The sequence below is a fragment of the Micromonospora sp. NPDC049374 genome (genome assembly GCF_040677165.1).
Lineage (GTDB): Bacteria > Actinomycetota > Actinomycetes > Mycobacteriales > Micromonosporaceae > Micromonospora.
The window spans coordinates 1-57192 of record NZ_JBFAQH010000006.1; the positions used below are offsets into that span (position 1 = coordinate 1).

50 protein-coding genes are annotated in these 57192 nt (G+C 70.6%); 26 read left to right on the top strand and 24 right to left on the bottom strand.

What is annotated here, in order from left to right:
• Positions 1–120: 120 nt before the first annotated feature.
• Positions 121–552, bottom strand: a complete 432-nt coding sequence (locus AB0J93_RS12015) for an OsmC family protein (RefSeq protein ID WP_363920934.1) — start codon at positions 550–552, stop codon at positions 121–123.
• A 156-nt stretch (positions 553–708) separates the two neighbouring features.
• Between AB0J93_RS12015 and AB0J93_RS12020 the strand changes: the two genes are divergently transcribed.
• The 3 genes from AB0J93_RS12020 (at position 709) to AB0J93_RS12030 (ending at position 3231) form a co-directional block, all read left to right on the top strand.
• The gene (locus AB0J93_RS12020) at positions 709–1422 is read left to right on the top strand and encodes a hypothetical protein (RefSeq protein ID WP_363920936.1); all 714 of its coding nucleotides are present in this window, start codon (positions 709–711) and stop codon (positions 1420–1422) included.
• Positions 1423–1597: 175 nt separating this feature from the next.
• On the top strand, positions 1598–2419 hold the full coding sequence (locus tag AB0J93_RS12025; RefSeq protein ID WP_363920938.1) for an HAD family hydrolase: 822 nt from the start codon (positions 1598–1600) through the stop codon (positions 2417–2419).
• Positions 2419–3231, top strand: a complete 813-nt coding sequence (locus AB0J93_RS12030) for an HAD family hydrolase (RefSeq protein WP_363920940.1) — start codon at positions 2419–2421, stop codon at positions 3229–3231. Before AB0J93_RS12025 ends, AB0J93_RS12030 begins: the two co-directional genes overlap by 1 nt.
• A 51-nt stretch (positions 3232–3282) precedes the next feature.
• Here the strand turns inward: AB0J93_RS12030 and AB0J93_RS12035 are convergent, their stop codons facing one another.
• A complete protein-coding gene (locus AB0J93_RS12035; RefSeq protein WP_363920942.1) occupies positions 3283–3885 on the bottom strand; it encodes a bacterial proteasome activator family protein in 603 nt (200 codons plus the stop codon).
• A gap of 100 nt (positions 3886–3985) precedes the next feature.
• Between AB0J93_RS12035 and AB0J93_RS12040 the strand changes: the two genes are divergently transcribed.
• Entirely contained in the window at positions 3986–4783 is a 798-nt protein-coding gene (locus AB0J93_RS12040; protein WP_363920944.1) for a prolyl oligopeptidase family serine peptidase, read from the top strand.
• Between the two features lie 77 nt (positions 4784–4860).
• Positions 4861–6060, top strand: coding sequence for an ABC transporter substrate-binding protein (locus AB0J93_RS12045; protein WP_363920946.1), 1200 nt, complete (start codon positions 4861–4863; stop codon positions 6058–6060).
• 63 nt (positions 6061–6123) lie between these two features.
• Here AB0J93_RS12045 and ddaH read toward each other — a convergent pair whose 3' ends face one another.
• On the bottom strand, positions 6124–6957 hold the full coding sequence (ddaH, locus tag AB0J93_RS12050) for a dimethylargininase (RefSeq protein WP_363920948.1): 834 nt from the start codon (positions 6955–6957) through the stop codon (positions 6124–6126).
• Positions 6958–7016: 59 nt separating this feature from the next.
• On the opposite strand from ddaH, the gene AB0J93_RS12055 reads away from it, so the two are divergent.
• The 3 genes from AB0J93_RS12055 to AB0J93_RS12065 all read left to right on the top strand — a co-directional run bounded on the left by AB0J93_RS12055 (position 7017) and on the right by AB0J93_RS12065 (position 10522).
• Positions 7017–7475, top strand: a complete 459-nt coding sequence (locus AB0J93_RS12055; protein ID WP_164448819.1) for an Lrp/AsnC family transcriptional regulator — start codon at positions 7017–7019, stop codon at positions 7473–7475.
• 58 nt (positions 7476–7533) lie between these two features.
• Positions 7534–9450, top strand: coding sequence for a beta-propeller domain-containing protein (locus AB0J93_RS12060; RefSeq protein ID WP_363920951.1), 1917 nt, complete (start codon positions 7534–7536; stop codon positions 9448–9450).
• 115 nt (positions 9451–9565) lie between these two features.
• Positions 9566–10522, top strand: a complete 957-nt coding sequence (locus AB0J93_RS12065; RefSeq protein WP_363920953.1) for a zinc-binding dehydrogenase — start codon at positions 9566–9568, stop codon at positions 10520–10522.
• Positions 10523–10528: 6 nt separating this feature from the next.
• Here the strand turns inward: AB0J93_RS12065 and AB0J93_RS12070 are convergent, their stop codons facing one another.
• From AB0J93_RS12070 to AB0J93_RS12080, 3 genes are all read right to left on the bottom strand, one after another.
• A complete protein-coding gene (locus AB0J93_RS12070) occupies positions 10529–11608 on the bottom strand; it encodes a hypothetical protein (RefSeq protein ID WP_363920955.1) in 1080 nt (359 codons plus the stop codon).
• Positions 11609–11694: 86 nt separating this feature from the next.
• On the bottom strand, positions 11695–11979 hold the full coding sequence (locus tag AB0J93_RS12075) for a DUF6457 domain-containing protein (RefSeq protein ID WP_363920957.1): 285 nt from the start codon (positions 11977–11979) through the stop codon (positions 11695–11697).
• Entirely contained in the window at positions 11976–12725 is a 750-nt protein-coding gene (locus AB0J93_RS12080) for an NTP transferase domain-containing protein (protein ID WP_363920959.1), read from the bottom strand. Before AB0J93_RS12080 ends, AB0J93_RS12075 begins: the two co-directional genes overlap by 4 nt.
• Positions 12726–12909: 184 nt before the next feature.
• Between AB0J93_RS12080 and fdhD the strand changes: the two genes are divergently transcribed.
• Complete coding sequence (gene fdhD / locus AB0J93_RS12085; protein WP_363920961.1) at positions 12910–13764, top strand: formate dehydrogenase accessory sulfurtransferase FdhD; 855 nt, start codon at positions 12910–12912, stop codon at positions 13762–13764.
• Positions 13765–13781: 17 nt separating this feature from the next.
• Here fdhD and AB0J93_RS12090 read toward each other — a convergent pair whose 3' ends face one another.
• Together AB0J93_RS12090 and AB0J93_RS12095 are read right to left on the bottom strand one after the other, a co-directional pair.
• The gene (locus AB0J93_RS12090; RefSeq protein WP_363920963.1) at positions 13782–14492 is read right to left on the bottom strand and encodes a GAP family protein; all 711 of its coding nucleotides are present in this window, start codon (positions 14490–14492) and stop codon (positions 13782–13784) included.
• 77 nt (positions 14493–14569) lie between these two features.
• Complete coding sequence (locus tag AB0J93_RS12095; RefSeq protein ID WP_363920965.1) at positions 14570–15607, bottom strand: DUF4192 domain-containing protein; 1038 nt, start codon at positions 15605–15607, stop codon at positions 14570–14572.
• A 196-nt stretch (positions 15608–15803) separates the two neighbouring features.
• Here AB0J93_RS12095 and AB0J93_RS12100 point away from each other — a divergent pair, with 196 nt between their 5' ends.
• From AB0J93_RS12100 to AB0J93_RS12130, 7 genes are all read left to right on the top strand, one after another.
• Positions 15804–16718, top strand: coding sequence for a fructosamine kinase family protein (locus tag AB0J93_RS12100; protein WP_363920967.1), 915 nt, complete (start codon positions 15804–15806; stop codon positions 16716–16718).
• Positions 16715–17722, top strand: a complete 1008-nt coding sequence (gene moaA / locus AB0J93_RS12105) for a GTP 3',8-cyclase MoaA (RefSeq protein ID WP_363920969.1) — start codon at positions 16715–16717, stop codon at positions 17720–17722. The genes AB0J93_RS12100 and moaA overlap by 4 nt, the downstream gene beginning before the upstream one ends.
• Positions 17719–17973, top strand: a complete 255-nt coding sequence (locus tag AB0J93_RS12110; RefSeq protein ID WP_363921519.1) for a MoaD/ThiS family protein — start codon at positions 17719–17721, stop codon at positions 17971–17973. Before moaA ends, AB0J93_RS12110 begins: the two co-directional genes overlap by 4 nt.
• Positions 17974–17986: 13 nt before the next feature.
• Positions 17987–19294: a metallophosphoesterase gene (locus AB0J93_RS12115; protein WP_363920971.1), complete on the top strand. Its 1308-nt coding sequence runs from the start codon at positions 17987–17989 to the stop codon at positions 19292–19294.
• Between the two features lie 62 nt (positions 19295–19356).
• Entirely contained in the window at positions 19357–22557 is a 3201-nt protein-coding gene (locus AB0J93_RS12120; RefSeq protein ID WP_363920973.1) for a UvrD-helicase domain-containing protein, read from the top strand.
• 600 nt (positions 22558–23157) lie between these two features.
• Complete coding sequence (locus tag AB0J93_RS12125; protein ID WP_363921521.1) at positions 23158–23637, top strand: hypothetical protein; 480 nt, start codon at positions 23158–23160, stop codon at positions 23635–23637.
• Positions 23638–23771: 134 nt separating this feature from the next.
• Positions 23772–25013, top strand: a complete 1242-nt coding sequence (locus AB0J93_RS12130; RefSeq protein WP_363920975.1) for an ATP-binding protein — start codon at positions 23772–23774, stop codon at positions 25011–25013.
• 320 nt (positions 25014–25333) lie between these two features.
• Here the strand turns inward: AB0J93_RS12130 and AB0J93_RS12135 are convergent, their stop codons facing one another.
• Together AB0J93_RS12135 and AB0J93_RS12140 are read right to left on the bottom strand one after the other, a co-directional pair.
• Positions 25334–25528 (bottom strand): DUF397 domain-containing protein, encoded by a 195-nt coding sequence (locus AB0J93_RS12135; RefSeq protein ID WP_363921523.1) that lies wholly within the window; start codon positions 25526–25528, stop codon positions 25334–25336.
• On the bottom strand, positions 25525–26292 hold the full coding sequence (locus AB0J93_RS12140) for a helix-turn-helix transcriptional regulator (RefSeq protein ID WP_363920977.1): 768 nt from the start codon (positions 26290–26292) through the stop codon (positions 25525–25527). Before AB0J93_RS12140 ends, AB0J93_RS12135 begins: the two co-directional genes overlap by 4 nt.
• A 245-nt stretch (positions 26293–26537) precedes the next feature.
• Between AB0J93_RS12140 and AB0J93_RS12145 the strand changes: the two genes are divergently transcribed.
• Entirely contained in the window at positions 26538–26828 is a 291-nt protein-coding gene (locus AB0J93_RS12145) for a hypothetical protein (protein ID WP_363920979.1), read from the top strand.
• 57 nt (positions 26829–26885) lie between these two features.
• Here the strand turns inward: AB0J93_RS12145 and AB0J93_RS12150 are convergent, their stop codons facing one another.
• The 3 genes from AB0J93_RS12150 to AB0J93_RS12160 all read right to left on the bottom strand — a co-directional run bounded on the left by AB0J93_RS12150 (position 26886) and on the right by AB0J93_RS12160 (position 30609).
• Positions 26886–28340, bottom strand: coding sequence for a polysaccharide pyruvyl transferase family protein (locus tag AB0J93_RS12150; protein ID WP_363920981.1), 1455 nt, complete (start codon positions 28338–28340; stop codon positions 26886–26888).
• A 150-nt stretch (positions 28341–28490) separates the two neighbouring features.
• Positions 28491–29945, bottom strand: coding sequence for a polysaccharide pyruvyl transferase family protein (locus AB0J93_RS12155; protein WP_363920983.1), 1455 nt, complete (start codon positions 29943–29945; stop codon positions 28491–28493).
• 118 nt (positions 29946–30063) lie between these two features.
• On the bottom strand, positions 30064–30609 hold the full coding sequence (locus tag AB0J93_RS12160) for an N-acetyltransferase (protein ID WP_363920985.1): 546 nt from the start codon (positions 30607–30609) through the stop codon (positions 30064–30066).
• Positions 30610–30746: 137 nt separating this feature from the next.
• Here AB0J93_RS12160 and AB0J93_RS12165 point away from each other — a divergent pair, with 137 nt between their 5' ends.
• Both AB0J93_RS12165 and AB0J93_RS12170 read left to right on the top strand, forming a co-directional pair.
• The gene (locus AB0J93_RS12165) at positions 30747–31292 is read left to right on the top strand and encodes a DoxX family protein (RefSeq protein ID WP_363920986.1); all 546 of its coding nucleotides are present in this window, start codon (positions 30747–30749) and stop codon (positions 31290–31292) included.
• A gap of 233 nt (positions 31293–31525) precedes the next feature.
• Entirely contained in the window at positions 31526–32968 is a 1443-nt protein-coding gene (locus tag AB0J93_RS12170) for a glycosyltransferase 87 family protein (RefSeq protein WP_363920988.1), read from the top strand.
• An 8-nt stretch (positions 32969–32976) separates the two neighbouring features.
• On the opposite strand, the gene AB0J93_RS12175 is transcribed toward AB0J93_RS12170, so the two are convergent.
• The 5 genes from AB0J93_RS12175 to AB0J93_RS12195 all read right to left on the bottom strand — a co-directional run bounded on the left by AB0J93_RS12175 (position 32977) and on the right by AB0J93_RS12195 (position 38933).
• Positions 32977–33396 (bottom strand): molybdenum cofactor biosynthesis protein MoaE, encoded by a 420-nt coding sequence (locus AB0J93_RS12175; RefSeq protein ID WP_363920990.1) that lies wholly within the window; start codon positions 33394–33396, stop codon positions 32977–32979.
• Positions 33390–34646: a molybdopterin molybdotransferase MoeA gene (locus AB0J93_RS12180; RefSeq protein ID WP_363920992.1), complete on the bottom strand. Its 1257-nt coding sequence runs from the start codon at positions 34644–34646 to the stop codon at positions 33390–33392. The genes AB0J93_RS12175 and AB0J93_RS12180 overlap by 7 nt, the downstream gene beginning before the upstream one ends.
• A 9-nt stretch (positions 34647–34655) precedes the next feature.
• Complete coding sequence (locus AB0J93_RS12185) at positions 34656–35138, bottom strand: MogA/MoaB family molybdenum cofactor biosynthesis protein (RefSeq protein WP_363920994.1); 483 nt, start codon at positions 35136–35138, stop codon at positions 34656–34658.
• The gene (gene moaC / locus AB0J93_RS12190) at positions 35135–35626 is read right to left on the bottom strand and encodes a cyclic pyranopterin monophosphate synthase MoaC (protein WP_363920996.1); all 492 of its coding nucleotides are present in this window, start codon (positions 35624–35626) and stop codon (positions 35135–35137) included. Before moaC ends, AB0J93_RS12185 begins: the two co-directional genes overlap by 4 nt.
• 235 nt (positions 35627–35861) lie before the next feature.
• Complete coding sequence (locus AB0J93_RS12195) at positions 35862–38933, bottom strand: BTAD domain-containing putative transcriptional regulator (RefSeq protein ID WP_363920998.1); 3072 nt, start codon at positions 38931–38933, stop codon at positions 35862–35864.
• A gap of 478 nt (positions 38934–39411) precedes the next feature.
• Between AB0J93_RS12195 and AB0J93_RS12200 the strand changes: the two genes are divergently transcribed.
• The 4 genes from AB0J93_RS12200 to AB0J93_RS12215 are packed head-to-tail and all read left to right on the top strand — an operon-like array spanning position 39412 to position 44308.
• Entirely contained in the window at positions 39412–41919 is a 2508-nt protein-coding gene (locus tag AB0J93_RS12200; RefSeq protein WP_363921525.1) for a bifunctional diguanylate cyclase/phosphodiesterase, read from the top strand.
• Positions 41920–41932: 13 nt separating this feature from the next.
• Positions 41933–43237, top strand: a complete 1305-nt coding sequence (locus tag AB0J93_RS12205) for a glycosyltransferase 87 family protein (RefSeq protein WP_363921000.1) — start codon at positions 41933–41935, stop codon at positions 43235–43237.
• Between the two features lie 17 nt (positions 43238–43254).
• Positions 43255–43887: a phosphoribosyltransferase family protein gene (locus tag AB0J93_RS12210; RefSeq protein ID WP_363921002.1), complete on the top strand. Its 633-nt coding sequence runs from the start codon at positions 43255–43257 to the stop codon at positions 43885–43887.
• A 19-nt stretch (positions 43888–43906) separates the two neighbouring features.
• Positions 43907–44308 (top strand): zf-TFIIB domain-containing protein, encoded by a 402-nt coding sequence (locus tag AB0J93_RS12215; protein WP_363921004.1) that lies wholly within the window; start codon positions 43907–43909, stop codon positions 44306–44308.
• A 460-nt stretch (positions 44309–44768) separates the two neighbouring features.
• On the opposite strand, the gene dnaB is transcribed toward AB0J93_RS12215, so the two are convergent.
• Entirely contained in the window at positions 44769–47537 is a 2769-nt protein-coding gene (gene dnaB / locus AB0J93_RS12220; protein WP_363921006.1) for a replicative DNA helicase, read from the bottom strand.
• 392 nt (positions 47538–47929) lie between these two features.
• Between dnaB and AB0J93_RS12225 the strand changes: the two genes are divergently transcribed.
• Positions 47930–49588: a hypothetical protein gene (locus AB0J93_RS12225; RefSeq protein WP_363921008.1), complete on the top strand. Its 1659-nt coding sequence runs from the start codon at positions 47930–47932 to the stop codon at positions 49586–49588.
• Positions 49589–49665: 77 nt separating this feature from the next.
• On the opposite strand, the gene rplI is transcribed toward AB0J93_RS12225, so the two are convergent.
• The 4 genes from rplI to rpsF all read right to left on the bottom strand — a co-directional run bounded on the left by rplI (position 49666) and on the right by rpsF (position 51307).
• The gene (gene rplI / locus AB0J93_RS12230) at positions 49666–50112 is read right to left on the bottom strand and encodes a 50S ribosomal protein L9 (protein ID WP_363921010.1); all 447 of its coding nucleotides are present in this window, start codon (positions 50110–50112) and stop codon (positions 49666–49668) included.
• A 13-nt stretch (positions 50113–50125) separates the two neighbouring features.
• Entirely contained in the window at positions 50126–50365 is a 240-nt protein-coding gene (rpsR, locus tag AB0J93_RS12235) for a 30S ribosomal protein S18 (protein ID WP_007073789.1), read from the bottom strand.
• Between the two features lie 41 nt (positions 50366–50406).
• Positions 50407–50916, bottom strand: a complete 510-nt coding sequence (locus tag AB0J93_RS12240) for a single-stranded DNA-binding protein (RefSeq protein ID WP_093409371.1) — start codon at positions 50914–50916, stop codon at positions 50407–50409.
• A gap of 100 nt (positions 50917–51016) precedes the next feature.
• Complete coding sequence (gene rpsF / locus AB0J93_RS12245) at positions 51017–51307, bottom strand: 30S ribosomal protein S6 (protein ID WP_093409369.1); 291 nt, start codon at positions 51305–51307, stop codon at positions 51017–51019.
• 510 nt (positions 51308–51817) lie between these two features.
• Between rpsF and AB0J93_RS12250 the strand changes: the two genes are divergently transcribed.
• Positions 51818–52609: a deoxyribonuclease IV gene (locus AB0J93_RS12250; protein WP_363921013.1), complete on the top strand. Its 792-nt coding sequence runs from the start codon at positions 51818–51820 to the stop codon at positions 52607–52609.
• On the top strand, positions 52606–55062 hold the full coding sequence (locus AB0J93_RS12255) for a hypothetical protein (RefSeq protein ID WP_363921015.1): 2457 nt from the start codon (positions 52606–52608) through the stop codon (positions 55060–55062). The genes AB0J93_RS12250 and AB0J93_RS12255 overlap by 4 nt, the downstream gene beginning before the upstream one ends.
• Before the next feature lie 18 nt (positions 55063–55080).
• Here the strand turns inward: AB0J93_RS12255 and AB0J93_RS12260 are convergent, their stop codons facing one another.
• Entirely contained in the window at positions 55081–56613 is a 1533-nt protein-coding gene (locus tag AB0J93_RS12260; protein WP_363921017.1) for a glycosyltransferase 87 family protein, read from the bottom strand.
• Positions 56614–57192 lie beyond the last annotated feature (579 nt).

The window sequence follows — 57192 nt, forward strand, 5'->3', positions numbered from 1 at the left end:
GCTGATGGCGGCCAGATCTTGCATGAGTCACTCGTAGATCACCGACGTCGAACCCTACCGATACCGCATCCTCCCGGAACCGGCCCACCTATAGAAGCGTCGGCGGGAAATGGGGGTGGGTCAGGAGGTTAGGCGGGCGGTGAGGGTGATCTCGGCGCCGGGCGAGAGCAGGCGGGAGATCGGGCAGTTCTGCTTGGCGGTCTCGGCCAGCTTGGCGAACTGCGCCTCGTCGATGCCGGGCACCGAACCGACAGTGTCCAGCTCGATCCGGGTCACGGTCATTCCGGCGTCGGTCTTGTCGAGGTGCACCTTCGCGGTGGTTTCCACCGAGGTGGGCGTGGTGCCGGCGTCGGCGAGCGCCTTGGAGAAGGCCATCGAGAAGCAGCCGGCGTGCGCGGCACCGATCAGTTCCTCGGGGTTGGTGCCCTCACCCTCTTCGAAACGGGACTTGAAGGAGTAGTTCCCCTCCAGCCCGCCCTTGCCGGTGCGGATCGTGCCGGACCCCTCGGTGAGGTTGCCCTGCCAGCGTGCGGAAGCGGTACGGATAGGCATGCACCTGACGCTAGTCCACCGAGGGTCGGCAGGCGACCGACCGCCCCCGGCCGCGCGGTTGTTCCTCGGCGTCGCGACCCGGCTGTGTCATGATGCGACCCGGACCTCGCGGCGCGGCGGACGCGCGGCGTCCCGGCCACCAGGAGAGGGTGAGTGATGACCCACGACCTCCCCATTCCCCGTCAGGACGACCGCTCCGACGGTGCCAGCGTCATCGAGTGGGGTGCGGAGGACGAGTCGCCTGCGGCCGGTCGGTTCCGGCGGGCCTTCGGCGGCCTCGGCCGGGACCAGCGGGTGCCGGTGCTGCTGGCCGGGCTCGGCGCGGTGGCGGCCCTGGCGTCGCTGCTGGGTGAGTGGTCGACGATCACCATTCCCAACGGCGGACCGGACCCGGACACTCCGCTCCAGGTGATCAGCGGCGTCGCCGACATCGGGCTGGGATCGGCGTACCTGGTCGGGCTGCTCGCACTCGGTGCCGCGGTGGCGCTCGCGGTGCGCGGCACGGACTCCGTCCGGGCGAATGCCCGGGTGGCCGGGTTGGCCCTCGCCGCGGGTGTGCTCGCGCTGCTGGCGACGACCGTGGTGTCCCTCGACGACACCCTGCGACGGAGCATGTTCTACAACACGGAGCTGACCTTCGACGTCGAGTACGGCCGCGGGTTGATCGTCGCCTTCGTCGCCGTCGGGTTGTTCGCCGCCGCGCTCGTCCGGACCTCGCCCGGACCGGCCGGATCCCGGCCAGGGTCGGACGGGTCGCGCCGGCGCGGCCGACGACCGTCGGAGGACGCGGAGCCGGAGGGGGAACGCCCACCCGCGGACATAACCGTCACACCGACGGTGCCCTTCGCCCGGGAGGCACCGCCCGACTGATCAACGACCCAGGTCAAGAGGTCACCTCCGGTGTGTCGCCCGTTGGCACCCGATTCGCCTGGAAGCCATGGTTGCGACCGGTTCTGCGAGGTACGGTTGCTGCCCGCCGTCACGCCGGGTCGCCGCTCGACGAGGTGAACGGCTGGTCGCGACGGCGGCGGGCGAAGGAGGAACGATGACCCGCCCGGGCCTGCCCAAGCTGATCGCCACCGACCTCGACGGGACGCTCGTCCGCAGCGACGACACCGTGTCGGCCTTCACCCACGAGGTGCTCGACCGGGTACGCGCCGCCGGCATCCCGGTGGTCGGCGCCACCGGTCGCGGCCCTCGCCTGACCGAACTGACCCGCAACGACATCCGCGCCGCCGACTTCCTCGTCCTGGCCGGTGGCGGTCGGGTGGTCGACCAGAGCGACCCGGAGGGGCCGGTGGTGCTGCGTGACGAGCGCCTCTCCAGCGAGGTGCTGGCCGTCCTGCTTACCGAACTGGAGGCCGCGGTCGGCCCGCTGACGGTCATGGTGGAAGCGTCGGACGAGCACGACGCGCCGCTCTGGGGCGACTACCACCCCGCGTGGCCCTATCAGGACGCGTTCGAGGTGCGCAGCCGCGCCGAGTGCCTCGCCGGTGACGTGATCAAGGCGTTCGCGCGTACCGCCGATCACCACGTGGACGAGCTGCTGGCCGCCGCCCGGGAGATCATCCCGCCACACCTCGCCACCCTCACCCAGGCGGGCCTGGGCTTCATCGAGATCTGCCCACCCGGGGTGGACAAGGCCTCCGGGCTCAGCGTCATCGCGCAGACCCTCGGCGTGGACCCGGCCGACGTGCTGGTCTTCGGTGACATGCCGAACGACCTGCCGATGTTCGCGTGGGCCGGCTGGGGCCGGGTGGCCGTGGCCAACGCCCACCCGAGTCTGCGCGCGGTCGCCGACGAGGTCACCTTGCGCAACGACGACGACGGGGTGGCGGTCTATCTCGACCGGCTACTGTCCCGGTGATGGATTCCACGCCGCACCTGGTCGCCAGCGACATCGACGGGACACTGCTGCGCGACGACCGCACCCTCAGCGCCCGCACCGCCGCCGTACTGGCCCGGATCTCCGCCCAGGGCACGCCGGTCGTCCTCGTCACCGGCCGACCGATCCGCTGGCTCCGGCTGGTGTACGACCAGCTGGCCGAGCCGCTGCCGGCGGTCTGCGCCAACGGTGCGGTGGTCTACGACCCGACCACCGACGAGGTGCTGCGGGCCGACCCGCTGGCACCGGATCTGCTCGCCGAGGTGGTCCAACGCCTGCGTGCCGAGGTGCCCGGGGTGAGCCTGGCCGTGGAGATCGTCGACGGTCGGCAGATGCGTCACGAGGCGCACTACCCGTTGCGGTGGGACGCCGACGACGAGGCGATCCGAGCCGTGCAGACCGCCGAGGAGCTGCTGTCAGCACCGGCGGTGAAGCTGCTGGCGCGGGCCGGTGAGCAGGACCCCGACCGGTTCACCCGGCTGGTCGCCGCCGCCCTCACCGGGCTCGCCGAGGCCACCCACTCATCACACTCCGGGTTGGTGGAGATCTCGGCGGCCGGGGTGACGAAGGCCGCCGGTCTGGCCTGGTACTGCCACCGCATCGGCGTCGCCGCGCCGGACGTGCTGGCCTTCGGTGACATGCCCAACGACCTGCCGATGCTCACCTGGGCGGGGCGGGCGGTGGCGGTCGCCAACGCCCATCCGGAGGTGCTGGCGATCGCCGACGAGGTGGCCCCGGCGAACTCGTCCGACGGCGTGGCCGCGTACCTGGAGAAGGTCTTCGGGGCGGACTGAGCCGCCCCGGATGCGGCGCGACGAGCGCGCCGCACCCGGATGGGCGGGAGGTCAGAGGTACTGGCCGGTGCTGTGCCCTTCACCGCCCGGCTGACCCATGCCGGGCATCCCCGGCAGCATCGGCCCAGCCGGTCCGCTGGGCAGCGCCTGCCGGCCGGAACGCATCTGCTCCAGCTGTACCCGGGCGGCCATCTGTTGCGCGACCAGCGCCGCCTGGATGCCGTGGAACAGCCCTTCCAGCCAGCCGACCAGCTGGGCGTGGGCGATGCGCAGCTCGCCCTCGCTCGGTGCCTGGTCCTCGGAGAACGGCAGCGAGATCCGTTCCAGTTCCTCCCGCAGCTCGGGGGCGAGCCCTTCCTTCAGCTCGACGATCGACCGTTGGTGGATCTCTCGCATCCGGTGCCGGCTGGCGTCGTCCAGAGGAGCGGCCTTGACCTCCTCCAGCAGCTGTTTGATCATGCTGCCGATCCGCATCACCTTGGCCGGCTGTTCGACCAGGCGCGACGGATCCTCGCCGGATGCGTCGTCGGTCTGCACGGTGCCGACGGGCCGGCCGTCCGGTCCGACCACCACCACGGTTCCGGAGTGCCCGGCACCGTCCCGGTCGGGCTCGTCGTTCTGTCCAGCGGAGAGCGCTTCGGTCATGCCCTCCATCTTTACCCAGCGGTACCCGTCAGCGCCCGCCGGCCCGCTGCTCCGGTACCCGCGCGGCACCCACCTCCCGGGTGCCGGTGAACCGCGCTACCGTCGCCCGATGCCCTCCGATCCCCGCGCGGTGCTCACCCGCCCCGCACCCGAACCGGACGCGACCGTCGCCTACGGCGAACACCCGGACCAGATCGCCGACCTGCGTCGCCCGGCCGGCTCCGGGCCGCCCCGGCCGCTGGTGGTGGTGGTACACGGTGGTTTCTGGCGGGCGGAGTACGACCGGCGGCACACCGGGCCGCTGGCGAGCGCCCTGGCCGCGCTCGGGTACCCGGTCGCCCAGTTGGAGTACCGGCGGACCGGTCAGCCCGGCGGCGGCTGGCCCGGCACCCTGACCGATGTGCTGGCGGGAGTCTCCGCGCTGCCCGGGTTGGCCGAGGCCGCGCTGCCGGGGCGGGTCACCTCGACGCCGCCGGTGCTGGTCGGTCACTCGGCCGGCGGGCACCTCGCGTTGTACGCGGCGGCCCACGCACCCGGTGCCGTCGCCGGGGTGCTGGCCCTCGCGCCGGTCGCCGACCTGACCGAGGCGTACCGGCTGGATCTAGACGCCGGTGCCGTGGCCGCGCTGCTCGGCGGCGGACCGGCCGACGTGCCGGAGCGGTACGCGACCACGGATCCACGGTCGCTGGTCCCCCTGCGACCACGCACGGTAGTGATACACGGCACGCTGGATCAGCAGGTGCCCATCGACCTGTCTCGAAATTATGTGGCTGCCGCCCGCGCCGCGGGCGCCGATATTCGCCTGATTGAGCTGCCAGATTGCGAGCATTTCGGTCTTATCGCCCCTGACTCGTCGGCATGGCCGGAGGTTACCGGCGCGTTGCGGTCTCTGCACGAAGATCATTAGCCATTGACGCAGCGTCGCCGAGCAGGTAGAACGCCGAAGGGGCGGATGCGCCCGGCAACACATTCGAAGGGAACCCGGTGTCGCAGATGAACCGCAGGCGGGCACTCCAGCTGCTGGCCGCGCTCGGTACGGGCGGACTCGTCGCCGCGTGCGGCTCCGACGCCGAGCCGGAGGTCACCAGCACAGAGAGCCCGATCAAGATCGGGCTCATCGCGCCACAGTCGGGTGCGAGCAAGGCCGTCGGCGACGAACTCAGCAACGGCTTCCAGCTGTACCTGGACCTCAACGACGGGCGACTCGGCGGCCACCCGGTCGACGTGATCACGGCCGACGAGGGTGACAACGTCAAGTCCGGGCAGGCCGCCGTCGAGGGACTGCTCAAGCAGGGTGTGCTCGCCCTGACCGGAGTCGCCAGTTCGTCGGTCATGTTCGGCATCAAGGACATCGTGGAACAGGCCCGGGTTCCGTTGATCGGCTCCAACGCCTCGCCTGCGAACCTGCAGAGCGTCGTCTACATCTGGCGTACGTCGTACGTGCTCGACGAGGCGGGCCGGGCGCTCGGCCGCTACCTGAAGGACGAGCTCGCGGCCTCCGACCGGATCGCGACGATCCTGCCGGAAGGGGTCGTCGGGGTCGAGGATGTGCTCCGTGGCTTCCGTGAGGAGTTCGGCGCGTCCGACCCGCGGCTCGCCTCCGAGGTGGTCTGGACCTCCGGCAGCAGCAGCCCCAGCCGGACCGCCTACGTCTCGGACATCAACCGCGCGCTGGCGGGCAACCCGTCGGTCGTCTTCTGCTTCTACTCCGGCACGGCGGCCGTGGAGTTCATCATGCAACTGCGCGACGCCGGTTTCCGGGGTCGGATCTACGCCCCCGGTTTCCTCACCGAGGGTTCGGTACTGGAGGACATCCGGCCGGCGCGCGACGCGCTCGGCATCCGCACCGCCCTGAACTACTCCGCCGACCTGAACAACGCGGCCAACCGCCGGTTCGCCTCGGCGTACCGCAAGAAGCACAACTCCTCCCCGACCACGTACGCGATGGCCTCGTACGACGCGGCCAAGGTGCTCGACCAGGCGATCCGTCTCGCCGGCGCGGCACCCACCCCGCAGCAGGTAAACCTCGCGCTCGGCCGGATCGGGCAGATCGACAGCCCGCGCGGTGCCTGGCAGTTCAACCAGCCGCGTACGCCGCAGCAGAAGTGGTACCTGCGCGAGGTGCAGCGCGACGGCCAGGTGGTGTCGAACGTGCTGGTCAACGAGTTGGCCACGCTCGGCTGACCAGGTCGAAGACAGCGCCGGGCCGTCCCCGGCCAGGGGGCGGCCCTGCTGCTTGACCTGCGCTCAGTACCGCAGTTCGGCAATGCAGCACTTCACGCTGCCGCCGCCTTTCTTCAGCTCGGCCAGCTCCACCGGCACCGGGGTGTAGCCGGCCACCTTCAGCCGACCGGCGAGCCGGGTGGCCTCGCTGTTGAGCACCACGTTGGCGCCGTCGCCGACCAGGTTCAGCCCGAAGGCGAGGGCATCCTCGTCGTCCGCCAGCACCGCGTCCGGGAAAAGCTGGCTGAGCACCCGTTGACTGGCCGCGGAGAAGGCACCGGGGTAGTAGGCGATGTTGCTGTCGTCGATCGAGGCGAGCGCCACGTCCAGGTGGTAGAAGCGCGGGTCGACCAGCCGCAGTGAGATGACCGGCCGGCCGAGCGCCTCCTGCGCCTCGGCGTGCGCCGGCAACTCGGTACGGAAGCCGTGCCCGGCCAGGATCAGCCCGCCGTGCGCCTCCGGCAGGTACGCGAAGTCGCCCTCGCCCTCGTTGGTCTCGTTAGGCGCGATGAACCGCCAGCCCTGCGACTCGTAGAAGGCCCGGTGCGTGGCCGCCTCGGCGGCCCGCTGCTGGTGCTTGAACTGCGCCCCGTAGACCGTGCCGTCGACCATGAACGCGCCGTTGGCCGCGTAGACCATGTCGGGCAGACCGGGCTCGGGTTCCAGCAGGTGCACCTCGTGGCCGAGGCCGACCAGGGTCTCCCGCAGGCGGTCCCACTGCTTGACCGCCAGCTCCGCGTCGACCGGGGCGGTCACGTCCATCCACGGATTGATCGCGTACTCGACCGCGAAGTGCTCGGGGGAGCACATGAGATATGTCCGCTTTCGCGGCACTCGCTGCTGGTTCACGGTGACCAAGGGTAGGTACGGTAGAACTTTGGTAACAGCCGCAAACATTGCTTCCCAGAGGCGGAACATTGCAGATCGACGCCGTTGACCAGCGAATCATTGCGCTGCTCGTTGCCGACGCCCGTGCCTCGTACGCCGACATCGGCACCCGCGTGTCGCTCTCCGCTCCGGCGGTCAAGCGGCGGGTCGATCGACTGCGGTCCGCCGGGGTGATCCGGGGATTCACGGCCATCGTGGACCCGGCCTCGGTCGGCTGGACCACCGAGGCCTTCGTGGAGCTGTTCTGCGCCGGCCGGACCACCCCGGCCCAGATCGGCGCCGCCGTGCGTCGCCATCCCGAGGTGGTGGGTGCGTACACGGTCTCCGGTGAGGCCGACGCTCTGGTGCACCTGCGCGCCGCCGACATCGCACACCTGGAGGAGGCGCTGGAGCGGCTGCGGGCCGAGACGTTCGTGACCTCCAGCCGCAGCACCATCGTGCTCTCCCGGCTGGTCGAGTCCCCGGGCGTCGGCCCCTCCACCGGCTGAAGCCGTAACAGTCGGCTCCGGCTGGAACCGAACGCGGAGTCACCACGTCGAACCGGCCATGAAACGGGGCACCAAGGTCGCCACGACCGGCGGTTCGCTTGTCGTACTCGCTCTGCTCGCCGGCAGCATGGCCGTGTCACAACCCCCGCCGACCGCGCCCGGTCCCACCGGAGCACCGATGGTGCCGGTCGGGCTGGTCTCCTTCGATTCCTGCGCCGACGCCCTCACGGAGCTGCGGGCGGCGGCCACCGCATCGGTCGGCCCGTACGGTCTCGCCGGCGACGAGGAGCTGACGGCGGCCCTCGGCGGCGCGGAGTCGATGGCCCGTACCTTCGCCGGGGCGCCGGGCGACGCCGCCGGCCCGGACGCCGGGGCAAATTACTCGACGACCAACAACCACGAGGCCGGCGCGGACGAACCCGACCTGGTGAAGACCGACGGCCGACGGATCGTCACGGTCACCGGCGGCGTGCTGCGGGTGGTCGATCCGGTCAGCCGCCGCGTCACCGGGCGGCTCGACCTGGCCGGCGGCCGGGAGGAGTTGCGCTGGCAGGAGAACCGGCTGCTGCTGCTCGGCGACCGCGCGCTGGTACTCGCCGAGGACCCGCCGCGTCCGGCCGACGCCCTCCGCTCGATCAGCCGTCCCGGTGGGACCCGCCTACTGCTGATCGACCTGACCGGCCGTCCCCTGGTGCTCGGCACGTACCGCATCCAGGGCAGCACGGTCGACGCCCGGTTGACCGGTGACTGGGCCCGGGTGGCGGTCCGGGCGCCGGCCCGACTGGAGTTTCCGCTGGCGTCCGAGGGCACCGACCAGGTCCGCACCAAACGCAACCGCAAGGTGATCGCAGAGGCCGGTGTCGAGGCATGGCTGCCGGAGTACGAGTGGACCGCCGGACCGGAGCGGCACACCGGTCGGATCGGCTGCGACCGGCTCAGCCGGCCCGACCGGATGACCGGCGCGGCCACCCTCACCGTGCTCAGCTTCGATCTCACCAGCGACCGGCTGGGCGACGGGGACCCGGTCTCGGTGGCCGCCGACGCCGACACCGTCTACGGCACGGCGACCAGCCTGTACCTGGCGGGTCAGCGTCCGGCACCGGTCACCGGCCTGCCCCGCTGGCGGCCGTCGCCGGCCGAGCCGATCACCGACATCTACCAGTTCGACACCGCCGCGCCGGGGCGGCCCCGCTTCCTGGCCGCCGGCTCGGTGCCCGGCCGGTTGATCAACCAGTACGCGCTCTCCGACTGGGCCGGGCACCTGCGGGTGGCCACCACCACCGGCGAATTCCGGGATGACGGCACCGCCTCCGAGTCGGCGGTTCGGGTGCTGCGTCGCGACGACGGGGCGCTGGTACCGGTCGGCGTGGTCGGCGGCCTCGGGCGAGGTGAACGCATCTACTCGGTGCGCTACCTCGGGCCGGTCGCGTACGTCGTGACCTTCCGGCAGACCGACCCGCTCTACGCGCTGGACCTCGCCGATCCGACCGCGCCCAGGGTCACCGGCGAACTGAAGATCACCGGCTACTCCGCGTACCTGCATCCGCTGCCCGAGGAACGCCTGCTCGGTGTCGGTCAGGAGGCCGACCGCCAGGGACGGACCAAGGGCGTACAGGTGTCGCTCTTCGACGTCCGTGACCCCGGCCGGCCGGACCGGCTCGACCAGTGGCACCTGCCCGGCGGGTGGTCCCACGCCGAGCACGACCCGCACGCCTTCCTGTACCGCCCGGACACCGGCCTGGTCGCGTTGCCCGTCGACGCCGGTGTCCGGCTGTTACGCATCAGCGACGACACCATCAGCGAGATCGGCGAGGTGACCCACCCGGTCGGGAGCGACCACGGACGACGGCAGTGGGGACCACCGGTCCGGCGGTCGCTGATGGTCGGCGACGTGCTCTGGACGGTCTCCGAGGCGGGCCTGCGCGCCACCGACCCGGCCTCGGCCCGGAGCCTGGCCTGGATCGCCGCAACCTGAACCTTCCTCCCCGCGGGTGGGGCCCGGTTTCTCGGGGTTTCCGGGCCCCACCCGCCTTGACCTCAACCACGCTTCAAGTGATCGACTCGGCGGGAAGCGGCGGTGAGGGGGAGACATGCGCGCGGTGTGGATCCACGAGTTCGGCGGGCCGGAGAAGCTGGTGCCCGGTACCGCACCCGATCCCGTACCCGGGCCGGGACAGGTGCTGATCGACGTGGTGCACGCGAACATCACCTTTGTGGAAACCCAGTTCCGGGCGACCGGCTTCGGTCCGTCCGGCGCAACCCTGCCGGTGATCCCGGGCAACGGCGTCGGCGGTCTGATCAGCGGCGTCGGGCCGGGCGTCGACCCGGTACTGGTCGACAAACGGGTGGTCAGCGGCACCGGCGGCTCCGGTGCGTACGCCGAGCGGGTCGTCGTCGACGCGACGCTGCCGGTGGCGGTACCGGACGGGATGCCGCTCGACCGGGCGGTGGCCCTGCTCGCCGATGGACGTACCGCGTTGATGCTGGCGGAGGCGGCCGGTCTCCGGCCCGGCGACCGGGTGTTGGTCGAGGCCGCCGCCGGTGGGGTCGGCAGCCTGCTCGTCCAGCTCGCGGCCGGTGCCGGAGCACGGGTGGTCGGGCTCGCCGGCGGTACGGGCAAGGTCGCCCTGCTACCTCGGATGGGCACCGAGATCGCCGTGGACTACCGGGAGCCGGACTGGGTCGGGCGGGTACGGTCGGCGATCGGTGCCGTCGACGTGGTCTTCGACGGGGTCGGTGGCACGATCGGGCGGGACGCGTTCGAGCTGCTCGACCGCGGTGGTCGGATGCTCAGCTTCGGGCTGGCCAGCGGCGAGTGGGCGGGCATCGGCGCAGAGTCCGCCGCCGAGCGGGGCGTGACCCTGATCCAGCCGACGCCGACACCCGCCCAGCTGCGGGCGTACACCGAGCGGGCGTTGGCGGAGGGTGCGGCCGGGCGGTTGCGCGCCGTGATCGGCCAGCGCTTCCCGTTGGCACGGGCGGGCGAGGCGCATGCGGCGATCGAGGCCCGCTCGACGGTCGGTAAGACCCTGCTCGACGTGCGCTGACCACCTTCAGAGGTACATGCCGGTGCGATGCTCGCCGCGTCCCGACTTGTCACCCTCGCCGAAGAACCGCTTGCCGCCGAACTCCCCGTGCAGGCGGTCGTCCAGCTCGTCCGCGAGCCCGGTCATCACCTGCACCGCCAGCATCAGGTGGGTCGGCTGGAAGTTGCGACCGAAGACCGGGATCGACGCCCACACGGTGTCGTCGGCACAGTAGAGCCGGCCGATCGGCATCCGGTTGGTCAGCTCGGAGAGCTTGACGTACAGCCGCTCGGTCGGCTCGACCTCGGTCAGCACCGGAGAGAAGACGTCGACAAGCGGCGGATTGTCCCGCACCCGGACGAAGACCATCGCCGAGCCGGCCCGGATGTTGATGTCACCGTCGGAGTCGACCTGAAGCCGGTCGGAGTCCGACTTGAGCATGGTCGACACGACCGTGCGGACCCGCTCGGCCAGATCCAGCACCTCGGTGTCGGCATCGGTCTCGTCGGTTGCGGCCAGCGCCTTCTCCAGCTCGGTGCCGATCTCCCGGGCCAGGTTCGCCTCGCTGCGGGCGGTCCCCAGTGCCGCTCCGGGGATCGGTTCACCCTTGCCGTCCTCGATCGCGTAGACCAGGAAAGCCGGATGTGGGGCGCCGTAGATGTCGCGCAGGGTGCGGGAGAGCAGCGCGGCCAGCCGGGTGGCCTCGTCCGCCGCGGAATCCAACCCGAACTGGTCCCCCGAACCGTCCACCACGCCCGGCGGTGACCAGCCCAACGCCACCATGTCGGCGACCGCCGCACGGTCCAGCCGGTAGCCCGGTGGCAGAGTGGCGTTGCCCACCGCCCGGGCGGCGAACCGCCCGTCGCTTCGCACCTCGACATAGACGGAGTAGACGGCGTCATCGGTGCCGGAGGCGGTCGGATCGAGGGTCAACGCCACCTCCGCGCCCGGCGGCAGCGTGGACAGCCGCTCCGCCAGCGCCCGGGCGAACTCCCGCCACGCCTGGGTCACCTTCGCCCGCAGGTCGGCCGTGCTCGGCTCGTCGAGCAGGATCGACTCGTGGTGCACCGGCGTGCCGGGCGGTGCCGAGGGGTGGTCAGCCGTCATGATCGCCTCCGTCCGTTCCGGTCACCCTACCCAGCAGGCTGCCGGCACGGATCAGCGCGGACCGTGATCGGACAGCGCTCCGGGCGTCAGCCGTGGTCGGGTCCGGCCGGGTCGGCCCGGGGGTGCGGATCGCCGCCCAGTTCCACCGGCCAGGTGGCGGCCAACCCGGCGAGCCGGGCCCCGGCCACGGCCGGATCCGCGCCACGTCCGACAGCCAGACCGAGCAGGTACGCGGTGACCGGCGCACCGGGCCGCAGCACCTGGTGAGCCACGTCCCGGGCCAGATCCAGCACGGTCGGCACCGGCACCTGTGTCGGGTCGAGACCCAGCTCCGCACAGGCGGCCGTGACCCAGTCGTCCAACACCGTCATCGCGTCCACTCCTCCGCCCGGCGTAGGTCATGCTCAGTGTCGCAGTCGAACCAGGGCTCCGGGCCGTCACCGTGCCACGTCACCTCGCACACCATCAGGTCGGCGAGCAACTCCCGCAGCGGCGCTCCGGCCACGTCACCGCCGCGCCGAACGGTGAGTCGATCCAGAGCGGCCCGCAGGGCGCCCGGCCGCCACACCCCACACAGCGTCTGCCGCTGCCCCGACCGGTCGACGTAACAGGCCCCGTCGAAAACCGCCGCCCCGGTACCCGGCGTCCCGGTGCGCGGCGTCCCCAGGTCCGATGTCCCGGTGCGCGGCGTTCCGATGCTCAGCGGCCCGGGGCTCAGCGTTCCGGTACTCGGCGTGCCGGTACTCGGCGTGCCGGCGTCGTCTGGGCGGTCGACGTCGATGCGGTGCAGACGGCTCAGCAGGTCGCCGACGGCGGGCCGGGTCAGCAGGGGCAGGTCGGCGGCGAGCAGGGCGACGGCGGGTACCTCGGTGTCGAGCAGGGCCAGCCCGGCCGCGACGGCGGCCACCGGCCCGCCGCCCGCCGGCACCTCCCGGGTCAGCCGCACTCCGGCGATCGCCGGCCCGGGGCCGACCAGGATTCGGGGCGACGCATCGGCCACCGCGGTCAGCACCCGCTCACGCATCGGCACCCCGCCGACCGCCAACACCGGCTTGTCCCGCCCACCCATCCGGCGTCCGGCACCACCCGCGAGCACCACCGCCGCGTACGCCGTCATGGCGCCACGGTAGCCGCCCGCACCACCTTGAGAACCACAGCGCCGGGCAGTCATTGGTGGCCGGCCCCCGGGCGGCGCAGGGCGGATCCCTGGCGGCAGCAGGAGGGGTGGGCGGAGGCACCCGTCCGGGGTCGCGCTCGGGGCGGCGGCAGGACGTCCGGCGCTGCGGGGCAGGATGGACGACGTGGGACGGGCTTCGGATCGGCGTGGTGTGGTGCGAGTGGATCTGGACGCGGCTGAGACCGGCCGGCGTCGGGTCCGGCGGCCGGACACGCTCGCCGCCGAGGAGCCGTTGGAGATGCGGGTCGGCCGGGCGGGGCCGGGGCGGCGTCCTCCGCTGGCCGTCACCATGCGTACCCCGGGGGCCGACCTCGACCTGGCCATCGGCTTCCTGTTCAACGAGGGGCTGATCCGCTCCGCGGACGACGTGTCCACCGCGCAGTTGTGTGCCGGCACCGACACCCCGAACACCTACAACGTGGTCGATGTGACCCTGGCTCCCGGCGTACCGGACCCGGTCACCGACCCGACCCGGCACTTCCACACCACAAGCGCCTGCGGGGTGTGCGGCAAGGCGAGCATCGATGCGGTTCGTACCCGGTCACTCTTCGACGTCAGCGACGACCCGCTCAGCGTGCCGGCGGAGTTGTTGGCGGAGTTGCCGCAGCGGCTGCGGGCCGGGCAGCGGGGCTTCGACCGCACCGGCGGACTGCACGCGGCGGGCCTGTTCGCCGCGGACGGTGAACTGGTGGTGCTGCGTGAGGACGTGGGTCGGCACAACGCGGTCGACAAGGTGGTGGGCTGGGCGGTACGCGAACGCCGGCTGCCGCTGAGCGGTCACGTGCTGCTCGTGTCGGGTCGGGCCAGTTTCGAGTTGACCCAGAAGGCATGGATGGCGGGTGTGCCGCTGCTCGCCGCGGTTTCGGCGCCGAGCACGCTCGCGGTCGACGTGGCCACCGAGGCGGGAATGACCCTGGTCGGGTTCCTACGGGAACGGACGATGAACGTCTACACCGGCGGGCATCGGGTCGTCGCCTGACCGGCCTCGGCTGACCGTCAGCGGCGGGACAGCATCTCGAACAGCTCCAGCCGGGCCGCGGCGTCGCGGGCGATCAGGAAGCCGGCGATGCCCAGCACCCAGCCGAGCATGCTGCCGGAGGTGCGGACGATCCAGGCGTTGAGCCGGGCGAGCACCGGCTCCACCCAACTCGGCCAGGCCACCCGCGCACCCAGCAACAGCATCGCCGGCAACACCATGACCAGGCAGTAGCCGACGAGCAGCGCCACGCTGGTGGACACGGCCAGGCCGGAGGTGGTGAGCAGACCCAGAGCGCCGAGGTACGGCAGCATCGTCGCCACCTCGGCCAGCGCGGCGAACAGCGCCAGCCCCACCAGCCAACGCGACGACGAGTCACCGGCGGTCACCCGGTCCCGCCAGCGCAGCACCCGACCCATACCGGCACCACGCTTGCCGTCGTAACGGAAGCTCAGCACGAACAGACCGACCCCGAGCACCAACTGACCCCAGAGCACCGGCCGGTTGTCCAGCGCACCGCCCAGCAGCTCGGCCAGCCCGCTGCCACCGAAGTACAGCAGCAGGCCGACCACGAAGTAGAAGCCGGCGATGGTGCCGAGGTAGATCATCACCCGCCGGACGCTCACCGGCCCCGAAGCGAGCAGCAGCCACACCGGGATGAACAGGGTGCCGATGCTGGTGCTGTCCATCAGCGCCAGGCCGATGAGGGACAGCAGCAGGGCAACGCTCATGCCGTACCAGCGGCAAGCTCGGGCATGCGGCGATTATCCAGCACCGCCGCCCGGGCGGTGACCCCGGTGCAGAGCGGTCATCGTGGGCGCCGTCGTGGGCGCCGCCTCGCCCGGCGGCGCGCTCTCGGCAGCCCGGTCGCCGGCCAGCCGTCCAGCCGGGACGGAGGCACGCCCCGGCGGAGCAGATCGTCGAGCAGCACGGCGAGCGAGTAGTCGGGGTGCTCGGCCAGCACGCGTTCCAGTGCCACCGCCGCCAACGCGCCCTGCCCGTCGCGCCAGGCGGCGAACGCGAGCAGGGAACCCGGGGCGGCGATCAGCTCCCGCTCGGCCCGGCGCAGCACCTCCGCCCAGAAGGCGACGTCCTCGTCCCGGCCGTCGGTGCGCTCCCAGGCATGGTCGCGTACCGGCAGGTGGGTGAGGAGCAGGCAGAGCCAGGCCACCTCGTCGTCGGTCAGTCGCTCGCCAGCACGGTGCCGGCGCAGCGTGGCCCGCAGCGCCGCCGTGCCGGCCGCCCGCAGTGCCCGAGCGCCGAGCAGGTCGGTGGCGGGTGCGGCGGCCAGCAGGTCGGTGAGCCGTTGCTCCGCCCGCGCGACCGCCGACCGCATCGTCTCCCCGCCGGCCGGGGCCACCTGCGCGGCGAGTGCCGCCCGGTCCGGCAGGGCCACCTGTCCGGCGAAGACCGCCGCTGCGGGCACCGCGCTGGCCTGCGGGTCGTACGGGGTGCCCTCCGGCGGGCAGCACTCCGGCTCCTCGCAGAGGTAGGACCACCACCGCCCGTCAGTGACCCGCAGCGCGTCGAGCACGGTCAGCCCCGCCTCGGCCAGCGCGGCCCGGACCGCGTCCACCGCCGGGGTCACCCGGGCGGCCGGACCGTACCCGACAACTGTGGCCGAGTCGGCGCCCTGCCGGGCGGTCACGGCCGCGATGTGCTGACCGGGCTCGTAGGGGTCGGTGTCGCCGGGCAGGTCGCCGCGCGCGGCGAAGACGATCCGCTTACCGGACAGCGCCACCACCACGATGCTGTCGGCGGGATGGAAGCCGAGCAGGTACGGCACGGCGGCGATGAGGTCGGCGGGAGAGCGTACGGACAGTCGGGGCAGCTCGGTCGAGTTCATGCAGGCAGCCTGCGAGCCAGGGATCGGGCGGCGCTGCCCCTGTGGACGACACGCCGTTCATCCACAGCTACGGAGCGTAGTTTCCCAGCTCACCCCCGATCGACTACCCGCCCACCCCCGAGCACCGCCGAGCCCGGGACGGTACGAGGGATGCGCGATCGACGTGATTGCCCTCGCTTAGCGATACCTTGCGGGGATGGATCTGGCGTACCTGCGGGCGCATCCCGAGCAGTTGCCCACCTTCCTGACCCATCAGCGGATCCGGGAGACGCCGGTGTCCGGCGGCGACATCTGCGCGGCTTCCCGGATGACCCTGGACGACGGTCAGTCGGTGTTCGCCAAGACCTGGCCGGAGAATGCGGGGCGGCCGGTGCCGGAAGGTTTCTTCGCCGCCGAGGCGGCCGGGCTGCGCTGGCTCCGCGAGGCCGGTGCCGTCGCCGTACCGGAGGTGCTTGTCGCCTTGCCGGAGCTGTTGGCCCTGGAGTGGATCGGGCCGGGCGAGCCGGGTCGGGAGGCCGCCGACCAATTCGGCCGGGAGCTGGCCGAGCTGCACCGGGCGGGTGCGCCGGCGTTCGGCGCGCGTTGGCCGGGGTTCATCGGCGCGCTGCCGGCGGACAACACGCCCGACGACGGTCCGTGGCCGGAGTGGTTCGCCCGGGCCAGGCTGCTGCCCTACCTGCGCCGATCGGTCGACGGTGGAGCCCTCACCAGCGCCGACGCCACCCTGGTCGAGCAGGTCATCGCCCGGATCGACGAGTTCGGGGGTGACGAGCCACCTGCCCGCGTCCACGGTGACCTCTGGCCGGGCAACCTGCTCTGGAGCGATGACGACCGGGTCTGGCTGGTCGACCCGGCGGCGCACGGTGGGCACCGGGAGACCGACCTGGCCCAGTTGGCGCTCTTCGGCGGCCCCCCGCACCACGACCGGATCATGGCGGCGTACCAGGAGAGCTGGCCGCTGGCCGACGGGTGGCGGGACCGGGTGCCGCTGCACCAGCTGCATCTGCTGCTCGTGCACACCGCGCTCTTCGGTGCGGCATACCGCGATTCGGTAACCAGGAGCGCTCGGGACGCCCTGAACGGGACAGGTCGCGCTACCGTCGAGCGGTGAGCCTGCCCCCGCCCACCGCCCTCGTCGACAGGTACGGCCGCGTCGCACGGGACCTGCGGGTGTCCCTGACCGACAAGTGCAACCTGCGCTGCACCTACTGCATGCCGGCCGAGGGCCTGCCCTGGCTGGCCGGGCCGCAGCTGCTCACCGACGACGAGGTGGTCCGGCTGATTCGGGTCGCGGTGTGCCGGCTCGGGGTCGACGAGGTGCGGTTCACCGGTGGTGAACCGCTCATCCGTCCCGGTCTGGTGGGCATCGTCGAATCCGTCGCGGCGCTCGACCCGCGCCCCCGGATCTCGCTGACCACGAACGGCATCGGCCTGGACCGGCTCGCCCCCGCGCTACGCACCGCCGGCCTGGACCGGGTGAACGTCTCACTCGACACGCTGGACCGGGAACGCTTCACCCGGCTCACCCGCCGGGACCGGTTGGCCGGTGTGCTGGCCGGCCTGGCCGGCGCGGCCGCCGCCGGGCTCACTCCGGTGAAGGTCAACGCTGTGCTGATGCGCGGCATCAACGACGACGAGGCACCGGCGCTGCTGCGCTTCGCCCTCGACCATGGCTACGAGCTGCGGTTCATCGAGCAGATGCCGCTGGACGCACAGCACGGCTGGGACCGCGCCGCCATGGTGACCGCCGACGAGATCCTGGCCGCGCTGCGTGCCGCGTACGACCTCAGCCCGGACCCGACCGAACGCGGCGCCGCCCCCGCCGAGACCTGGCTGGTCGACGGCGGTCCGGCCCGGGTCGGCGTGATCGGCACGGTGACCCGGCCCTTCTGCGGCGACTGCGACCGGACCCGGCTCACCGCCGACGGGCAGATCCGCAACTGCCTGTTCGCCACCGAGGAGTCGGATCTGCGCGGCGCGTTGCGGGCCGGAGCCGACGACGAGGAGCTTGCCCGCCGCTGGCGGGCCGCGACGTTGCGCAAGCGGGCCGGGCACGGCATCGACGACCCGTCCTTCCTGCAACCGACCCGGCCGATGTCGGCCATCGGAGGCTGACCGTGGCGAGCGTCACCGTCCGATACTTCGCCGGGGCGCGGGCCGCGGCCGGCCGCGCCGAGGAAACCACCGCAGCGGGCCGGTCGCTTGACGAGTTGGTGGCTGAACTGGCCGAGCGGCACGGCGGGCGGTTGGTGCCGGTACTGGCGGTGTCGAGTTTTCTGATCGACGGCGTCACCTGTCATGATCGGCAGAAGCCGCTGCCGGCTGGGGCGACGATCGACGTCCTGCCTCCCTTCGCGGGCGGTTGAGGGGGATCCACACGTGTTCGCGGTACTCGGCTTCGTGACCACCCTTGCCGTGATCACCGGGTTGATCCATCTCTACCTGTGGAAACGCCTGGTCAAGGACACCACCACCGCCGGACGCTTGCGGCGGGCCGGCACGGTCACCGCCGTGGTGCTGGCCCTGCTGGTGCCGGCGACCATGATCGGCACGCGCGCCGGAATGTACTGGCTCGCCTGGCCGGGCTACCTGTGGCTCGCGCTGATGTTCTACCTGCTGGTGCTGCTCGTCGTGCTGGAAGTCCCGATGCTGGTGACGCGGCTGGTGCTGCGCCGCCGGTCGGGTGTGGCCCGGCCGGAGCCTGTTCTGACCGGCGTGGCCAGCGGGCCCCTCCCCGGGCTGTCGACCGACGGGCCGGGCGGCACCGACCAGTCGACCGCGCCGCCCCCACCGGCGAGCGATGATCCGGCGGATCCACCGGTCGCCGGCGCGGTCGGTCCCGACCACGACCCGGGCCGCCGTCTGCTGCTCGCCCGTGGGGCCGCGATCTTCGCCGGGCTCACCGCCACCGGCCTGGTCGGCTACGGCGTACGCACCGCGATGGGTCCGCCCCGGCTGGACCGGGTGCAGATCCCGCTGGCCAAGCTGCCCCGCAGCATGGACGGTCTGCGCATCGCCACCGTGTCGGACATTCACATCGGGCCGCTTACCGGCCGGGCGCACACGGAGCGGATCGTGGCCGCCATCAACCGGCTGGACGCCGACATTGTCGCCGTGGTCGGCGACCTGGTCGACGGCACGGTCGCCGAGTTGGGCGACGACGCGGCACCGCTGCGCGGCCTGCGCTCGCGGTACGGCAGCTACTTCGTCACCGGCAACCACGAGTACTACTCAGGCGTGGAGGAGTGGGTGGCCGAGGTCGACCGACTCGGGCTGCGGGTGCTCCAGAATCGGCGGCTGGAGATCGCCACTCCTGGTGGAGTGATCGACCTGGCCGGCGTCAACGACGTCTCCGCCGTCGGCAGCGGCGTCTCCGCGCCGCCGGACTACGACGCCGCACTTGGCGACCGCGACCCGTCCCGGCCGGTGGTGCTGCTGGCCCACCAGCCGGTGGCCGCGCTGGAGGCGGCGAGGTACGGGGTCGACCTGCAACTGTCCGGCCACACCCATGGCGGCCAGATCGTTCCCTTCAACCTGCTGGTCCGGCTCGAACAGCCCGTCGTCTCCGGGCTCGGTGAGGTGGACGGGACGAAGGTCTACGTGACCAACGGCGCCGGCTTCTGGGGGCCGCCGGTACGGGTCGGCGCGGAGCCTCAGGTCACCCTCGTCGAGCTTCGTTCGGCATAGCGCAGCTCACCTTCCGTGCGTGGCGCCGCGCGGGAGCGCGGCCGGTCGTGGCAGGATGCGGCGTGCCCCCGTTCAGCGCCGTACCCCCCGGTGGCCTTCCGCCCTTCGTCGCGGACCTGCACATCCACTCGAAATACTCGCGGGCCTGTAGCCGCGACCTGACCCTGCCGAACCTCGGCTGGTGGGCGCGACGCAAGGGCATCGCGGTGCTCGGCACCGGTGACTTCACCCACCCCGCCTGGTACGACCATCTGCGGGAGACCTTGCACCCGGCTGAGCCGGGCCTGTACCGGCTGTCACCGGACGCGGAGCGGGACATCGCCCGTCGACTGCCACCCCGGCTGGCCAGCGAGGCGGAGAGCGATCCGGTCAGGTTCATGCTCAGCGTGGAGATCTCCACGATCTACAAGCGGGACGAGCGGACGCGCAAGGTCCACCACCTGATCTACCTGCCGGACCTGGACGCGGTGGGTCGGTTCAACGCCGCGCTCGGCCGGATCGGCAACCTCGGCTCGGACGGCCGGCCCATCCTCGGTCTGGACTCGCGCGATCTGCTGGAGATCACGCTGGAGGCGAGCGGCGACGGGTACCTCGTACCGGCGCACATCTGGACCCCGTGGTTCTCGGCCCTGGGCTCGAAGTCCGGCTTCGACGCGATCGCCGACTGCTACGCCGACCTGGCCGATCACATCTTCGCGGTGGAGACCGGGCTCTCCTCGGACCCGGAGATGAACTGGCGGGTGGGCAGCCTGGACCGCTACCGGCTGGTCTCCAACTCCGACGCGCACTCGCCACCCGCGCTCGCCCGCGAGGCCACGGTCTTCGCCTCGGCCCGGGACTACTTCGGCATCCGGGAGGCGCTGCGTACCGGTGACGGGCTGGCCGGGACGATCGAGTTCTTCCCGGAAGAGGGCAAGTACCACGCCGACGGCCACCGGCTGTGCGGGGTGAACTGGGCACCGGAACGGACCCGGGCGGCCGGCGGACGCTGCCCGGAGTGCGGCAAGCCGTTGACGGTGGGCGTACTGAGCCGGGTCGAGGATCTGGCCGACCGGCCCGAGGGTTACCGGCCACAGCACGCCCCCGAGGTGACCCACCTGATCCAGCTCGCCGAGATCCTCGGCGAGATCAACAAGGTCGGTCCGCGCTCCAAGCGGGTCGAGGGGAAGCTGACCGAGCTGGTCGCCGCGCTCGGCCCCGAGCTGGAGATCCTGACCCGGGTTCCGCTTGACGAGATCGGCCGGGTCGGCGGCGAGTTGCTCGCCGAGGGCATCGGCCGGCTCCGTCGCGGTGAGGTCCGCCGGGTGCCGGGGTACGACGGCGAGTACGGCGTGATCACCCTGTTCGACCCGACCGAGCTGGGCGGCGGAGCCGGGGTGTCCGCCGGGCAGGAGACGCTGTTCGACGTACCGGTGCCCACGCAGCGGCGCGCTCCGGAGGCCGCGGCGAAGACGACGGCCGGTGTCAAGCGCCCGTCGGCGAAGCCCGAGCCGAGGCGCAAGCCGGCGGCCCCGGCACCGCCGATCGCGCCGGCACCCTCCCCGCACGAACCGTTCGAACCGATGCTCGCCGGCATGGAGGAGGTCGGCACCGGCCTGCTCGACCGGCTCGACGCGATGCAGCGGGTAGCCGCCTCGGCGCCCGGTGGCCCGCTGCTGATCGTCGCCGGTCCGGGCACCGGCAAGACGCGGACGCTGACCCACCGCATCGCCTATCTCTGCGCCGAGTTGAACGTCTTCCCCGAGCGATGCCTGGCCATCACGTTCACCCGGCGGGCCGCGGAGGAACTGCGCCACCGCCTCGACGGTCTGCTCGGCCCGGTTGCCGAGGACGTCACCGTCGGCACCTTCCACTCGCTCGGGCTGACCATCCTGCGGGAGAACGCCGAGGCCGCCGGTCTGCCCGACAGCTTCCGGATCGCCGACGACGCGGACCGGGCCGCCGCGCGGACCGATGCCGGGGACGATCCGGCCCGGTACACCGCGCTGCTGCGTAAGCAGGGCCTGGTGGACCTGGACGAGCTGCTCACCCTGCCGGTGGCGTTGCTGCGCGAGGACCGGAGGCTTGTCGACCGGTACCGGCAGCGGTGGCAGTGGATTTTCGTGGACGAGTACCAGGACGTCGACGCGGTGCAGTACGAGCTGCTCCGCCTACTCAGTCCGGCCGACGGGAACCTCTGCGCGATCGGCGACCCGGACCAGGCGATCTACTCGTTCCGGGGCGCCGACGTCGGGTACTTCCTGCGCTTCTCGCAGGACTTCACCGACGCCCGGCTGGTCCGGCTCAACCGCAACTACCGGTCCTCCGCGCCGATCCTGGCCGCTGCGGTGCAGGCCATCGCGCCGTCATCGCTGGTACGGGGTCGCCGGCTGGATCCGGCCCGGCTCGACCCGGAGGCGCCGCTGGTCGGCCGGTACGCTGCGGCCTCCGTCGCCGACGAGGCCGACTTCGTGGTACGCACCGTGGACGAGCTGGTCGGCGGCTTGTCCCACCGGTCGCTGGACTCCGGCCGGATCGACGGACGGTCGACCACGCTGTCCTTCTCGGACATCGCGGTGCTGTACCGCACCGACTCGCAGGCCGCGCCGATCGTGGACGCCCTGGCCCGGGCCAACATCCCGGTGCAGAAGCGCTCGCACGACCGGCTGCGGGACCGGCCCGGGGTGGCCGCCATCGCTCGCGAGCTACGGCACGCGCCCGGCGTCGAGGGTGCCCTGCCCGCGCGGGTACGCCTCGTCGGCCAGGTGCTCGCGGACCGGTTCGCCGCCCCGACCCTGGACGGGTCCGGCGGGGTACGTCCGGAGGATGTGCGGACCGCCGTCGACCTGCTGACGCCGCTGGCCCGTCGCTGCGGTGACGACCTGGAGATGTTCCTGTCGCAGCTCGCCACCGGGGCCGAGGTGGACGCGCTCGATCCGCGTGCCGAGGCGGTCACCCTGTTGACCCTGCACGCCGCGAAGGGTCTGGAGTTTCCGGTGGTCTTCCTGGTCGGTGCGGAGGACGGACTGCTGCCGCTGCGCTGGCCCGGTACCACGCCCGACGAGGCCGCGGTGGCCGAGGAGCGGCGACTCTTCTTCGTCGGGTTGACCCGTGCCCAGGATCGGCTCTACGTCAGCCACGCCGCCCGCCGATTCCGGCACGGCTCGGAGCGGGACTGCCGCCCGTCGCCATTCCTCGACGTGGTGGATCCGGGCCTGTTCGAACGCCTCGGCGACAGCGAGGGCCCTCGGCGACCCAAGGACCGCCAGCTACGCCTCATCTGACGAGGATCGGTCGGGTTGCCGACCGGCCGGGCGGTGTCGCACCGGTGACCTGCCGTACGCACTACGGTGACGTCGCACCGGTGACCTGCCGTACGCACTACGGTGACGTTGGCGGTGCCGGTGGTCGAGCGACCACCCACCGGCTTCACCCAACGGCTCAGGAGGGCGTGCATGGCGAACTACGGACCACCGGGCCCGCAGCCGTGGCACGAGCCGCAACCCGGCGAGCAGCCGTGGCGCGAGGCGCAACCCGACCAGTGGTACGGCCACGGTCGGTCGGCCGACGCGCAGCCGCCCCACGACCCGAGCCAGACCCACGAGTTCGGTCACCCCTACGGCGACCGGTCCCACGGACACCCTCCCGAACGGACCTACGAATCCGGTCAGGACTACGGCGGTGGTCGGGACAGCGGGTACGGCCAGGACCACGGCGGTGGTCGGGACAGCGGGTACGGCCAGGGCTACGGCAGTGGCCAGCGCTACGGGTCCGGCGAGTCCTACGACCCCGGTGGGCACGGCGGCGGCCGGTACGGCCCGTCCGGGCCGGGACATGTCCCGCCGGGATCGGACGCCTGGGCGCAGTCCGCCTACCAGCACGATGTGGAGACCGGGTACGCCGGCACACCCGCGCCACCGCCGGAGCGTCGGCGCGGACGGATGCTCGTCGTACTGGCGGCGGTGCTGGTGCTGGTACTGGGCGGTGCGACGGCGTTCTACCTGGCTGGGCGGGACGACGAGACACCGACCCCGGTGGCCGCACCGACCGAGGAGGTGGCGTCCACCCCGGACGCGCAGGATGAGGAGACCGCGCCCGACGATCCCGCCGCCGCCGACCCCCGATTCGTGCAGGTCGGGCAGTGCGTACGCAACGACGCGGCGGCCGGCGGCAAGCCCCGGCTGCTGCTGAGTGAGTGCGCGCCGAGGTCGTACGAGGTGCTGCGGCGTTTCGACGGCAAGACCAGCGGCGAGCGTGACGCCGAGGAGAAGTGCGCTGCGGTCGACGGCTACACCAACTGGTACTTCTACGACAGCGAGTTGGACTCGCTCGACTTCGTGCTCTGTCTCAAGCAGCGCGACTGACGACCGATTACCAAAACTAGTGCTGTCTAGCTTGGAAGCTAGACAGCACTAGTTTTTGGTCGAGGGCAACACGCCGGTACCGCCGTCTATCCATGTCTAGCCTCTCCTCTAGACGGCCCGATACTCTGCGATGCGTGGATCCGGTCCGCAACCCGTACGCGCCGGGCGCCGGCCAGCGTCCGCCCGAACTCGCCGGGCGGGGGCGGGAACTGGACGTCTTCGACATCGTGCTGGAACGCATCGCGCGGGGCCGACCGGAACGCAGCCTGATGCTCACCGGGCTACGCGGTGTCGGCAAGACCGTCCTGTTGAACACGTTGCGCTCCCAGGCGATCAACCGGCTCTGGGGCAGCGGCAAGATCGAGGCACGACCGGATCAGTCGCTGCGCCGACCGATCGCCGCAGCGCTGCACATGGCCGTCCGCGAGTTGGCGCCGAGGCACCGGGCACCGGAGCGGATCGACGCCTTCCTCGGGGTGCTCAAGGCCTTCGCCCAACGGGGCGCTCCGACCGGTCGGGGCGGGGCCGCTCCGAAACTGCGCGACCGATGGCAGCCCGGCATCGACGTACCGGCGGCCAGCGGCCGGGCCGACTCCGGCGACATCGAGATCGATCTGGTGGAGCTGCTCACCGACGCCGCCTCGGTCGCCAGCGACGTCGGCACCGGCGTCGCCATCTTCATCGACGAGATGCAGGACCTCGGCCCGGAGGACGTCTCCGCGCTCTGCGCCGCCTGCCACGAGCTTTCGCAGCTCGGCGCGCCGCTGATCGTGGTCGGGGCCGGCCTGCCGCACCTGCCGGCGGTGCTGAGCGCGGCGAAGTCGTACTCCGAGCGGTTGTTCCGCTACCAACGCATCGACCGTCTCGACCGGATCGCCGCCGACCACGCGCTCTGCGCGCCGGCCGAGCGGGAGGACGTCGAGTACGAGGCAAAGGCCCTCGACCTGCTCTACGAGAAGTCCGGCGGGTATCCGTACTTCGTGCAGGCGTACGGGAAGGCCACCTGGGACCATGCGCCCCGTTCACCGATCACCCCGGCCGACGTACGCGTCGCCGCACCGGAGGCCGAGGCGGAGCTGGCCGTCGGCTTCTTCGGCTCCCGCTTCGAGCGGGCCACCCCCGCCGAGCGGGAGTACATGCGGGCGATGGCGACGCTGTCGCTTGTCGAAGGGGAGACCGACGGCGGTGGCCGGGACGACATGGACGCGGCGGTGCCGACCTCGGAGATCGCCCGAGCCCTCGGCCGCAAACCCGCAAGCCTCTCGCCGGCTCGGGATGCGTTGATCAAGAAAGGCCTGATCTACTCCGGGGAGCGTGGCACGGTCGCCTTCACCGTCCCGCATTTCGGCCGCTACCTGCGCACCCAGCCCGCCTGACTCAGCCCGTCGGCCGCCCGCCCGGATGACCGCCCGTCCGGACGTCCCCACCCGCGGTCTGATCGTCGGCCAGTCGAGCATCCGCCACCGGCGAGGGAGACGACCTCCGGACGACTGGCCGCCCGATCTGTGGCAGCGCAGCAACTCCGACCCCGGCGTGTCGGGCACCTGCACTGCCACAGATCCGACTGGCGGCACGGGATGACTGGCGGCACGGGATGACTGGCGGCGGGGATGGATTCAGGTCGAGATGGGCGGCGAGTCGGCGCAGACAGCGGGAAGCCCCCGGCCGGGCGGCCGAGGGCTTCTTGTGAGGTGCGTCAGGCGGTTGGGCGGGCGGCCTTCGCCAGCTCGACGAAGCCGCGCCACGCCGCCGGCTGGAAGCTGAGCGTGCCGCCGGCACGGTCCTTCGTGTCCCGGACGAGGACGACGCCGGGGAGGTTGTCGGCGACCTCGACGCAGTTGCCGCCGTTGTTGCCGCTCTTGCTGCTCTTGCGCCACTGCGCGCCGGTCATCTCCATGCTGCTGCCGCTTCCCTGATGAGGTCCAGGGACTGCGCCCGTGACAGCGCCTCGCCACGGATGCGTTCCCACCTGCGGCCCAGGGTAGCAACTTCCGCAGCCTGATCGATGATCTGTGATTCGGCCTGGCTGTCGGCGTGACCGAGCACGCTCCCGTCGTCCAGCTCGGCGAGGGTGAAGGGCCCGCCCAGCCCGGGATACATCCCCACCGACGCGGGCACGACGTGGATCGAAGTGGTGGGCAGCGCGCCGCACGCCACCAGGTGCTCACACTGCTCACGCATCAGCGCGCGGTCGCCGTAGGCGGACCGGCGCAACACCAGCTCGTCCAGCACCACGACCAGCATCGGCGGGCTGTCGCGGCGCAGGATGGCCTGCCGCTGGAGGCGAGCCTCCACCAACCGCCCGACGTCGTCGGTGGTCAACTTCTCCCCGGCCAGGGTCGCCCGTGCGTACGCCTCGGTCTGAAGCAGGCCCGGCACCCAGGTCAGCTCGAACCAGCGCAGCGCCACCGCCTCGCGCTCGATGTCCATCCACCGCCGGAACCACGCCGGCTCGCGCCGCTTGAGGACGTCCGGCCACAGCTCGGTGACCTCGCGTCCGAGCACCTCGGCGACCCGCCGCCGGGTCTGCGGACGCGGGATGCGTCCATGGCTGGCCCATCGCGCGGCGGTCTTCGGGTCGACACCGACCCGCTCCGCGAGGGTGTCGGCGGTTTCGCCCGCCTCGGTCATGGCGGCGACGACGGCACGATTCATTCCGCATTCCTTCCTGAACGTCCGGGGACACTCAGCATCCACTCCGATACGCGGTGTATGCGGCAGCCACGCGCCGGAAAGGTGGAAACCAGGACGGCACGAGCCAGTGGAGACTCCCCCGAACTCGCTGGACGTGCTTGTCGGGGCCGCCCCGTCGGGCGAGCACCTACCGGGGCGGCCCCTCCCAGATCTCCTGGCGACGAGGAGGCACGCGTGCCCGCACGACAGCCCCACCGCGATGGCCGGTGACCGGCCGGCGGGAGGACGGCACTCCGACCGTCAAGCCCGGCGTATATCTGTTGAGCCGGGCGGCGTCCCCGCAGTTCCACGCGCCGATCCTGGTCCGCGTGATCCGCGAGTTGACCGACCGGCACCCGCCGCACGGCTGGACGTGGATCGACTGCTACCAGCTCGACCGGCACGGGGACGCGATCGAGAAGCGCCAGTTGTTCGTGATGCCTGCGGGGATGCGCCAGGTCGACGTGCCAGCGGTCCCGTACGCCGCCAGACGTCCTCCGGCGAGATCAACCCGGTGAGCCGCCCGTCCCGAGTTCCCTGGCACCCGTCACGGTCTCGTCGGCGTACGCGATTCCTCAGACCCGGCGGCGAAGTCGATCGGCGAGCGCACGGCTCCGATGTAGCGCGGACCGCACCGGAACCGGCAGATGCCGCACGGCCGCGCGACCGGGCACCCGTTCACCCGGTGCCAGCCCCTTGCGCAGCGCTTTGGTGTGCGGGAAGGGGATGTGCGGCTGATGCGCCTCACGCAACGCCCGGACGCCGGCGAGCGAGTACAGCTCCGCCACCCGGGCGATGATCCGCTCTCTGGCCTCCGGATCGGTAGTCATCAGCGTGGTCACCGGCGGCGGCAGGTCCGCAGCAGCCAGCCGAGCCTCGTATCCGGGGTCGGCCTTGCCGGGCTGGAAGATGTGTTCGACGCCGTTGCGCTCCAGAAAACCGGCAAAGCGGTCCCAGCGCTGCGCCTGCCCGGCGTTGAACGCGGTGTAGTCGGCCTGAGCGTAGAGATCGGCGGCGTCGACCTCCGGCGTCAGGCTGGGGAGCAGGCTGTGCGGGATGTCGTGGTACCGGGCCAGTTCCAGGGTTCGGCTGTCGTGCGCCAGGACGTAAGCGGGCGTGCCGGCGGACAGCGCCACGATGTTGCCGTGGATCCGGGTGCCGAAGGAGAAGTCGCGCTCGGCGAGGTACCGCATCCAGGTCGTGGTGTCGACGAAGAATCGGATGCGGTCCTCCCGGTGAAGCTGGTGACCGGGGTGGTGCGGCAGCCCTCGACGCACGTTGGCCGGGTGGGTACCCCACAGGAGCAGTTCGAGCACCTCGTCGCCCTGTGGCACGTAGACCATGTTCGAGTAGCGCTTGGCATGCCGGGTACCGATCCGGTCCATCAGCTTCACGTAGGGCGAGATGTTGATCGTGAAACGGCTCTCCGGGGTGATCTCGGGCAGCCGCTTGCTGACCCGGAGATTCGGACCGTCGCGGAACAGCGACGGACAGCCCACGACGTCCACCACGTCGTCGCCGAAGCCCAGCTCGGCGAGGTAGGCGCGGGTGAACTCACCGCGTACGCCAATCGTCGCCGACTTGTCGAGCACCGCGCTGACAAACCGGCGCACCGCCACGCGCAGCTCGTCGGTCGGCGGCGGAAACGGGTCGTCGAGGCTGCCCGCGCCGCCCGCGACGCCGACGCCGATCACCACGACCGGAATCCGCAGCCGCTCGATCACCCAGGTGAGGCGCTTGAGATTCTCCAGAAAGCTCAGCCGGAAGGCATTGGCCAGCGGCACCACGAACAGGTCGAACTGCTCGTTGACCCGGTCCACGTACGCGTGGTCCACGCCGGGACGTTCGCTGAGGAAGGAGTTGGACACCACCTCGGTCCCCGGCACGCTGATCAGCTTGTGCACCGCGTCGGCAAAGACGAGGTTGCCGACGTTGCGCCCGAAGATGCCCTGCTGGTAGAGCGCGAGGGAGAGTTCCGGGCTCACCGGAGTGAAGGGATCCTTGGCAGAACGCAGCAGAACACGAGGCATCTGGTCATCTCCACGCCGGGGGTGTGGGGTCGGCCGAGGCATTCGATGCTAACAACGCCCCGGCGACCCTGCCCGTTGAGCGAGAGGAATCAGACCATCCCGAGTTCCCTGGCACCCGTCACGGTCGCGGGCTCAGCGCACGCGATGTCTTCAGGACTGGCGGCGCAGCCGACCGGCGAGCGCGCGACTGCGGCGCAGCGCGGACCGCACAGGTGCCGGCAGGTGCCGCACTGCGGCCGGTACGGACCGCCGCTCGCCGGTCGCCACCGTCTCCTTCGGCGCAGCGGTGTGCGGGAACGGAATATGCGGCTTGTGTGCCCTGCGCAGCGCGCGGAGGCCACCCAGCGCGTAGAGTTCCGCCACCCGGGCGGTGATCCGTTCCCTGGCTTCGGGATCGGTGGTCATCAGTGTGGTCACCGGCGGCGCCAGCCCCACGGCGTCCAGCCGCTTGTCGTAATCCGGGTTGGCCTTTCCGGGCTGGAAGATGTGCTCGATGCCGTTGCGCTCCAGGAAGCCGGCAAAGCGGTCCCAGCGCTGCGTGTGCCCGGCGTTGAACGCGGTGTAGTCGGACTGAGCGTAGAGGTCTGCGGCGTCGACCTCCGGGCTCAGGCCGGGGACCATGGTGTGCGGAATGTCGTGGTAGCGGGCCAGCTCCAGGGTCCGGCTGTCGTGCACCAGGACGTGGGCCGGCGTCCCGGCGGCCAGCGCCACGATGTTGCCGTGGATCCGGGTGCCGAAGGAGAACGCCCGCTCCGACAGGTAGCGCATCCAGGTCGAGGCATCGACGAAGAACCGGATGCGGTCCTCCCGGTAGAGCTGGTGGTCGGTGTGGTGCGGCATTCCTGGCCGGACGTTGTCCGGCTGGACCCCCCACAGCAACAGCTTGAGGTCGGTGTCGTCCTGCGGTACGTAGACCATGTTCGAGTAACGCTTGGCGTGTCGGGTCGCCACCTCGTCCATCAGCAGCACGTACGGCGAGATGTTGATCGTGAAGTGGCTCTCCGGCGTCAGCTCGGCCACCCGCTTGATGATCTTCAGGTTCGGGCCGTCTCGGAACAGCGACGGACAGCCGACGACCTCGACCACGTCGTCACCGAAACCCAACTGGGCGAGGTAGGCAGCGGTGATCTCGCCACGTACGCCGATCGTCGCCGACCTGTCGAGCACCGCACGCACAAACCGGCGCACAGCCCCGCTCATCTCGTCGGTCGCCGGCGGGAACGGGTTGTCGAGGCTCCCGCCGGCGCCCGCGACGCCGACGCCGACGACCACGACCGGAATCCGCAGGTTCTCGATCAACCAGGTAAGGCGCTTGAGGTTTTCCAGGAAGGTCGGCCGGAAGGCATTTGCCAGGGGCACCACGAAGATGTCGAACTGCTCGTTGATCCGGTCCACGTACGCCTGGTCCACGCCGGGCCGTTCGCTCAGGAACGAGTTGGACACGACCTCGGTCCCCGGCACGCTTATCAGCTTGTGTACCGCCTCGGTGAAGACGAGGTTGCCCACGTTTCGCCCGAAAATGCCCTGCTTGTACAGCGCGAGGGAGTGCTCCGGGCTGACCGGGGTGAAGGGGTCCTTGGCAGAGCGCAGCAGGACACGGGTCATCGGTCGGAGCCTCCGGGTGCGGGGTGCGGGGTGCGAGGTGCGGGGGTAGCCGAAAGTTGCTCGATGCTAGCCAACCGCGTCGTCGCCCGCCACCTGCTGCCGGTCTGCCGGAAAGGGGTCAGACCTTCGACCATGGCGGCGGGAAGATGACCTCACCCCGTGGAGGCGGCGGCTCGCCGCTTGTCGTCGGTGGTAATACCAGCGCCTGCCACGGCTCACCAAGGCCGGACCAGGGACTGGTCAAGCCCAACTGGTCGGCCCGGCTGAAACCGAAGCGCCGGTAGTAGGCCGGATCGCCGAGGACCACCACCAGCCGCTCGCCGAGTTCCGTCGCCGCTTCCAGGGCGGCCTGCACCACCGAAGTGCCGAGCCCGATCCGCTGCCGGTGCGGCGCCACCGCAACCGGCCCCAACGCCAGCGCTGGCGTGCTGGCCGTGCCCGAGTTGACAAGCACCCGGGTGAGCAGGGCACACCCGACGATCTCTCCGCCGTACTCGGCGACCATCGCCAGCTCCGGCAGCCAGGCATCGCTGCCGCGCAGCTCGTCGACGAGGCGTACCTCCGGCGGCACGGCCACGTCGGGTCGGGCGAAGGCTGCGGCCAGCACCCGGCGGATCGCGCCGGTGTCCGCCGGGTCCTCGGGTCGCAGCCGCAGGGTCGTCACGCGGCGTAGGGTACCCCGGAAGACACGTCCATCCACGACGGTCCTCGAACCCGGGCGCGGCGGCACCGACCCACTCGATCGATCGACATACCCCGTTGCGGGGCGTAGTAGAGGCCCGGACAGGGTATGACTGTTCCATGACGCCCGTACGATCCCTCGCCCGCGCCATGTTGAGCGGCATCTTCGTGGTCAGCGGCGCCCGCAATTTTGCCAACCCCGGCCGCCTGGTGCCCACCGCGAAACCGATCACCGATCGGGTGACGCCGCTGCTGGAGCGGGCGGATCCGCGCATCCCCAGGGATACTGAAACCCTGATCCGCGCCAACTCGGCCGTGCAGTTCGGTGCCGGGCTGATGCTGGCCACCGGGCGGTTCACCCGGCCAGCGGCCCTGGTGCTGGCCGGCACGCTGATCCCGGTGACCCTCGCCGGGCACCCCTTCTGGCGCAACGACGACCCGGTCGCGAAGAACAACAACCAGATCCACTTCCTGAAGAACCTCGGTCTCTTCGGTGGCTTGTTGCTCGCCGCGGCGGACACGGAGGGTAAGCCCGGGCTACGCTGGCGGGCCGGTCACCGGATCGGCCACTCACGACGGTCGGTACGCCGCGCCGTCCGGACCGCCCGTCGGGAGGCCCGGATCGCCATGCGGTCCGCCGCCACCGCTCGGCGACTCCCCGGCTGACCGGTACGGCCCCACCCCACCCCTGCTGAGCAGCGATCTAACCATCCTCACCCCCACCAAGGCCGCGAATCACCTGAACCGCCCGGTAGGCGTTAACGCGGTGGAAATGTCAAAAGAATGTGTGGGATCGGACACGGTCGCATAACGCGGGAGGCACTGACGTGAGGCGCCGTTCTAGGCTCCGTACTGGACCTGGACGGGTAGGACGACCTTGGTACGGGGGTGGCCACGCCATGCCGACGATCGTCGGTAGAGGGCTGGATCGCCTCGCCACAGTCCGTCGCGTAACGCGTGGGATCGATCGTAGGACAGTCGTACGGGCCGGCATCGTCGCGGCCGTCGCCTACGCCGCATGGCTTGCCATCGGCGCGTTCGGGCGTCCGTACAACTTCTTCGACATGAAGATCTACCACGGCGCGGTGGTCTGGTGGGCGAGCGGTCACGAGCTGTACGAGTTCGTCGCGCCCGACACAACCCTGGGTTTCACCTACCCACCCTTCGCCGGGCTGGCCATGCTGCCGATGGCGCACCTGCCGGTCGCCCTGGCCGGTCTGGTCAACGCCGCGGTGAGCATCGCCGCACTGGCCGTGGTGCTGGCCGCGCTGCTGCGCCCGATCGTCGACCGGCTGGGCTGGCCACTGTGGTACACGGTGGCCATCGCGACGCCACTGGCCGCCGCCATCGAACCCACCCGGGAAACCCTCGGCTACGGGCAGGTCAACCTGCTGTTGTTCGCCCTGATCCTGGCCGACCTGATCGCCCTGCGCTGGCGCTCGCGCCGGGGCACGCACCAGACCGAGGACGAGGGCCCGCTGCTGCGGTTCGTCTACGGCGGTGCGTGGGCCGGCGTGGGCATCGGCCTCGCCACCGCCGTCAAGCTGACCCCGGCCCTCTTCATCTTCTATCTGATGATCACTCGACAGTGGCGGGTGGCCTGGACGGCCATCGGCACCGCCGTCGGGGTGACCATCGGCAGTTTCGGCATCGTCGGCGCCGAGTCCCGGGACTACTTCGGCAGCGTGCTGTGGCAGACCGAGCGGGTCGGTGCCGCCGACATGACGCCCAACCAGTCGCTCGCCGGCCTGCTGGCCCGGCTCTACGACTCGATCGAGACCCCCGGCCTGCTCTGGCTCGCCTTCTCCGTGCTGGTGCTGGCGCTCGGCCTGTCCCGGGCGTCCAATGCCCACTCTGACGGCGACGAACTGACCGCCTTCACGCTGGTGGGCCTGACCGCCAACGTGATCAGCCCGATCTCCTGGACGCACCACCTCGTCTGGGTGATCCCGGCGATCATCGTCCTGGCCGACGCCGCGATCCGTCGGCATGACGCCAGCCGGGGACCGGTGGTGCGATCCGCGTCAGGGTCGTACGGCGGGCCACCCGGCGTCTCCACACTGCGGTCACCGATCTGGTACCCGACGTTGACCGGGTTCCGCCACGGCTTCGCCGCCATCGGGCTCTACCTGCTCTTCCTGATCTCCCCGATCTGGCCGTACGAACACCAACTGCCGGAGGTCTCCCACTACCAGGACGGCCTGTTCGGCGCGTTGATGGAGAACTCTCTGGCGCTGGCGCTGATCCTGCTGGTCGCCGCGCTGCCCTGGCGGCCCGGTGCGGAGCCGGCGTTCCACACCGATCGGGCGGCGCGTGCGTCGATGCTGTACGGACGGCGGTAGCCCACCGGTCAGGGGCAGTTGACCCATTCCTCGGTGCCGTCGGTGAAGACCTGCCGCTTCCAGATCGGCAGCCGGGCCTTCGCCTCGTCCACAAGCCGCGCGCAGGCAGCGAACGCGGCGGCCCGGTGGGCGGTGCTGACCGCCGCCGCCAGGGCCACGTCGCCGATGGCAAGTGGGCCGACCCGGTGCGAGACCGCCACGGCGTACACGTCGGGGTCGGCGGCGATCTCGTCGGCGACCTCCTGGAGCACCTTCTCGGCGTTCGGGTGGCCTTCGTACTCCAGGTTGGCCACCGACCGTCCATGGTCATGGTCGCGCACCACCCCGGCGAAGGACACCACCGCGCCGGCTCGACGGTCGGCGACCGCCGCCTCGTGGGCGGCGAGATCCAGTGGCTGGTCGGTGACGGTGCTGACAACGGTCACCATGCCCGCTCCCCGGGTAGCAGTGGCAACGGCACGATCGGAACTTGGTCTCCCACCGAGCCGGTGGTCCCGGGGCTGATCACCGCGAACCCGTCGGCGGTGGCGAGCCCACGCAGCATGGCCGAACCGACGTGCCGGACCGGATGGGCCGTCCCGGCGGCCCGGTCGAGTCGGACCAGCGCCAGATGGGTGTGGTCGCCACGACCGGCAACGGGCTCGGCGAGGACGGCGTGCGGAAGTGTCGGCAACGACCGACCGGCGAGCCCGGCCAGTAGCGGGGCGACAAGCGACACCAACGCGATGACGGCGGACTGCGGATTGCCGGGCAGCCCGGCCACGAATCGGACCTGCCCGTCGGCACCGACCAACCGGGCCAGCAGCATCGGGAAGCCGGGACGCACCGCGACCGTGTTGATCACATAGTCAGCGCCCAACGTCGCCAGCGCCGGGTGCAGGTGATCGACGGGGCCGTGCATGGTGCCACCGGTGGTGCAGACCAGATCGGCGGTGTCCAGGGCGGCGCGCAGCGCGGCCACATGGGCGGGCAGCGTGTCGGCGACGGGGCCGACCACGCCGTTCGGATCCATCCGGCAGCCGTATCGGCGCAGCCAACCCGGCACCGCCGGGCCCAACGCGTCGCGGACCCGGCCGCCGCCCGGCGGACCTGCCGTGAGCAGCTCGTCGCCGAAGACCAGCAACGCGGCCCGGGGCTGCCGGCGTACCCGCAGGGTGTCGTGGCCGCAGGAGGCGGCCAGGCCGATCACCGCCGGGTCGACCGGCGTCCCGGCCGGCAGCAGTTCCTCACCGGCGGTGGCCTCCTCGCCGGGCTGCCGCCATTCCGGCGCGGCGCGTGGCACGCCGTCGACCAACCCCTCCGGCGTACGCCTCGACTCCTCCACCCGGAGCACCGCCGAGGCACCCGTCGGCACCATCGCCCCGGTGGCGATCTCGACCGTCGTCCCGTCCTCGGTCAACGGGGCGGGCGCACCACCCGCGAGGACCCGCCCGACGACTCGCCAGGGGCCGGCACCGCGCACCGCCCAGCCGTCCACACTCGACGTCGGAAACGCCGGCAGGTCGGTCCGGGGGGTGAGTGGTTCGGCGAGGGTGTGCCCGTCGGTCTCGGCGAGTGGACGCTCGACGGCGGGCAGCGCGGCGGCCAGCCCGGCCGCGTGCACCCGGGACCGGGCCTGCGCCCAGTCGACCGGAGGTGACGCGGAGACCTCGTCGGTGGAGGCGGTTTCCGTTCTCACCGGCCGAGCCTAACCGGCCGCCGGGTGGTCGCCACCACGCAACTGGTCGATGGTGTGGGCCAGAATCGGCCCCAGTACGGCGAGACCGTCCCGTGCTCCGCCGGTCGAGCCGGGCAGGTTGACCACCAGCGTGCGGCCGGCCACGCCGGCCACCCCACGGGACAGCGCGGCGGTGGGCACCTTGTCGCGGCTGTGTGCGCGGATCGCCTCGGCGATGCCGGGAATCTCGTAGTCGAGCAGGGCCCGGGTCACGTCGGGAGTGCGATCGGTGGGGGTGATCCCGGTGCCACCACTGGTCAGCACCACGTCGACGCCGTCGGCCACGGCCGCCCGGACCGCCTGGCCGACCGGCTCACCGTCCGGCACGACCACCGGTTCGCCCACCGTGCAGCCCAACTCCCGCAGACCGGCGACGAGGAGCGGGCCACTGGTGTCGGCGTAGACACCGGCGGCGGCCCGGTTGGAGGCCACCACCACCCGGGCACGGATCATGACCGATCCTCCGGGCGCTCCCACAGGCCGGTCTTTCCACCCTCCTTGCGGAGCACCCGGACCGCGTCGACGCTGGCCGCCGGATCAACGGCCTTGACCATGTCGACCAGAGCCAACCCGGCGACCGCGACCGCGGTCAGCGCCTCCATCTCCACCCCGGTGCGGTCGGCGGTGCGGGCGGTGGCGGTGATCTCGACCGTGTCGGCGGTCAGCGCCAGGTCGACGGTGACGCCGTGCAGAGCGATCGGGTGGCACAGCGGGATCAGGTCGGGAGTGCGCTTCGCCCCCATGATCCCGGCCAGCCGCCCGACCGCCAGGGCATCGCCCTTGGGCAGACCGTCCCCACGGAGCAGGTCGATCACCTCGCGGGTGGTCCGCAGCCGGCCGGCGGCCGTCGCCGCACGACCGGTGACCTGCTTGGCGGAGACATCGACCATGCGTGCCGCGCCGGCGGTGTCGACGTGGGTGAGCTGGGCGGGTTCGGTCACGGTCGCGAGCCTATCCCGGCGGTACGACAGCACGTTTCCGTAGCTCGGAAGGAGCGGCGCGGGAACGCCGCCCCTTCCTCACCAGCCTGCCTCGGGTTGCTGGGGTAGACCCGGCGGCAGGGGTCGCGACGAGATCCGGCAACTGTCGGATCTCCCCCCGTCGACGAACGCTCGGGAGGTTAGCGACCCTGGCGATAAGAAATCGATAAGGACGATGGCCAGCGAGATCCGGCGATCAGCAGATCGGTGTGCCCTGCTTCAGCGCGGCGAGACGGCGCTCGATCTCGAACCGCTCGGGTGCCCCGGTTGGCACGATGAGCACCAGTGCCCGTTCCAGATGTCGCCGGGCTTCGGTCGGGTCCGCGCTCAACAGGTGCTCGGCCAGACCGGCCAACGCCCGGGCCTGCTCGTAACGGTTGTCGATCCGGACCGCCAGATCAAGCGCTCGCCGGTGTGCCCGCAAGGCGCCGTCGACGTCGCCGTCGGCCGCCAGCGTCAGGCCGAACTCGTTCAGCGCCGTGCACTCCGCCTGCCGCTCGGCCGAATGGCCGGTGAGTTCCAGCGCCAGTTCGTGCTGCCGCCGGGCCTCCGTAAGCAGACCCACGCCGCGATACGCCGCGCCCATCACATTGCGCGCGTCGCCTTCGCCGTGCCGGTGACCAGTCTGGGCGTACAGCACCATGGCGGACCGCAGCAACCGCAGGGCCGGAGCGTGCTCCCCTAAGCGCACCCGTGCGGCGGCGATGTGGCTCAACGCGTTGGCGATCTGGTACCGGTCGCCTTCCACCCGTGCCCAGAGCAGATGAAGGCGATGTACCCGCAGCGCCTCCTCGTAACGACCCAACCAGGTAAGGGCGATACCGACGTTCGGAAGGTGTATCCGAACCTGACCTATCAGCCGCATCGGAAGGTCGCGCAGTGCTGCCATAGCAAGATCGATCGACTCCCTAAAATCACCCACCATGCAGTGGACCACGCTCAGGTTTCCACGAATCCGGGCGATGTCTCCACGGCGGCCTGCTGCCTCAGCCTCCGCCAGCGCACTCTTCAAGCACTGAACCGCCTGGTGATGCGAGCCGGTCTTGGTGAGTGCGGAGGCGAGATAGTTGTTCATGATGCCGGCCGCGCGATCGTTCCCCAACTGCTGTGCGGCGGTGAGTCCCAACTCGTGCGTAAGCTGAATATCCTCAAAATAGCCCCGCACGTAGTAGAAACGCCAAAGGACGCGAGCCAGTCTCCAGGTATGACCATGAAGAGAGTTTTCTGCGGCCAGTTCGATGAAGAGATTCAGGTTGGCCCTTTCCCGTTCAACCCAGTCGATGTCGACCGTCCCAGGCGCGGGCAGTAGATCGGGTCGCTCCGGCACCACTTCGCCTATGTCGCCGAAAATGTCGACGAGCCTGTTCAGCGACTTCGTGGCGGCGATTGACAGTTGCATGACCTGGTCAAGCAGACTGGCAAGCGCAGCCCTTCTGGCCTCGTTCGAATCTTTTTCCAGGCACTTCTCGCGAGCGTACTGTCGGACTAGGTCGTGCATCCGATAACGACCATTTTCCGACTCTTCGAGTAAGTGCCGATCCACCAGGTCATCGAGGATGTGCCCAGCTTTCGCGTATGACAACCCGGACATGGCCGCAACCATGCTGATGCAGTAGTGCCCATTATGCACACCAAGCAAGCGGAACACACGCTTACTCACCTCGTTCAACGGCTCGTACGAGGCGGTGAAGGCCGTAGCGACGCTGGGCTCACCCGTCCCGAAGGTGGCCAACCCTGACTCGTTTGCGGCGAGGCGAGCGGCCAAGTCAACCAGCCGACGGTTGCGCCGGTGAGCCAGCCGCGACCCGACCAGCCGGATTGCCAGCGGCAGGTAACCACAATTGCGGACTATCTCCGCAGCGGATTCAGGTTCTGCATTTACCCGCTCTTCTCCAGCGCTGACCGCGAGCAGCCGGACAGCCTCTTCTGACGACAGCACCGATAGGGACTCCGGAGGCCCTACATCCAGGTCGAGGAGTCGCCGACGAGAAGTGATCAGTATTACCGAAGACGCCGTGACTGGTAACAGCGAAGCCACCTGCTCGCTGTCGGCCGCATTGTCGAGAACGACGACCGCACGGCGAACGGACAGTTCCCTACGCCACAACCCTCGCCGCTCATCGATGTCAACTGGAATTCGAGGAGCCGGAACACCCAACTGTCGGAGAAGCACCACGAGGGCAGTGGCGGGATCCATCACGTTGCCCTCATCGTGACCGCGCAGGTCGATGAAGAGTCGACCATCCGGGTGCGAGGTCGCCAGATGCCTGGCGACTTGCACGGCGAGGGTCGTCTTGCCGCTTCCGGCCATCCCGTCGATCAGGTGAACGACGGGTGCCGGGCCTGCGGCGGCTCGGCTCCGGCCGATCATTCGGTCGACGAGGGCCTCCCGGCCAACGAAGTGAGCTACAGGTCTGGGCAGCCAGTCCCAGTCGATCCCATCGATGTCAGGCGTCGTCGAGTGCAACGCGCTCGAATCGTCGCTGTCCCCGGAACCCCTGGAGGGGAACGCCGATACCGCAGCCGCTCGGTGCCCGACCATCTCCTGATGCAGTCGCCGAAGATCGGATCCCGGCTCGACGCCGAGTTCGGCCCTCATGACTCGGGCCGCGGATCGAAATACCGAGATCGCGCCGGCCACGTCGCCGCGCCGATGCAGCGCCCTCATCAACAGCAGCAGCGCCGGCTCTCGGATCGGATGGGTCGCGACCGTTCGCCACAGCAGCGGTAGGGCCTCCTCCACGCGGTCCGCTGCGAGGTGGAGGTCCGCGAGGAGCTCCACGGCGAGAAGGTGCTGTTCCTGGGCGGCGGCCACATGAGCAGCCAGCGAGGCCCCGAGAGGCACACCCAGCAGGGGTGGCCCGTGCCAGAGGGGCATCACCCCGCTCAGCAACGACCGCGCCGTCTCCGGGTCGTCGCGGTGGTTGCGTTGACGGGCCCGCTCAACCTGGTCAAGGAAGTGGAACAGATCCACGTCGTCGGTCGCGACCTCCAGGCGGTACCCGCCGCGCTGACGTACCAGCACCCCCTGGCCAGCTTCGTGCGCCTCGAAGGTACGTCGAAGGTTTGCGGCGTAGGTCCGGACATTCGGTACGGCCGAACGCGGTGGGCCCTCCGGCCAGATCTCGTCGATCAGTTCCTCTATGGCTACCGTCCGTCCCGAGTTCATCACCAGCTCGGCCAGAACGGTTCGTTGCTTCGGCGTGCCGAGGTCCACCTCGGACGAACCAAATGAGACCCGAAAGCCGCCAAGCACCTCAATCTTCACTTTTCGAACCCCTTGTGAGGCAGGCATTCGCGTGACCGCACCTTAACAATGCGCATAGCACCGGGTGAACCGCAACAAACGCTCGGTCACGGGGATGGCGACATCGGCGATGTGCGACCACAATCCGAAGTGGCGACGAACAAGCCTTGCCGAATTCGGTAAGCCAACTGTCGGCGGTAGACGAGCAACTCGACAAACTTCACGATCGATGCGCTCCGCACAACACATATAAACGGACGGTCATGAATAGCGGCATCCTTGGCTAATGTTGCGCATTGTCACATTTATCCTGGCTCGTCCGACCTGTCTCGACTTAACCTCGCTTTCGCCATCGAATGGAGTCTCCATCGATGAGCTGGGGCGTCGAGTTGAGGAGGCGAAGACATGCGTGGCAACGACTGGACCTGATCGATACCGCAGGATGCCCGCACCGGCGGTAGGCTGCCATCACGGTGGAGCGGCCGTCAGGAGTGGCATGATCCATCTCTCGACACGAGACAATGAGACCGATCGGCGGCTCACGCTGCTAGTCGGTCTCGTCGTCGTGGCGGCGACCGCAGCCGTCTCCGCCTCGACCATGATCGCGTCGACCTCGCCGTTGATCACCCCTCTCAACGAGCTGTCCGTTCTGGTTATGTTGATCTTCATGAGTGCGGTCGGCACTCTCGTCAACACCCCCGTCCGGATCAGGTCGACAGGTCATTCGATCAGCTGGAACGAGACTGCGCTGGTGATGGCCCTGGCTCTCGCGCCAACGTCGTGGGTGGTCCTGTGCACCGCGGCCGGCGTGGCACTGGCCTCGCTCCGGCTACCACCGATCAAGCTCGCCTTCGGCGTGGGCAAGAACGTTCTGATGGCCGTAGGTGCCGGCGCCACCCTCCACGCCGCCGGTTGGGACGGCCTCAGCGGCGACCCGTGGCTGCTGATACCTCCGCTCGCAGCGGCCTACCTCGCCGCCGCTCTGCTCGACGAGGCGCTGGCGATGCCCGTGATCGCGCTGGCCTCGCGAACTCCCATCTCCCAGCACTTCCGCAACAACCTCGATCTGAGGATTGCGGGATACCTCGTACGCTTCTGCGTCGCCATCGGCAGCCTGCTCATCCTCGAAGCGGATCCCAGGCTGCTGCTCGCCGTTCCACCGCTCGTGCTCAGTCTGCATCTGGCGTACGCCGGCCGGATCCGACAGCGCACCGAGCAGCAGGTGTGGCAGCGGCTCGCTCAGACCACCGACGCGCTCAACGTGGTCGAGCTGGACGAGGTCCTCACCACCGCGGTCACCCGGGCATCCGAACTCTTCTCCGCCGACGAGGTGGAGGTCGAGCTGCGCGAGACAGACCGGGTCGTGCGCGGCGGCGGCGAGGGAGTCAGCTACGACGGGCCGGCCGACGAGTCCACCACGGTCCAGGGCGCGGTGGTCCCCGTCCGCCTGGAAGGGCACGACAAGACGGTCGACGTGGGCATGCTGCGGCTGCGATTCCGCGGACCGGTGAAACTCTCCGAGCGGGAGCACTACACCCTCTACACCTTCGCCTCGGCGCTGTGCACCGCCATTCGCAACGCCCAGGCGTACGCCGAACTCGCCCGGGTGGCCCAGGCCCACGCGCACGACGCGACGCACGACGCGCTCACCGGTCTGCCGAACCGGCGTCACCTGCTCGACGCGGGCAACGACCACCTGAACCAACGGCACGCCGACGGGGTGACCGCCCTGGTCCTGATCGACCTGAACCACTTCAAAGAGGTCAACGACACCCTCGGCCACACCGCCGGTGACCAGATGCTGGCCGCCGTCGCCGAACGGCTGCGCGCCGCCGCCCACGCCGAGGACCTGGTCGCCCGGCTCGGCGGCGACGAGTTCGCTGTACTCCTGCGCGCCCTGCCCGCGCCCGCGGTCGCCGCACACCGCGCCGAAACGCTGCTGGCGGCGCTGCACGAACCCTTCGACATCGACGGCATGCGGCTCAACGTGGAGGCCAGCGGCGGCATCGCCGCCGCGCCCGCCACCGGCGGCATGGTCGAACTGCTGCGCCGCGCGGACGTCGCCATGTACCAGGCCAAGCGGGCCGGGCAGCGTCTGGCCAGCTACGCGTCCGCCCGGGACACCGCCGACCTGGGTCGCCTCACGCTCGGCGGCGACCTGACCCGAGCCGTGGCCGACCACGAGTTCACCGTCAAGTTCCAGCCGATCGTCGAACTCGGCACCGGTAAGGTCATCGCCGCCGAAGCGCTGGCCCGATGGCGTCACCCCACCCACGGCATGATCGACCCGCTGCGCTTCCTGGAGACCGTCGAGCGGTCGGGCCTGCTACCCGCCTTCGCCGAAGCCATCCTCGACCAGGCCCTGATCGCCGCCGGCACCTGGCGGGACGCCGGCTTCGACGTACCCGTGGCGGTGAACGTCTCCCCCCGCAGCCTGCTCGACACCCGGTTCCCCGGTTCAGTGCTGGCCCGCCTGCGCGCCCATGACCTGCCACCCGACCGGCTGATCCTGGAACTGACCGAGACCCTCACCCTCAGTCAACTCGACGTCGTAGACCAGGTACTCACCCGACTGCGCGACGCCGGCATCCGGCTCGCCCTGGACGACTTCGGCACCGGCTACTCCTCGCTCTCGCTGCTCTCCCGGATCCCGGTGCACCAGCTGAAGATCGACCGGAGTTTCGTCACCGCCATGGAATCCTCCACCGAGGCCGCCGCGATCATCCGCTCCACCCTCGATCTCGGTCGCAGCCTCGACCTCGCCGTGGTGGCCGAGGGTGTGGAGCGGGAGGCGCAGCGACGCACGCTCTGGGAACTGGGCTGTACCGCCGGCCAGGGTCATCTCTTCGCCCGCCCACTGCCCGCCGGAACGCTGCTCGCCGCCCTCCAGCGCGGCACCGGCGACCGGACCGGCTGCCTGGCGGTCGCCCTGCACGACGCCGGTGCGGTGGTCCGGCTACCGCAGGGACGCCGACAGGGCGGCCGGGGCCGCCACCAGCCGGCCTGACACACTTGCCCGGGTGAGCACGACCCTCCCGACCCGCCGCCGTTCCGGGTGGTGGCACCGGATCGACAGCGCCGCCGGAGGTCTCGCTCTCGACCTCGGCCTCTACGCCGTCTCCGCCGCCTTCGCCGCAGTCACCGCCGCCACCTCCACCCTCCTGCCGCACCGCGCCTGGGGCGGCATCGCCGCGCTCGGCTACCTCGGCGCGGCGATCGTGGCGCTCGGTCAACTCCTGCTCCGGCGGCACCGGCCCGACTCGGCGCTGACCGGACTTCCCGGACGCTGGCTGGTCACCGTCCTCACCTGGATCGCCGTCGCCCTGCTACCGCTGCTCTGGCAGAGCGTGCAGCGCGCGGCGGGGCGTACCGACCGGGCCCAGGAAGAGGTGCTCGTCGTCGAGGAATCCGGGCGGCGGCTGGTGGAGACCGGCACGCCCTACCTGGGACCGGACGCCATCGCCGCGCTGCCGCCCGGCGAACAACTGCTCGGCTACACGCCGTACCAACCGGCCATGGCCCTGTTCGGGCTGCCCCGCGCGGCCACCGACGCGTGGTGGAGCGACGCCCGGGTCTGGTTCGCGATCGGCACCGCCCTCGCTCTCCTCCTCGCCGTCCGCGTCCTGCGCCGGCCGGAGGGTGTGGCCGCAGCGGTCGGGCACGACGCCGCCGTGCTGCGCGGGGTACAGGCCGCCACCGTTCTGCCGATCTGCGCGCTGACCCTCGCCACCGGTGGCGACGACCTACCCGTACTCGCGCTCTGCCTGCTGGCCCTCACGCTCGCCGCCACCGCACGACCCGGCTGGGCCGGCGTCGCCGTCGGACTCGCCGGTGCACTCAAACTCTTCGCCTGGCCGGTCGCCGCCGTCCTGGTCATCTGGGGCATCTGCCGGCGGGCCGGCCTGCGGGTCGCCGCCGGTGCGCTCGGCCTACCCGCCGCCGCGCTGCTGCCCACCCTGCTTGTGGACCGGGACGCCCTGGTGGAGAACGTGCTGCGGTTCCCCCTCGGACACGGCCTGGTCTCCAGCCCGGCGCAGTCACCGTTTCCCGGCTATCTGATCGCGAACGCGCTACCGGCGGGCCGGGCCGTGGCGGCGGCCCTGCTGGTCGCCGCCGCAGTGGCGATCGCCGTCCGGCTCGCCCGCCGCCCGCCCCGCACCGCCCGCACGGCAGCGCTCGTCTGCGGGTACGGGCTGCTCGTGGCGATCCTGCTGATGCCCAGCACCCGGTTCGGCTATCTGCTCTACCCAGTGGCGTTCCTCGTGTGGGCACCCGCACTCCACGTTCCCGGGATCCGGCAACCGGCGAGCGAAGACGGCCCGTAGGGCGTAGACCTGAGAGCATGACCACCTACCGCGACCGCAGCGAGGCGGGCCGGGTGCTCGCCGACCGACTCACCGCCCTGATCGGCGAACCGGACGTCGTCGTCCTGGGACTGGTACGCGGCGGCGTGCCGGTCGCCCAGGTCGTCGCCGAACGCCTCGGCGCACCACTGGACGTGCTCGTGGTCCGCAAGCTCGGCATGCCGTGGGCCCCCGAGGTCGCCTTCGGCGCGCTCGGTCCGGCGGGCGTACGCGTGGTCAACGACGTGGTGGCCGGGCAGCTCAGCCCCGACGACATCGCCGACGTGCAGCGCCGGGAACAGGCGGAACTGGATCGACGCGAACGGCTCTACCGGGCCGGCCGACCGCCGCTGGATCTGACCGGACGCACCGCCGTCATCGTCGACGACGGGCTGGCGACCGGGGCCACCGCCCGGGCCGCCGTGCAGGTGGCCCGCCATCTCGGCGCCCGTCGGGTGGTGGTCGCCGTACCGGTCGGTGCCCAGGAGGCGTACGAGATGCTCGCCGCCGAAGCCGACCAGGTGATCTGTGCTCAGCGGCCGCCCACCTTCACTGCCGTCGGGGCGCACTACGACGACTTCCACGAGGTTTCCGACGACGAGGTGACGGAGGCGCTGACCGCTACCGCGTGAGTCGACCAGGTACCGTCGGGTGATGAGCCTGACCTGTCCCAAGTGTCACGGAGAAATGCGTCAGTACGAGCGCAGTGGCGTCGTCATCGACCAGTGCGGCGAGTGCCGAGGGATCTTCCTCGACCGCGGCGAGTTGGAGAAGCTGTTCGAGGCGGAGGCCAACTGGAGCGCCCAGCAGGCCCCGCCGCCGCCCGCCCCGCAGCCGGCCCAGCACGCCCCCCAGCCGGGCGCCTACCAGCCCCCGCCCCCACCGCCCGCGCCACACCAGCCGGGCTACGGCGCCGTGCCGCCGCCTCCGCCCCCGCCGCACGGCTACCCGGCCCCGGCGCCTGCCTACGGCCACAGTCAGCAGCACTACGGCTACCACGGGCACTACCGCCGGAAGAAGCGCAAGAGCTTCCTCGACGACATGTTCGGCTGAGCCGTTCAGCCCCGGAAGACCGGTCCGGCCGAACGCCCGGACCGGTCTTCCACTCCACAGCCAGTCACATCCCGGCCAGCCGGTCACCGGTGCCTTAGCCCGGCCAGCCCGCCGCCCGACCCGTCGCTGCCCGGCTGAAACCGGGTCCGGCCGCGCCCGGCACCGCCCGACCGGTCGCTGAACGCGCTGGCGGTCGCCGGCTGTGGGACGCTGCCGGCATGGGGTCGCGAGCTTCGCACATCGCACTTGCCAACGCGTACGACGGCATCACTCCATCAGCTACTGGCACGCGTTCCCCGGCGGTACCGGAAACGCCCGGCACGCCTGGTGGGCCCGTCGCTCCGCGGCTGCATTCGAGATTCCGTCCGAAGTGGTCCAACTCCTGAGCGGCGTGATCTCGATGCCTTGGCCGCCCGCTTCCCGGTGCTCGGCTGAGCCCGTGAGCCTCGGCTGAGTCAGGTCAGACGATCGCCATGTCCACGAAGCGCGACAGGTGCAGCTGGGCGGCGACCGTCACAGTGTCAGTCGGGCCATTTCTGTGTTTAGCGATTATGAAATCCGCCTCTCCGGCGCGGGGGGACTCCTTGTCGTAGTAGTCGTCGCGATGCAGAAGGATGACAACGTCCGCATCCTGTTCAATTGACCCAGATTCACGTAGATCGGACAATTGTGGGCGCTTGTCGGTGCGCTGCTCAGGGCCACGGTTCAGCTGGCTGACCGCGATGACCGGACACTCGACCTCCTTGGCCAGCAGCTTCAAGCCACGGGACAGGTCCGCGACCTCCTGCTGCCGGCTCTCGGTACGCTTCGGCGAGGTCATCAGCTGGAGATAGTCGACCACGATCAACTTGAGGTCATGCCGCTGCTTGAGCCGACGGGCCTTCGCCCGGATCTCCATGAGGTTCATGCTGGGCGTGTCATCGACGAACAGCGGGGCCTCGCTGATCTCACCCATGCAGCGGGCCAGCTTCGTCCAGTCGTCATCGGACAGTTGCCCGCTGCGCAGCACGTGCAGTGGCACTCGGGCCTCGGCCGAGAGCAGCCGCATCACGATCTCGACCTTACTCATTTCCAGCGAGAAGATCGCCGCCGCCTGGTTGGCACGAATCGCAGCGTTACGCGCGAAGTCCATGCTTGCTGTGCTGTTGTGCGTGGGAATCATCGACCGCCCGGCCAGGTACAGGTGATCCTCGTTGTCGACCGTGACGCACCGCACGGGGACACTCGGCACCGGTCGCACATCCACGATGTAGCGGGATCGGGTACCCGCGCGGCCGACCGCGTGCCGGCGCGTGGCGTGCGACTCCCGCTTCCTGGTCAACCGGAACACCTCGTCCGAGGTGGAGAAGTTCAGTGTGAAAGCCGTCGAGCTTTCGGGAGTGCGGCCGTTGACTCGCTTGCGGTTGATCGAGCATCGGTAGCCCAGGCTGACGACGAGTTCGTACATATCCTCGGCCATCCGCTCCGAGGTGGTGGTGTATTGGATGTGTCCGGCTGGCGCGGCGGTACCGTCGGTGTCGAGCAGTCCGGCCAGCAGCTTCCGTCGCTGCTCCTCCGACGCTCGGAGGTAGGGCTGCGGAATGTGCTTGTCGTTAAGGACACCGGCGGCTCGAAGCAGCCCGGTGAACGAGCCACGCAACCGGCGACACGACGCGCAGTGGCGGGCACCGTTCCAGCTGGACTTCGTCGCCGTACCGCAGGTCTCGCAACTTCCCGGGGCGACGATGAAGCCATCGGCTGCGACGTACTGTGCGATCTCCGGATCCGCCGACGTGAACCGGGCGCCTGCCGAGTGCCCGTCGCCCAGCCACACGCCAAGCGTGTACGGGGGGATCGGCAGGTCCTCGCGGGCGGGAAGGGACAGCGGTCGAGCATTGGTCACCGCGTGGTTTGCGCGCCCGTCAGCCGGATGCCGCAGTGTCGCGGCGATGTGTTCGGTAGTGACGGCCCGAGGGTGTGCCACGGTCGTATTGCTGTTCATCATCCGACTCACCCGGCTCAGGTGTGCGTCGAACAGGGCATTGGCGCTGTAGGCGTCGACCGTCCGACGCCAGGGCCTACCGTTCCGGGAGTACTGACGTTCGACAGTGCTTGCGATGCCGACCTTGGCCGCCACAACGTGCAGGACGTTCCGGAACTGGGACCCGGCGATCTCCACGGCTTCCCGGTAGGTGACAAGCCGGTCGGGAATTGCGGTGACGGTCTGGTGTACGGCTGCCGCCTTGACGCGCGCCGAGGCATCCCACTGGTAGCGCGGCCGGCGCTCATTCTGTTGGCGGCGTGAGGCCCGGGTGGTCGTCGTCCACAGGTGCTCGGCATCGGCGACGATGACTGAACCGTCGGAGAACTCGACCTCGTAGCAGGGGCGGTCGTGGCGCACCTCGTAGGCGTGCGTGACGGTGGTAGGGCGGCCGTCCGCACCGATCAGCTGATCGCCTACCTGCACCTCGCCCATCGTCGTCCAGCCGGCCGGAGTTGGCAGGGGCGTGTCGAGCGCGAGCGCCTTTCCGAGGCCAGGTCTCCCCGCCACAATGATCAACTGACCGGCATGCAGCCCGTTGAGCAGGCGATCCAGGTCGGTGAAGCCGGTCGGCACGCCGGTCATCACGCCGCCCTGCGCACCGACCGCCTCGATCTCGTCGAGCGTCGGTTGCAGCATGTCGGCCAGGATGGCGAAGTCCTCACTGACCCGGCGTTCCGTGACGTCGTAAACGGCCTGCTGAGCCAGGTCGACGACGTCGTCCACATCCCGGCTGCCACCGCTCGCGGTGCCGTAGCCGAGTTGGACGATCCGGGTGCCGGCCTCGACCAGGCGCCGGAGCACCGCGCGTTCGCTGACGATGCGCGCGTAGTAGGCGGCGTTCGCGGCGGTCGGCACGCTCGCGATCAACGTGTGCAGGTACGGAGCGCCACCCACGCGGGCCAGATCGCCGGAGTCGGCAAGTGCCGCCGCGACGGTGATGGCGTCGGCCGGTTCGCCCCTGCCGTAGATCTCCAGGATGATGTCGAAGATGGTGGCGTGCACCGGCCGGTAGAAGTCGTTGGTCTTGAGGATCTCGACGACGTCGGCGATGGCGTCCTTGGAAAGCAGCATGCCGCCCAGGACGCACTGCTCCGCGGCAACATCCTGCGGTGGCGTCTTGTCGAACTGACCGTCGCGTGGTCCGTCGCCGGACTGCTGCCCGCCGCCCGGGAACGACTCCGTCCGCCTGTCGTCGGTGACCGACACCGGGCCCCCCTCCACTGCGTCGGATCGGTTCCAGGCTTACCGCCCGGATGCGACAACGTCGACCGGCCGCTTCGATCGGGGGCCATCGGGTCAGCAGGTCGGTGGCAACCATACGGACTCCGAGGTCAGCCACTCAACCGTGGCGGTGGACGAGCCTCGGGACAACCTGTGGATTCAGGTGGACAACCATGTGCGCAGCGTGTGCACAGGGTGTGGATAACGGATGGGGAATTCTCACCGGAAAGGCGCTGACCTGCGGAAACTCTTTCCCCAGCCTGTGGAGGGGAATTTCCGGGTAGGGCTTTGTCCTGAACCTCCCGTAAGATCGGTGGCCTACGGCTACACCTGGACAGCGGATTGCACTTTCGGTTGAGAAGGGTCACGCTCCGGCCGTGAGTTACCGGGACTGGGCACGCGGGGAGGACGGTCCGCGCGAGCGGCGACCGACCGCTTCGTGGGCCGAGCCCGTCGAGGATTCACGGGCCGACCGTTACGACTCGGCGGTCGAGCGCTACCGCACTCCGAGCCGCCGGCGTGCGATCGAACGTGGCCAGGAGGAACCGGCCGAGCCGTATCTGCCGCGCTGGGCACTGGAGTCGGGAGTCAGCAGCGTCGACGGTGGCGGCCGGCATGCCGCGCCGGACGACGATGACGATGACGACCGGCCGCGCTACGGCGATGACGGCTGGAGATCGTCGGGGGCTTCCCGGAGCAGTCGGAGCCGGCGCTCCCAGGAGGCTGAATGGCGTGATCCGCCGCCTCGCGCCATCGCCTCGTCGCCAGCGGTGGCACCGCAGTCCGATCACACCCGCGAGTGGACCTTCGACCGTCCACAGGAGGAGGGGTACGTCGGCAGCCGCCGGGCCGAGGAGGACGATCCGGTCTCGGGTGTCGCGCCGCAGAGTCGGCCTCGCCGCGCGCAGTCCCGCCAACGCCAGGTGACCTGGTCCGGCCTGGCGGACGAGGGCCAGCAGACCCCTGACTCGGAGCCGGTCGCCGAGCCGACGCCTCGACGTCGGCGGCGGGCGGCAGAGCCAGCACCCGGTCCAGCGGTGGATCCCTGGGAGCGGGCAGCGGAACCGTGGGATCGGGCGGCAGAGCCAGCACCGCGCCGGCCCGCGGTGGATCCGTGGGACGCCTCCGGTCTGCACGCCTGGGAGCAGCCCACCGGTCTGGATCGTCGCGCCGATTCCGGTCCGGTCGATCCCTGGGACGCCGACAGTACGAGCCAGTGGCTTCAGTCGTCGCCGTCGGAGCAGTGGCTGGAGCCGGACAGCACGGGCCAGTGGGACCGCGATCCCGAGCTTGACCGACGGGAACGGCAGCGGGACGGCAACAGGTGGGAGGACTACTCCGAGCCGGACCGTTGGGATCGTACGGAGCGCCCCCGGTCGGGTGGCGCACCCGGTGCCCAGCAGTGGTCGCGGAGCAGCCGGCCCCAGCCGGAGCCGCCGCAGGAGACCTTCTGGCCGGGTACCCGGTTGGCCGGTGACGATCCGCGTTGGGTGGATGCCCCCGCCTCGGCGCCCCGGTCGCCGGTGGTGGGCTACACGGCACCGCGTCCCCGCCCGGCACCACGGCGGCGTACCGCCGCGGTCCCGCAGGCTCGGCCGGTCGGTATGGCGGCGGTACGACGCCGCATCGAGTCGGTGGGCAACGCAGGTTGGAACCGCCGGCTGGAAGACGACCTGCTTGATCCCGATCCGGGCGGCCCCTGGCTGCCCCTGCTCTACACCGCGGCCTGTTACGTCCTACCGGCGGTCGTGGTCTTCGTCTGGCTGCTGACCCTGGACGGGGCGCCACCTGCGGGCTGTGTGACCGACATCAGTGGCGGTGGCTGCGAGTCGCCCCGGGCGCGGGCGTTCGGGGCGATGGTGGGCGGGCTGCCGCGCTTCGGCCTGGCCCTGGCCAGCAGCCTGGCGATCGCGACGCTGCTGCGTCGGGTGGGTACGACCTGGCGTCCGACCACTGTGGCGCTCGCCGCCGCCGTGGTGGGTGGCGGTCTCTCGACGGTGATGATCAGCGCGGTGACCGGCCAGCCAATCGGCTGACCGGGTACCTCACGAACAACGACGCAGGGCCTGCACCGTGCACCGGTGCAGGCCCTGCGTCATCTGCCGGCCGGGACTCAGCCCTGCACGACGTTGAGGTTGAACGTGGCGGTCACCTCGGGGTGCAGCTTGATCCGCACAGGGTGCGACCCGATCGACTTGACGTGACCGGAAACCTCCAGCCGCCGCCGGTCGAGGGCCGGGCCGCCGGCCGCCTTGACGGCGTCGACGATCTCGGCCGGGGTGACCGAGCCGAAGAGCCGACCACCTTCACCGGCGCGGGCCTTCAGGTTCACCTTGAGGGCCTCGAGCTGTGCCTTCACCTCGTTGGCGTGATCCAGGTCGCGGATCTCGCGGGCCGAGCGGGCCCGCTTGATGAGGGTGACCTGCTTTTCCGCGCCCTTGGTCCAGGCGATCGCGAAGCCCTGCGGGAGCAGGTAGTTACGGCCGTAGCCGTTCTTGACCTCCACGATGTCGCCCGGGGCACCGAGCCCGGACACCTCCTGAGTCAGGATGATCTTCATGTCGGTGCCTCTCTCAGCGGGCCGTCGCGGTGTACGGCAGGAGCGCCATCTCACGGGCGTTCTTGACCGCACGGGCGATCTGCCGCTGCTGCTGCGAGGTGACGCCGGTCACCCGCCGAGCGCGGATCTTGCCGCGGTCGGAGATGAACTTGCGCAGCAGCGCGGTGTCCTTGTAGTCGATGTACGTGATCCCGTCCTTGTCGAGCGGGTTCACCTTCTTCTTCGGCTTGCGCAGTGCCGCAGCCTTCGCCATTGCTCTTGCTCCTGGTTTACGATCACGGGCGCTCGGCGCCATTAGAACGGAGGCTCCTCGTCGAAGTTGCCGCCACCCGAACGTGAGGGGGCCGGTGCAGCCGAAGCCCAGGGGTCGTCGAAGTTACCTCCGCCGCCCTGGCCACCACCGCCACCACTACCGAAGCCGCCGCCACCGCCGCCGGACCGGGACATCTTCTGCACCTTCGCCGTGGCGTAGCGCAGTGACGGGCCGATCTCGTCGACCTCCAGCTCGATGACGGTGCGCTTCTCGCCCTCGCGGGTCTCGTAGGACCGCTGACGCAGCCGACCCGAGACGATCACGCGGGCACCGCGCTGGAGCGACTCCGCCACGTGTTCCGCGGCCTGCCGCCAGACGGTGCACGAAAGGAACAGCGGCTCGCCGTCCTTCCACTCACCGGATGCCTTGTCCATGAACCGGGGCGTCGAAGCGACCCGGAACTTGGCGACCGCGGCACCGGAGGGGGTGAACCGCAACTCGGGGTCATCGGTCAGGTTGCCGATGACCGTGATGGTGGTGTCTCCTGCCATGACCAAACTCCTCGCGCGCTCATCCGTTCCGCCGTACAGGTTCTCAGAACCCTCCGACAACGACGGTGAGGCTGATCCGGGTGGGGCCGGGGTGGGTTTGCTAGCGCATCTCCGGCCGGAGGACCTTCGTACGCAGCACGGACTCGTTGAGCCGCAGCTGGCGGTCCAGCTCGGCCACCGCCTCCGGCGTCGCCTGGAGGTCGATGACGGCGTAGATGCCCTCGGCCTTCTTGTTGATCTCGTAGGCGAGGCGCCGGCGGCCCCACACATCGGTCTTCTCCACCGAGCCACCCGCGGTCCTGATCACGTTCAGGTACGTGTCGAGCGACGGGGCGACGGTGCGCTCCTCGAGGCTGGGGTCGAGGATCACCATGATCTCGTAATGACGCAAGACGTGCTCACCTCCTGTGGGCTAAGCGGCCACGGTCCTTCCGTGGCAGGAGGTCGTGCGTCGTGGCCCGTTCCGGTACCGGGGGGACCCGGCCGGGGACGGACAACCGGACCAGGATACCCGGCCCGGACGATCACCATCACCGAGGTGACGGGGTACAGCGAACCGGGGGTCCGTGCCGACGTCGCTGTCGGCACGGACCCCCGGCCACGGGCCGCGGGGCGCCTGGTCCGCATTCCTTGGGTGGGACCTGGGGAGGAACGACCACACCGATGAGGTTGGACCGGAGACGCCCCGCGGAGCTTTATCACGTTGTTACCTGACGTTATCGCGGAAGCCGGTGCTTCATGGGGCAAATCTTAGAATTACCGACATTTTCCTTTCCTGGGTCCTGCCGAGTCGTCTTGACCGGAGGATCCATTGGCATCAACGACTGCCGTCGGTGCCGGTGACGCGGCCAGGTAGCGGGCGTCGGCCCGCCCGTCGGTGGCGGGACGTAGGCTCGCCTGCATGCGTATCGGAGCCCACGTCGATCCGACCGACCCGCTGGCGGAGGCGACCGCCCGAGCGGCAGACGCCGTGCAGTTCTTTCTCTCCGACCCCCAGGGCTGGAAGTCGCCGCAGCCCCGCGCCGACGCGGCAGCGCTGATCGGTTCCGATGTCGACGTCTACGTGCACGCGCCGTACGTCATCAATGTCGCCACCGGCAACAACCGCATCCGGATCCCCAGCCGCAAGCTGCTGCTCGCGCACGCGAAAGCGGCCGCGGCGATCGGCGCCAAGGGCCTGGTGGTGCACGGCGGGCACGTGAACGCCGGTGACGACCCGTCGACCGGGTTCGACAACTGGCGCAAGGCACTGTCGTACGCGGCCGAGTCGGGGGGCTTCGGGCTTCCGGTGCTGATCGAGAACACCGCCGGTGGCGAGAACGCCTGCGCCCGGCGGCTGGATGCGCTCGCCCGGCTCTGGGACGCCCTCGGTGACCAGGAGGTCGGTTTCTGCCTGGACACCTGCCACGCCCATGCCGGCGGTGAGGAACTGCTCGGCCTGGTCGATCGGGTGAAGGCGATCACCGGTCGGATCGACCTGGTACACGCCAACAACTCCAAGGACGGGTTCGGGTCGGGGCGGGATCGTCACGACAACCTGTCGAGCGGAACCATCGACCCGGATCTCCTGCTTGCGGTGATTCGCGCGGCGGACGCGCCGGTCATCGTGGAGACGCCCGGGGGCGTCGAGGGGCAGGGCAACGACATCGCCTTCCTGCGTCGGCAACTCGACGGGGAGACCGGAGCACGATGACCACGGACCAGTCCGCCCCTGGCGGCCCCAGGCCGACCTCGCGCGACGCTCGGGCCACCAATGGTCCGGCGCCCGGCGGCACCGACCCGCAGTACCGGCGCGACCCGGGCGACGAGGTCCGGGCGAGCGCCTTCGACGAGGCTGACCAGGGCAGACCCACCGGGAACGGTCCGGCCGACGCGGCTCGCACGACACGGAAGCGCCCCAGCGCCGACGATGCGCCGGGCAAGAAGGCAGGCACTGCGGACACGGCCGCTGGCAGGACCGCTGCGGGCAAGAACGCCAGCGCGGGCAACGGCACCGACCGGGACAAGGCCGCCACCGGGAAGGCGCCGGCAGCCGGCAAGGTTGCCGACCAGAGTGAGGTTGCCGCAGGCAAGACCGCTGCCGCAGGCAAGGCTGCCGACCAGGACGAGGCTGCCCTAGGCAAGACCGCCGACCAGGGCAAGGCCAACACCGAGGACACGGCCGACGCCAGGAGCGAGGCCGGAGCCACGAACAAGGTCGGCGACCAGGACGAGCCTGGGGAGAAGGACAAGGGCGGAAAGAAGGACAAGGGCAGGGGCAGGAAGAAGGCGGGCGGCGACGGGGCCGGCGCGGGCGACAGCGGCACGCCCGACGGCAGTCCGGCAGCGGGCGGAAGCAAGCCCGACGGCACCCCGGCGGAGGGCGCAAGCAAGCCTGACCCGTGGGCCGCTTTCGGGCCCGCACCCGAGCCGGTACCCACCTGGTACGGGCGGCTGGGTCGGTGGGTCGGCCGGCTGCTGATCCACGAGTGGACGCTGGCCGCCGTCGCGTCGCTTGCGCTGGCCGTGCTGATGACCTGGCCGACGCTGCGTTACCCGGCACACACGCTGCCGCAGGACTACTGGGACCCGAGCCTCCAGGCCTGGCAGATGGCCTGGTCCGGGCACATCCTGCTGACCGAACCGGCCCAGCTCTGGCACGCCAACGCGTTCTTCCCGGAAAGGTGGAGCTTCGCCTTCTCGGACACCCTGCTCGGGTACGCGCCGGCCGGCATGATCGGCAGCGGCCCCGAAGCCGCCCTCGTTCGCTACAACATCGTGTTCGTGTTGGCGCACGCCCTCGCCACCTTCGGCGCGTACGTGCTGGCCCGGCAGCTCGGCGCGAGCCGGACGGGTTCCGCGGTGGTCGGTGTCGCCTACACCTACGCACCGTGGCTGCTGGCCCAGGCGGGCCACCTGCACGTGGTCTCCAACGGCGGTATTCCGCTGGCGCTGGCCATGCTGGCCCGGGGGCACGGCTGGTCGCTCCGGCACGGCTATCGACCGGAGCGCCGGCACGAGGGCTGGGTGTACGCCGGCTGGCTGGTGGCCGCCTGGCAGCTCAGTCTCGGATTCGGTATCGGCCTGCCGTTCGCGTACGTGCTCGCCGGCACCGTGCTGGTGGCCGCCGTCATCTGGTACGGAAAGCGGATCTTCTGGCGGCTCAAGCGCCCCTTCGGCCAGCGGTTGTTCGTCGCCGACCTGATCGGCGGGCTGATCTTCGCCGGGGTGGGTGTCCTGATGGCCATCCCGTACTTCACCGTCGCGCAGTTGCACCCGAACGCGGAGCGGACGATCGACGACATCGCCATCTTCTCGCCGCCCGCGACCGGTTTCGTGACCGCCCCGGCCGAGTCCCGCCTCTGGGGTGGGCTGCACGAAGGTGCCCGGTCGCTGCTGCCGTGGCATCCGGAGATGACACTGCTGCCCGGCTTCGTGCTGTACGCGCTGGCCGTCGGCGGGCTGTTCTTCTCCATCTGGAAGGTCCGCCAGCGGCTCCTGCTGCTCGCCGGGGCGCTGGTCGCGATGGCCCTGTCGATGGGCACCGAGCTGTTCGGCGGTCGCTTCACCTACGTACCGCTCTTCGACCATCTGCCCGGCTGGAGCGGCATCCGGACGCCGGGCCGGTTGATGTTGTGGGCCACGTTGCTGCTCGGGCTGCTGGCGGCGGGGGCGGTAAGCGCGTTCGCCGAGCGGGTCCGGGAGATCTCCGCCGAACGCATTCCCTCCTGGCCGAGCCCCTGGCTGCGCCTGGCGACCCTGGTGCCGCTGCTGCTGGTCGTCGCTGAGGGCATCAACACCACACCCCATCCGGTGGTGCCGGCGCAGCCGGCGGCGATGCGTTCGATCGACGGCCCGCTACTCGTCCTGCCCAGCGGGCAGAACCACGACCAGCCGGTGATGCTGTGGTCGACCACGCGGTTCCAGGACATCGTCAACGGGGGCAGCGGTTTCACCCCACGTCAGCTCGACGACGTACGCCGGGTCACCATGACCTTCCCCGACCAGACCAGCGTCGATTACCTGCGCACGCTCGGCGTGCACAACGTCCTGGTGCTGCGCGGCAAGATCGCCGGCACCCCGTGGGAGGTAAGCGTCGACGCACCGGTCGACGGGTTGGGCATCACCCGCGAGGAGATCGACGACATCGTAGTCTTCCGCCTCTGAGCGTCAAGCGTCACCGGGTCAGGTGGTCGCAGCCACGGGCGTCGGGGTTGGCTCGATGGTTGAGCGGCGGCTTCGCCATCGGTCCAGCCAGGGGGCGTCGGGGGTGCCGTCGAGCAGGCCGCCGTCCGGGTCGTCGGCGTAGTTGCGGCGTACCGCGTCCTGCTCCGGGTTCAGGATCTCGCGTACGACCAGGACGACCAGGGCCACCACGGCGGCCAGACGTAGGCTCGCGGCCAGCACGAAGACGCCCTCCGGGAAGACCGGCGTGCCGGTCGACGCGCCGAGCAACTGGCCGTAGAAGGCGATGAAGTAGCAGACCTCGGCCGCCTGCCAGACGAGGAACGCTCCCCACTTGGGCCGGGCGAGCACCACCAGCGGCAGCAGCCAGAGCACGAACTGCTGCGACCAGACCTTGCTGAAGATCAGGAAGGCGGCGACCACCAGGAAGGCGAGCTGGGCGAGCCGGGGACGCCGCGGTGCCAGCAACGCCAGCGCGCCGACGCCGAGGCAGGCCAGCCCGAACAGGGCGTACGACAGGTAGTTGAGCGTGGGAATGTTGGCGTCCAGCCACTGGAAGGGCCCGATGCTGGCGGGGTCGCCGAACTTCCCGTCCAGGTAGCGACCGATGTACCAGAAGGTGCCCCAGTCGATCGGACGAGTGGTGTTCAGCTCGAAGAAGCGGTCCCAGTTGTCCCGGTACGGAATGGCTGCCGGCAGGTTCACCAGCACCACCGTCACCGCGGCCGTGACGATGGACAGCAGCGCGGCCCGGATCCGGTTGGCACGTAACGCGAGCACCAGGATGGGCCCGAGGATGAACAGCGGCCACATCTTCGCCGCGCCACCGAGCCCGAGCAGCACTCCGGAAAGCGCCACCAACATTGTCCCCTTCGGGCCTGGCCCGGAGCGTGCCCAGGCCAACAGACCCAACGCGGCGAGCCCGATGGCGAGGAAGTCCCAGTTGACGGTGGCGGTGAGCAGCAGCGCGGGAGCGAGCGCGAAGAGCGCGGCGTCCCATGGGCGTCGACGGCGCAGCGCCAGGATCACCGCCACGGTGACCACCGCCAGCGCACCGAGCACCAGTGCGTTGAGGTTGTAGAACCACTGGCCCTGGTTCATGTCGGGGTTGCCGTCGCCGGCCGAGTGGACCGGCAACCCGAGCGCCCCCATGAAGTACCCGGTCAGCACCGGGTACTCGACCGGGTGGTCCCGGTAGGGCACCGCCCCCTCATTGAGCCGTTCGGCGTAGTAGAGCGCCAGCACGTCGGTGTAGCAGAAGCGGGTGTACTGCTCGTTGTTCACCCACGCGCCGTCCTGGCAGGGCGACTTCTGCACCCAGTGCAGGGCCAGCGTGAGGCAGGTCAGCGCCAGGACGATCCGTACCGCCGTCCAGAGCCGATTCTCCGCGCCGACGGGCCGGTCGCGGCCGACCGCGTGGTCGCCGAGCGGACCGCCGATCAGCCCGGAGAGCCCCCGGACGAAGCCGTCGGAGCGGGACGGGTGATCGGGGGCACCCGATCCATCGATGCCTGGCGTCGACTTCGTGCTCATGACCGTGCATCCTGCCGCATCCGGCGACGGCGTTGAAGCCGAAACCACATCGAATCCCCGAGGCGCTGCCGCCTGTGGGGGGTGGACACTTCAGTCACCTAGGCACCGGCGACCGACGCTCGGCAATCCATCCTCGGCGCTCGCGGTCTGCGGCATGTCGCGGTATCCCTGGCGTCGGAAACCCCGACATGCCGCATCTGACGAGCCAGTGTTCAGGGCCGAGCCGGCGGCCGTCCGCAGCCTGCTCGGACGGTTCCAGCGAACAATGGATCACCCTGGAGTTGCGCTACGACCCTCGGTGCCGAACCGCACGCTTCCGACTTCTTTTTACCGCTCCGCCCGTCGCGTTGGCGGGTGCTGTCGCCGTCATGCGGTCTTGCCCGGGTGGGCGCTCATCATCGCCTGCAGTTTCTCTACCGTGTCCAGTTCCGCACGGTGGTCAACGGCTCGCCCTTGGCCCTGACCAGCGCGGTCATCGGCGGGCTGTTCTCTTGCTAGTAGACAGGACGCCCAGCCGAATATAGAAGACATACAAAGATTGGTCCGATCGCCACAATGCCAGCAATCCCCAGCATGCCA

Excerpts from the sequence above, each read along its gene's own strand:
- AB0J93_RS12065 (WP_363920953.1), top strand. The coding sequence starts at position 9,566 with ATGCGCGCGGTGTGGATCCACGAGTTCGGCGGGCCGGAGAAGCTGGTG.
- AB0J93_RS12075 (WP_363920957.1), bottom strand. The coding sequence starts at position 11,979 with ATGACGGTGTTGGACGACTGGGTCACGGCCGCCTGTGCGGAGCTGGGT.
- rplI (WP_363921010.1), bottom strand. The coding sequence starts at position 50,112 with ATGAAGATCATCCTGACTCAGGAGGTGTCCGGGCTCGGTGCCCCGGGC.
- AB0J93_RS12165 (WP_363920986.1), top strand. The coding sequence starts at position 30,747 with ATGACGCCCGTACGATCCCTCGCCCGCGCCATGTTGAGCGGCATCTTC.
- AB0J93_RS12060 (WP_363920951.1), top strand. The coding sequence starts at position 7,534 with ATGAAACGGGGCACCAAGGTCGCCACGACCGGCGGTTCGCTTGTCGTA.
- AB0J93_RS12250 (WP_363921013.1), top strand. The coding sequence starts at position 51,818 with ATGCGTATCGGAGCCCACGTCGATCCGACCGACCCGCTGGCGGAGGCG.
- AB0J93_RS12020 (WP_363920936.1), top strand. The coding sequence starts at position 709 with ATGACCCACGACCTCCCCATTCCCCGTCAGGACGACCGCTCCGACGGT.
- AB0J93_RS12260 (WP_363921017.1), bottom strand. The coding sequence starts at position 56,613 with ATGAGCACGAAGTCGACGCCAGGCATCGATGGATCGGGTGCCCCCGAT.
- AB0J93_RS12210 (WP_363921002.1), top strand. The coding sequence starts at position 43,255 with ATGACCACCTACCGCGACCGCAGCGAGGCGGGCCGGGTGCTCGCCGAC.
- AB0J93_RS12030 (WP_363920940.1), top strand. The coding sequence starts at position 2,419 with ATGGATTCCACGCCGCACCTGGTCGCCAGCGACATCGACGGGACACTG.
- AB0J93_RS12015 (WP_363920934.1), bottom strand. The coding sequence starts at position 552 with ATGCCTATCCGTACCGCTTCCGCACGCTGGCAGGGCAACCTCACCGAG.
- AB0J93_RS12255 (WP_363921015.1), top strand. The coding sequence starts at position 52,606 with ATGACCACGGACCAGTCCGCCCCTGGCGGCCCCAGGCCGACCTCGCGC.
- AB0J93_RS12095 (WP_363920965.1), bottom strand. The coding sequence starts at position 15,607 with ATGAACTCGACCGAGCTGCCCCGACTGTCCGTACGCTCTCCCGCCGAC.
- AB0J93_RS12185 (WP_363920994.1), bottom strand. The coding sequence starts at position 35,138 with ATGATCCGTGCCCGGGTGGTGGTGGCCTCCAACCGGGCCGCCGCCGGT.
- AB0J93_RS12150 (WP_363920981.1), bottom strand. The coding sequence starts at position 28,340 with ATGCCTCGTGTTCTGCTGCGTTCTGCCAAGGATCCCTTCACTCCGGTG.
- AB0J93_RS12040 (WP_363920944.1), top strand. The coding sequence starts at position 3,986 with ATGCCCTCCGATCCCCGCGCGGTGCTCACCCGCCCCGCACCCGAACCG.
- AB0J93_RS12090 (WP_363920963.1), bottom strand. The coding sequence starts at position 14,492 with ATGAGCGTTGCCCTGCTGCTGTCCCTCATCGGCCTGGCGCTGATGGAC.
- AB0J93_RS12140 (WP_363920977.1), bottom strand. The coding sequence starts at position 26,292 with ATGAATCGTGCCGTCGTCGCCGCCATGACCGAGGCGGGCGAAACCGCC.
- AB0J93_RS12170 (WP_363920988.1), top strand. The coding sequence starts at position 31,526 with ATGCCGACGATCGTCGGTAGAGGGCTGGATCGCCTCGCCACAGTCCGT.
- AB0J93_RS12100 (WP_363920967.1), top strand. The coding sequence starts at position 15,804 with ATGGATCTGGCGTACCTGCGGGCGCATCCCGAGCAGTTGCCCACCTTC.
- AB0J93_RS12155 (WP_363920983.1), bottom strand. The coding sequence starts at position 29,945 with ATGACCCGTGTCCTGCTGCGCTCTGCCAAGGACCCCTTCACCCCGGTC.
- AB0J93_RS12070 (WP_363920955.1), bottom strand. The coding sequence starts at position 11,608 with ATGACGGCTGACCACCCCTCGGCACCGCCCGGCACGCCGGTGCACCAC.
- AB0J93_RS12025 (WP_363920938.1), top strand. The coding sequence starts at position 1,598 with ATGACCCGCCCGGGCCTGCCCAAGCTGATCGCCACCGACCTCGACGGG.
- AB0J93_RS12080 (WP_363920959.1), bottom strand. The coding sequence starts at position 12,725 with ATGACGGCGTACGCGGCGGTGGTGCTCGCGGGTGGTGCCGGACGCCGG.
- AB0J93_RS12035 (WP_363920942.1), bottom strand. The coding sequence starts at position 3,885 with ATGGAGGGCATGACCGAAGCGCTCTCCGCTGGACAGAACGACGAGCCC.
- AB0J93_RS12135 (WP_363921523.1), bottom strand. The coding sequence starts at position 25,528 with ATGACCGGCGCGCAGTGGCGCAAGAGCAGCAAGAGCGGCAACAACGGC.
- AB0J93_RS12240 (WP_093409371.1), bottom strand. The coding sequence starts at position 50,916 with ATGGCAGGAGACACCACCATCACGGTCATCGGCAACCTGACCGATGAC.
- rpsR (WP_007073789.1), bottom strand. The coding sequence starts at position 50,365 with ATGGCGAAGGCTGCGGCACTGCGCAAGCCGAAGAAGAAGGTGAACCCG.
- AB0J93_RS12175 (WP_363920990.1), bottom strand. The coding sequence starts at position 33,396 with ATGGTGACCGTTGTCAGCACCGTCACCGACCAGCCACTGGATCTCGCC.